This is a genomic window from Aquirufa avitistagni, assembly GCF_042715545.1.
Taxonomy (GTDB): domain Bacteria; phylum Bacteroidota; class Bacteroidia; order Cytophagales; family Spirosomataceae; genus Aquirufa; species Aquirufa avitistagni.
In genome coordinates this window covers 349,383-407,053 of sequence record NZ_JBBKXZ010000001.1, presented here as the reverse complement: position 1 = coordinate 407,053, position 57,671 = coordinate 349,383, and the positions used below count along the sequence as shown (strand labels likewise).

Annotated in this window: 50 protein-coding genes and 1 tRNA gene (2 of these 51 cut by a window edge); 14 read left to right on the top strand and 37 right to left on the bottom strand. The window is 43.5% G+C overall.

All coding sequences use genetic code 11. The features are described 5' to 3' along the window. The 3 genes in view from U0R10_RS01660 to U0R10_RS01650 are tightly spaced (each overlapping or abutting the next) and all read right to left on the bottom strand, a layout consistent with a single transcriptional unit that may run on beyond the window. Nucleotides 1–429: the beginning of an MFS transporter gene (locus U0R10_RS01660; RefSeq protein ID WP_377981943.1), read on the bottom strand. 828 nt of this gene lie to the left of the window's left edge; only the first 429 of its 1,257 coding nucleotides appear in the window; the start codon lies at nucleotides 427–429; its stop codon lies beyond the left edge, outside the window. Continuing rightward, on the bottom strand, nucleotides 416–1,159 hold the full coding sequence (locus tag U0R10_RS01655) for a hypothetical protein (RefSeq protein ID WP_377981942.1): 744 nt from the start codon (nucleotides 1,157–1,159) through the stop codon (nucleotides 416–418). Before U0R10_RS01655 ends, U0R10_RS01660 begins: the two co-directional genes overlap by 14 nt. Next, on the bottom strand, nucleotides 1,146–1,973 hold the full coding sequence (locus U0R10_RS01650) for an MOSC domain-containing protein (protein WP_377981941.1): 828 nt from the start codon (nucleotides 1,971–1,973) through the stop codon (nucleotides 1,146–1,148). Before U0R10_RS01650 ends, U0R10_RS01655 begins: the two co-directional genes overlap by 14 nt. 109 nt (nucleotides 1,974–2,082) lie before the next feature. Here U0R10_RS01650 and U0R10_RS01645 point away from each other — a divergent pair, with 109 nt between their 5' ends. Further along, nucleotides 2,083–3,402 (top strand): TolC family protein, encoded by a 1,320-nt coding sequence (locus U0R10_RS01645; protein ID WP_377981940.1) that lies wholly within the window; start codon nucleotides 2,083–2,085, stop codon nucleotides 3,400–3,402. On the opposite strand, the gene U0R10_RS01640 is transcribed toward U0R10_RS01645, so the two are convergent. Then, nucleotides 3,397–5,181, bottom strand: coding sequence for an ABC transporter ATP-binding protein (locus tag U0R10_RS01640; RefSeq protein WP_377981939.1), 1,785 nt, complete (start codon nucleotides 5,179–5,181; stop codon nucleotides 3,397–3,399). The two genes, U0R10_RS01645 and U0R10_RS01640, sit on opposite strands and share 6 nt — an antisense overlap. 89 nt (nucleotides 5,182–5,270) lie before the next feature. Between U0R10_RS01640 and nusB the strand changes: the two genes are divergently transcribed. From nusB to U0R10_RS01610, 6 genes are read left to right on the top strand one after another with little or no spacing between them, the layout of a single operon-like run. Further along, a complete protein-coding gene (nusB, locus tag U0R10_RS01635; protein WP_377981938.1) occupies nucleotides 5,271–6,434 on the top strand; it encodes a transcription antitermination factor NusB in 1,164 nt (387 codons plus the stop codon). A 1-nt stretch (nucleotide 6,435) separates the two neighbouring features. Then, nucleotides 6,436–6,732, top strand: a complete 297-nt coding sequence (locus tag U0R10_RS01630) for a YtxH domain-containing protein (RefSeq protein ID WP_377981937.1) — start codon at nucleotides 6,436–6,438, stop codon at nucleotides 6,730–6,732. Continuing rightward, nucleotides 6,732–7,175 (top strand): DUF1573 domain-containing protein, encoded by a 444-nt coding sequence (locus U0R10_RS01625; RefSeq protein ID WP_377981936.1) that lies wholly within the window; start codon nucleotides 6,732–6,734, stop codon nucleotides 7,173–7,175. Before U0R10_RS01630 ends, U0R10_RS01625 begins: the two co-directional genes overlap by 1 nt. Before the next feature lie 7 nt (nucleotides 7,176–7,182). After that, complete coding sequence (yajC, locus tag U0R10_RS01620) at nucleotides 7,183–7,485, top strand: preprotein translocase subunit YajC (RefSeq protein ID WP_377981935.1); 303 nt, start codon at nucleotides 7,183–7,185, stop codon at nucleotides 7,483–7,485. 4 nt (nucleotides 7,486–7,489) lie between these two features. Beyond that, nucleotides 7,490–8,908, top strand: a complete 1,419-nt coding sequence (gene coaE / locus U0R10_RS01615; protein WP_377981934.1) for a dephospho-CoA kinase — start codon at nucleotides 7,490–7,492, stop codon at nucleotides 8,906–8,908. Between the two features lie 41 nt (nucleotides 8,909–8,949). Next, nucleotides 8,950–10,725, top strand: a complete 1,776-nt coding sequence (locus U0R10_RS01610; protein WP_377981933.1) for a DNA polymerase III subunit gamma/tau — start codon at nucleotides 8,950–8,952, stop codon at nucleotides 10,723–10,725. A 1-nt stretch (nucleotide 10,726) separates the two neighbouring features. Here U0R10_RS01610 and U0R10_RS01605 read toward each other — a convergent pair whose 3' ends face one another. From U0R10_RS01605 to U0R10_RS01560, 10 genes are all read right to left on the bottom strand, one after another. Then, nucleotides 10,727–11,986 (bottom strand): glutamate-5-semialdehyde dehydrogenase, encoded by a 1,260-nt coding sequence (locus U0R10_RS01605; protein ID WP_377981932.1) that lies wholly within the window; start codon nucleotides 11,984–11,986, stop codon nucleotides 10,727–10,729. 4 nt (nucleotides 11,987–11,990) lie between these two features. Then, the gene (locus tag U0R10_RS01600) at nucleotides 11,991–15,050 is read right to left on the bottom strand and encodes a BamA/TamA family outer membrane protein (RefSeq protein WP_377981931.1); all 3,060 of its coding nucleotides are present in this window, start codon (nucleotides 15,048–15,050) and stop codon (nucleotides 11,991–11,993) included. Nucleotides 15,051–15,066: 16 nt separating this feature from the next. Further along, a complete protein-coding gene (locus U0R10_RS01595) occupies nucleotides 15,067–16,053 on the bottom strand; it encodes an NAD(P)/FAD-dependent oxidoreductase (RefSeq protein ID WP_377981930.1) in 987 nt (328 codons plus the stop codon). Further along, entirely contained in the window at nucleotides 16,040–16,726 is a 687-nt protein-coding gene (gene cmk, locus U0R10_RS01590) for a (d)CMP kinase (RefSeq protein ID WP_377981929.1), read from the bottom strand. Before cmk ends, U0R10_RS01595 begins: the two co-directional genes overlap by 14 nt. Continuing rightward, nucleotides 16,726–17,430, bottom strand: coding sequence for an alpha/beta fold hydrolase (locus tag U0R10_RS01585; RefSeq protein ID WP_377981928.1), 705 nt, complete (start codon nucleotides 17,428–17,430; stop codon nucleotides 16,726–16,728). The genes cmk and U0R10_RS01585 overlap by 1 nt, the downstream gene beginning before the upstream one ends. A 4-nt stretch (nucleotides 17,431–17,434) precedes the next feature. Continuing rightward, nucleotides 17,435–17,800 (bottom strand): hypothetical protein, encoded by a 366-nt coding sequence (locus U0R10_RS01580; RefSeq protein ID WP_377981927.1) that lies wholly within the window; start codon nucleotides 17,798–17,800, stop codon nucleotides 17,435–17,437. A 5-nt stretch (nucleotides 17,801–17,805) separates the two neighbouring features. Beyond that, nucleotides 17,806–19,047 (bottom strand): ATP-dependent Clp protease ATP-binding subunit ClpX, encoded by a 1,242-nt coding sequence (clpX, locus tag U0R10_RS01575; protein WP_377981926.1) that lies wholly within the window; start codon nucleotides 19,045–19,047, stop codon nucleotides 17,806–17,808. Nucleotides 19,048–19,053: 6 nt separating this feature from the next. Further along, nucleotides 19,054–19,761, bottom strand: coding sequence for a ClpP family protease (locus U0R10_RS01570; protein ID WP_377981925.1), 708 nt, complete (start codon nucleotides 19,759–19,761; stop codon nucleotides 19,054–19,056). 129 nt (nucleotides 19,762–19,890) lie between these two features. Then, nucleotides 19,891–21,231 (bottom strand): trigger factor, encoded by a 1,341-nt coding sequence (locus U0R10_RS01565; protein WP_377981924.1) that lies wholly within the window; start codon nucleotides 21,229–21,231, stop codon nucleotides 19,891–19,893. A gap of 66 nt (nucleotides 21,232–21,297) precedes the next feature. Beyond that, nucleotides 21,298–21,382, bottom strand: a tRNA-Leu gene (locus U0R10_RS01560). A 230-nt stretch (nucleotides 21,383–21,612) separates the two neighbouring features. Here U0R10_RS01560 and U0R10_RS01555 point away from each other — a divergent pair. The 3 genes from U0R10_RS01555 to U0R10_RS01545 are packed head-to-tail and all read left to right on the top strand — an operon-like array spanning nucleotide 21,613 to nucleotide 25,548. Beyond that, a complete protein-coding gene (locus U0R10_RS01555; RefSeq protein ID WP_377981923.1) occupies nucleotides 21,613–23,301 on the top strand; it encodes a sodium:solute symporter family protein in 1,689 nt (562 codons plus the stop codon). Beyond that, the gene (locus U0R10_RS01550; protein WP_377981922.1) at nucleotides 23,291–24,727 is read left to right on the top strand and encodes an MBOAT family O-acyltransferase; all 1,437 of its coding nucleotides are present in this window, start codon (nucleotides 23,291–23,293) and stop codon (nucleotides 24,725–24,727) included. Before U0R10_RS01555 ends, U0R10_RS01550 begins: the two co-directional genes overlap by 11 nt. Before the next feature lie 5 nt (nucleotides 24,728–24,732). After that, nucleotides 24,733–25,548 (top strand): hypothetical protein, encoded by an 816-nt coding sequence (locus U0R10_RS01545; RefSeq protein ID WP_377981921.1) that lies wholly within the window; start codon nucleotides 24,733–24,735, stop codon nucleotides 25,546–25,548. Here the strand turns inward: U0R10_RS01545 and U0R10_RS01540 are convergent. Continuing rightward, entirely contained in the window at nucleotides 25,537–26,106 is a 570-nt protein-coding gene (locus U0R10_RS01540) for a peptidylprolyl isomerase (protein ID WP_377981920.1), read from the bottom strand. The genes U0R10_RS01545 and U0R10_RS01540 overlap by 12 nt on opposite strands. Nucleotides 26,107–26,206: 100 nt before the next feature. After that, entirely contained in the window at nucleotides 26,207–27,415 is a 1,209-nt protein-coding gene (locus tag U0R10_RS01535) for an MFS transporter (RefSeq protein ID WP_377981919.1), read from the bottom strand. Between the two features lie 270 nt (nucleotides 27,416–27,685). Here U0R10_RS01535 and U0R10_RS01530 point away from each other — a divergent pair, with 270 nt between their 5' ends. The 3 genes from U0R10_RS01530 to U0R10_RS01520 are packed head-to-tail and all read left to right on the top strand — an operon-like array spanning nucleotide 27,686 to nucleotide 31,042. Continuing rightward, complete coding sequence (locus U0R10_RS01530; protein ID WP_377983003.1) at nucleotides 27,686–28,825, top strand: Gfo/Idh/MocA family protein; 1,140 nt, start codon at nucleotides 27,686–27,688, stop codon at nucleotides 28,823–28,825. A 6-nt stretch (nucleotides 28,826–28,831) separates the two neighbouring features. After that, nucleotides 28,832–29,977 carry a Gfo/Idh/MocA family protein gene (locus U0R10_RS01525; protein ID WP_377981918.1) on the top strand — a complete coding sequence of 382 codons (1,146 nt, stop codon included), beginning with the start codon at nucleotides 28,832–28,834 and terminating at the stop codon, nucleotides 29,975–29,977. A 12-nt stretch (nucleotides 29,978–29,989) separates the two neighbouring features. Beyond that, entirely contained in the window at nucleotides 29,990–31,042 is a 1,053-nt protein-coding gene (locus U0R10_RS01520; protein ID WP_377981917.1) for a sugar phosphate isomerase/epimerase family protein, read from the top strand. Nucleotides 31,043–31,163: 121 nt separating this feature from the next. Here the strand turns inward: U0R10_RS01520 and U0R10_RS01515 are convergent, their stop codons facing one another. The 16 genes from U0R10_RS01515 to U0R10_RS01440 all read right to left on the bottom strand — a co-directional run bounded on the left by U0R10_RS01515 (nucleotide 31,164) and on the right by U0R10_RS01440 (nucleotide 53,827). After that, on the bottom strand, nucleotides 31,164–32,678 hold the full coding sequence (locus tag U0R10_RS01515) for a vanadium-dependent haloperoxidase (protein WP_377981916.1): 1,515 nt from the start codon (nucleotides 32,676–32,678) through the stop codon (nucleotides 31,164–31,166). 4 nt (nucleotides 32,679–32,682) lie between these two features. Further along, nucleotides 32,683–33,567 carry a hypothetical protein gene (locus U0R10_RS01510; protein ID WP_377981915.1) on the bottom strand — a complete coding sequence of 295 codons (885 nt, stop codon included), beginning with the start codon at nucleotides 33,565–33,567 and terminating at the stop codon, nucleotides 32,683–32,685. A 71-nt stretch (nucleotides 33,568–33,638) separates the two neighbouring features. Further along, nucleotides 33,639–34,148, bottom strand: a complete 510-nt coding sequence (locus U0R10_RS01505) for a hypothetical protein (protein ID WP_377981914.1) — start codon at nucleotides 34,146–34,148, stop codon at nucleotides 33,639–33,641. 20 nt (nucleotides 34,149–34,168) lie between these two features. Further along, nucleotides 34,169–36,124: a DNA primase gene (dnaG, locus tag U0R10_RS01500; RefSeq protein ID WP_377981913.1), complete on the bottom strand. Its 1,956-nt coding sequence runs from the start codon at nucleotides 36,122–36,124 to the stop codon at nucleotides 34,169–34,171. Nucleotide 36,125: 1 nt separating this feature from the next. Further along, entirely contained in the window at nucleotides 36,126–37,364 is a 1,239-nt protein-coding gene (locus U0R10_RS01495; protein ID WP_377981912.1) for a NupC/NupG family nucleoside CNT transporter, read from the bottom strand. Beyond that, nucleotides 37,365–39,647 (bottom strand): polyphosphate kinase 1, encoded by a 2,283-nt coding sequence (gene ppk1, locus U0R10_RS01490; protein ID WP_377981911.1) that lies wholly within the window; start codon nucleotides 39,645–39,647, stop codon nucleotides 37,365–37,367. Between the two features lie 2 nt (nucleotides 39,648–39,649). Then, entirely contained in the window at nucleotides 39,650–39,868 is a 219-nt protein-coding gene (locus U0R10_RS01485) for a hypothetical protein (protein WP_377981910.1), read from the bottom strand. 4 nt (nucleotides 39,869–39,872) lie between these two features. After that, nucleotides 39,873–41,840: a DNA topoisomerase (ATP-hydrolyzing) subunit B gene (gyrB, locus tag U0R10_RS01480; protein WP_377981909.1), complete on the bottom strand. Its 1,968-nt coding sequence runs from the start codon at nucleotides 41,838–41,840 to the stop codon at nucleotides 39,873–39,875. Nucleotides 41,841–41,934: 94 nt separating this feature from the next. Continuing rightward, nucleotides 41,935–43,458: a bifunctional phosphoribosylaminoimidazolecarboxamide formyltransferase/IMP cyclohydrolase gene (purH, locus tag U0R10_RS01475; protein WP_377981908.1), complete on the bottom strand. Its 1,524-nt coding sequence runs from the start codon at nucleotides 43,456–43,458 to the stop codon at nucleotides 41,935–41,937. A 153-nt stretch (nucleotides 43,459–43,611) separates the two neighbouring features. Continuing rightward, entirely contained in the window at nucleotides 43,612–44,775 is a 1,164-nt protein-coding gene (locus U0R10_RS01470; protein ID WP_377981907.1) for a glycoside hydrolase family 88 protein, read from the bottom strand. Nucleotides 44,776–44,910: 135 nt separating this feature from the next. After that, a complete protein-coding gene (kduD, locus tag U0R10_RS01465) occupies nucleotides 44,911–45,675 on the bottom strand; it encodes a 2-dehydro-3-deoxy-D-gluconate 5-dehydrogenase KduD (RefSeq protein ID WP_377981906.1) in 765 nt (254 codons plus the stop codon). 49 nt (nucleotides 45,676–45,724) lie between these two features. Beyond that, on the bottom strand, nucleotides 45,725–46,855 hold the full coding sequence (locus U0R10_RS01460) for a hypothetical protein (RefSeq protein ID WP_377981905.1): 1,131 nt from the start codon (nucleotides 46,853–46,855) through the stop codon (nucleotides 45,725–45,727). Then, nucleotides 46,852–49,176 carry a TonB-dependent receptor domain-containing protein gene (locus U0R10_RS01455; RefSeq protein ID WP_377981904.1) on the bottom strand — a complete coding sequence of 775 codons (2,325 nt, stop codon included), beginning with the start codon at nucleotides 49,174–49,176 and terminating at the stop codon, nucleotides 46,852–46,854. Before U0R10_RS01455 ends, U0R10_RS01460 begins: the two co-directional genes overlap by 4 nt. A 62-nt stretch (nucleotides 49,177–49,238) precedes the next feature. Then, on the bottom strand, nucleotides 49,239–49,616 hold the full coding sequence (locus tag U0R10_RS01450) for a hypothetical protein (protein WP_377981903.1): 378 nt from the start codon (nucleotides 49,614–49,616) through the stop codon (nucleotides 49,239–49,241). A 20-nt stretch (nucleotides 49,617–49,636) separates the two neighbouring features. Beyond that, entirely contained in the window at nucleotides 49,637–50,935 is a 1,299-nt protein-coding gene (locus U0R10_RS01445; protein WP_377981902.1) for a glycoside hydrolase family 88/105 protein, read from the bottom strand. 57 nt (nucleotides 50,936–50,992) lie between these two features. Continuing rightward, on the bottom strand, nucleotides 50,993–53,827 hold the full coding sequence (locus U0R10_RS01440) for a PQQ-dependent sugar dehydrogenase (protein WP_377981901.1): 2,835 nt from the start codon (nucleotides 53,825–53,827) through the stop codon (nucleotides 50,993–50,995). Between the two features lie 130 nt (nucleotides 53,828–53,957). On the opposite strand from U0R10_RS01440, the gene U0R10_RS01435 reads away from it, so the two are divergent. Next, nucleotides 53,958–54,377, top strand: a complete 420-nt coding sequence (locus U0R10_RS01435) for a YybH family protein (protein WP_377981900.1) — start codon at nucleotides 53,958–53,960, stop codon at nucleotides 54,375–54,377. Here U0R10_RS01435 and U0R10_RS01430 read toward each other — a convergent pair. The 5 genes from U0R10_RS01430 to U0R10_RS01410 form a co-directional block, all read right to left on the bottom strand. Then, nucleotides 54,374–54,973, bottom strand: a complete 600-nt coding sequence (locus tag U0R10_RS01430; RefSeq protein ID WP_377981899.1) for a low molecular weight phosphatase family protein — start codon at nucleotides 54,971–54,973, stop codon at nucleotides 54,374–54,376. The genes U0R10_RS01435 and U0R10_RS01430 overlap by 4 nt on opposite strands. 90 nt (nucleotides 54,974–55,063) lie before the next feature. Next, nucleotides 55,064–55,570, bottom strand: coding sequence for an ArsI/CadI family heavy metal resistance metalloenzyme (locus tag U0R10_RS01425; RefSeq protein ID WP_377981898.1), 507 nt, complete (start codon nucleotides 55,568–55,570; stop codon nucleotides 55,064–55,066). Between the two features lie 2 nt (nucleotides 55,571–55,572). Continuing rightward, complete coding sequence (locus U0R10_RS01420) at nucleotides 55,573–55,908, bottom strand: ArsR/SmtB family transcription factor (protein WP_316070152.1); 336 nt, start codon at nucleotides 55,906–55,908, stop codon at nucleotides 55,573–55,575. 153 nt (nucleotides 55,909–56,061) lie between these two features. Then, the gene (locus tag U0R10_RS01415; protein ID WP_377981897.1) at nucleotides 56,062–57,495 is read right to left on the bottom strand and encodes an amidohydrolase; all 1,434 of its coding nucleotides are present in this window, start codon (nucleotides 57,493–57,495) and stop codon (nucleotides 56,062–56,064) included. A gap of 1 nt (nucleotide 57,496) precedes the next feature. After that, nucleotides 57,497–57,671, bottom strand: partial view of a diacylglycerol/lipid kinase family protein gene (locus U0R10_RS01410; protein ID WP_377981896.1) — the 3' end only. 644 nt of this gene lie beyond the right edge of the window; 175 of the gene's 819 nt are visible here — the last part of the coding sequence; its start codon lies off the right edge, out of view — the gene reads right to left on this strand; its stop codon occupies nucleotides 57,497–57,499.

Below are 57,671 nucleotides of genomic sequence, written 5' to 3'. Positions count from 1 at the left end.
AACTAAAAATGGATTCAATGACGATGCTGCAGGACTGAAAAACCCCTTCGCTAAACCGATCAAAAAGATGACAAAATAAATGGCATAAATATGAAAATTTGCATCCTGCGAATCCAATTGCAAGGCAGAATACAACAATAAGCATGAACCGAGGATAATCACCAACAATGAATTTTGCATGATTTTCTTCTTATCCCGATTGTCGGCAAAATGCCCTCCAAACAACACCAACGATATATAAGGAACCGCTTCAGCTAGGCCAATTAAACCCAAAGCCAGCGGATTATGTGTTAAATGGTAAATTTCGTACGCTAAAATCACCTCTTGCATTAATAAGGCAATCGTGAAAAATGTATTTCCCGTTACATAAGCCCTAAATTCCGGGAAACGCAAGGCCTGATAGGCATCCTTATTTTTAAAATAGCTCATAAACGAAATATAATACGGGACTTAAAAAGGCAAGTTCACCCACCCACCGATACTGCAAATTGGGACTAAAATAATAAATCCCCACATGAATCCCCTGAATTATCGCAAGACATAAGGCGAGTTCCCATCCAAAAAACGAAAATATACTAGGTAAAATAGCCAACAAAGACCATTGAAGCCCTATGAATAAGGTACGAAATTTCAAATGCCCCTCTAGCCAGGTAAAAAAAGATAAGTTCATGAGGGCCAACAATACCACATGGATGAATAAAAGCCCACTGAACTTGCCTGCCGCATAACTCGGCAAAAATAAACCTGCTGCATATAGAAGCGAAGTAAATAATTCCTTCGGTAACCAGATGTGATGCCAATATTTTAAAACGGAACCATATAGCACCATGCCTATAGTTAGGCAAATACCTAAACGAATTAAATCGGCCGAAAGGAAGGCCAATAAATACACTAAGTAACCAAGCAATGCCCCTATAAGTCCACGAATAAACAACGGATAACACGCGTGAAACAAATGAATTTCATTAGTAGGCCGGTGTACTATATTGTCTAATTGCCGGTCAGCTAAATAAAAAATCCAAACGGAAACCCCTAAAACCACTTGCTCAGACCAGGGCTGGATACTTCCCACCAGCACATTCCAAAGCATCGCCTGCATGGCTACAGCGCCAAAAACAACATCCAAACTACTGATATGTAATATCCTAAAAAAGCGCATCCTTGCTTTTCTCGACGTGAATTTCATCTCCTACGGACAATCTCCCCAGCACTACCGGAACGGCTTGTTGGCCGAAATACACCTTATTTTCCACTTTTCGAAACGTACTCAACGCCGCCAGCATAGTTGTATCTACCTCCCCTGACGACGGTTCCACATTGACTAGTTGGCATCGTGCACACGGTTTCGCACCCATCAATCGAACAGGCCCCAGCGTAAACTCCGACCACGTATCTTCTTCAAATGCTTCGACACCAGAAATGATGATATTGGCTCGAAAACGCATCCAGTCAAATGAAGAACCCAATTGGCGTCCCACAGCTTGATACGATGCTTCGGAAGCAACTAAAATAGGCAGAGAATCAGCGAAAGAACTTTGTTGCGATCCTTGGGTTTGGTATTTAGCTTGAATTTCCCGCGGCGCCTCCGATTGAATCTGAACCAGTCGAACGGACTCATGCAGCAACTCAGAAAACCAGACAGAAATGCCATCAGCCACTTCACGAACACGAATAGCATCATCCCATAAAGTCACATCTACCCAATCACCCAATGCTGGATTTACAGCTAAAACACGATGATTTTTAGTTACTTGGTCCATGATCAAATAATCCGACCCATATAATTTCAACGCAAATCGCGTCAAATCTGGACGTGTCCGCTGGGTGATAAATTGACCCGAATCTGACACCAACATGAACCGCCGGTCTCCAACCAATCCCAAAGCATCCACCTCAGCCTGCTGCAACGCAACAGGACCGAGCGATTTAATAGGAAAAATGATTAATTGAGATATAACCGGAATAGACATCATGCAAATTAGCAATTTCAGAAATAAAATCACTATCACGACTTGTAGGCTAGTTCCTTCGAATTCTGAATCAAAAGTGCTATGTTTGTTCTTTGCCTCTTAATATTAACCTATGAAACTAGTTGGCTTACCCCTTTCCCTCCTATTCATTTTCTCCCTAGGCGTATCTTCCGCTGATGCCCAAGAAACGTTACGATTGGAAGATGCGATACAGCAAGGCTTACAAAATCAATTCTCCATTCAAATCGCGAAAAAGCGTGAAAAAATTGCAGAAAATGATAATACGTTGGGTAATGCAGGATTTTTGCCAACCATCAACGGTACGACCACAAAAAATTATGCGGTATCGGGTTTGAATCAAGAGTTTTTTGGTGGATTACGTGCCCCATTGAACCAAAGTGGCGTTCGCTCGAATTCGGGAAATGCAGGGGTAACCATGGCTTGGACATTATATGATGGCAAAGGCATGTTTATTTTAAAAGATCGATTTGCTGAATTACAGCAGTTGGGGGCCCAACAAACCGAAACTTCTATTGAGAATCTAATTGCTTTGATTAGCAATACCTACTACGATATCATCCGTCAAGAATTACGGGTTAATAACTTCAAAAAGGGACTCGAAATCTCAAATGACCGCCTCAAATTAGCGAAAGATCGCTATGAAGTAGGCCAAGGGTCCAAAGTAGATTATTACTCTGCTCAAGTAGATTACAACGAAGATAAAGCCTTGTTACTTGCCCAAGAACAATCATTTTTGAATACCAAAATTAGTTTCAATGCCCTGTTGGTGCGCGCGATGCAAACAGAATTCAAGGTACTTTCAGTGATTGATTTATTGCCGAAATTATCATTAACTGAATTGAGTGATTTGGCGATGAAACAGAACCCTACACTCCTAGCAGCCATCGTAAGTAAGCGTATTTCAGATTTAGATATCAAGAACACGCAAAGCTTACAAATGCCGCAAATAGATTTACTTGCCGGATATAATATGAACCAAGTAGAAAATGGGGCTGGTTTCGGTGTGCAAAGAGGAACTAGTAATGCCTTGAACTATGGCTTGCGTGCAACCATCAATATCTTCGATGGATATAACCAAAAACGCCGCGTTCAAAATGCCAAAATCAATGCTGAAATCGCGCAATTGCAAGTTGACGATCTTAAAAACTCCCTCAACGCATCCCTAGAGCGCGCCTATGTCACGTATGAAAATGCATTGAATTTAATCAACTTAGAATCTGAGAATTACACCATCGCTAAGCAAAACATTGATATTGCGTTCGATCGATTTAAAGTAGGAATTGCCACATCCTATGAACTTCGTGAGGTGCAACGCAATGCAGTCGCAGCTGAAACACGTTTAATCGAAGCAAAATTTGCGGCTAAATCAGCGGAGATTGAGTTGATTCGCTTAAGCGGTGGAATTTTATAATCCCTGCTCCTCGTTCAACTGTTGCTGGTATAAATCGTAGTACAATTGCTTGTTCTTCATCAATTGCTTGTGCGTTCCTTCCTCCAGTAATTGACCATCCTGTAAGACAAAAATACGGCTCGCTAATTTCGCTGAAGAAACACGATGGGATATAATTAAGCTCGTCTTGTCTGCCATAATGGAACGCAAATGTTCCAAAATTTTATGTTCCGTATGCGTATCCACTGCGGAAAGACAATCATCCAATATCAACATCGTAGGACGTTTTGCTAGTGCGCGCGCCAGCGAAACGCGTTGCTTTTGTCCACCAGAAAGTGTCACACCCCGCTCGCCCAATAAGGTTTCATACTGATCTGGAAATTCCATGATATTGTCATGTACATCCGCAAATCGTGCTGCTTGATGCATTTCATCCGATGTTAAATCATCTTGGCCAAAACGAATATTTTCCGCAATCGACGTCGAAAATAAAAATACGTCCTGCGGAACAAATCCAAGATGTTTACGCACATGCTGAATATCCCAGTCCTTCAACGAAATCCCATCTAACAAAATCTCTCCTGCCGACGGGTCATAAAAACGCGCCATTAATAACGCAATCGTACTTTTTCCAGATCCGGTCGTCCCCAGTAAAGCTACGGCTTCACCCGGCATAATCTCTAAATTTATATCGTGCAGAACTGCTCGATCTGATCCAGGATATGTAAAATGCACGTTTTTGAACGTCCACCTCCCCTGTATCGTTTGTGCAATTTGTTTGCCGGGAACAAGCTCCGACTGGATATTCAAAAACTCATTGATCCGCTTTTGGGATGCGGCAGCACGCTGGATTTGGGAGGAAGTCCAACCGAGCGCGGTTACGGGCCAAGTCAACATAAACACGTACATGATGAATTCGGTAATGTTACCGATACTCATGCGGCCTGCCATGACTTCTTTGGAACCCACGTATACGACGAGTAAGGTAGAAAAACCAACTAACAATGAAATGAGCGGTGTAAACAAGGAATCAATCCGAACTAAATCCAATGACTTGCTTCGGTAGTTTGCTGATGCCGCAGCAAAAGAGTCCACGGATTGCTTTTCGCGGACAAACGATTTCAATACACGAATGCCAGAAAAAGCCTCTTGCGCAAAGGTAGAAATTGATGACAAACCAGCCTGAATCTCCTCCGACTTGCGAATGATGAGCGAGTTGACATAATATATACTAAACGAAAGAATCGGCAGTGGAAGCAACACATACCACATCAGCGTAGGACTTACATGCCACATGTAATAGATAACCAACGTAAAAACGGAAATCAAATTGAGTCCATACATGACGCTAGGGCCCACGTACATCCGTACTTTGCTCACATCCTCTGAAATCCGCGCCATCAAATCCCCGGTGTTTTGTTGGCGATAAAACGACAATGGCAAGGTCTGATAATGGGCATAAATCTCCTGCTTCATATCATATTCAATATGACGGGACATGACAATCAGTGTTTGGCGAACCAAAAACAAGAAAACGCCTTTGATGAAAGCCATCAAGACAATCAAGACGCCATAGTAAAATAAGGTGCTGGCAAAAACCTCGTAGAAGGCCGACTGCATACTAAATCCCTTAAAAAGAAAATAAATATCAATCGTTTCGGTCACGAGATCTAGCGCGAAACGCACGAGTTGGGCAGGAACAACACCAAAGAAATTTGATCCAAATGTAAAGATGATTCCTAAAAAAAGTAACCACTTATATCGCCAAAAAAATGAGTTGAGATGACCTAATGCGCCCATGAAAATATTAATCAAACAAAGATAGCCCCTTTTTCAAATTAAAATAGTTAATTTTGTCTTTTCAAAAACAGAACGCTCTTTAATTTCGGATGGTAAACAGAAGACTACTTCGTGTCAAAGCATTTCAACAAATGTATGCTTACTGGACACAAGAACGTGCCCAATATCAATTGGCATTTGATGGATTAACAGCCATTTTTCAGCCTGACTTATCACTAATGATTGCCAAAGAAGACCAAACTCCACGTTTAGAAGGTCTTCGCAAATTAGCCGAAATCCAATTAACAGAATTTTTTCAAGGAGTACCCACCGAAGAAACAATCCCTGCAGAAGCGCTTGAAGCGGCTAAATCCGTGCATCGCATCTATCAAAATAACGTCGCTAAAATTGCCAAGGAATTAAAGTCAACGATGGTCGTAGAGGTGGAATCCATCTTCAAGCAATACTTGAAAATGCTATATTTCATCCAAGCACTACCGATGATTGGGCAATGGGATGAGCAACGAAGACTATTAGAAAACCCCATCAAAACCTCCGTAATTAGTAAAAACAAGGTTTTAGCGATCATGCCGAAATGGCGTGATTTGCAACAAGCTTTTGCGGATTACAACATAGGCTGGTCGGAAGACGAGGAAAACATGTTGAAGAAAGTCTTCATCGAAGGCATCCTTCCCGATGAGGCCTTCGTCTCGTACCTCCCTACCGCTGGAAAAGATGTCATAGCAGATATCGAAATGATTAAATACATTTTGAAAAATTATCTGTTAAAACATCCGATCATGGCCGAATATTTCGAGGAAAAAGATTTAAATTGGCACCTAAATAAAGACGTCGTAAAAAGTTTAGCGACGAAAACTTTTAAGGTCGAAGCACTCGAAGATTTACAAATTCAACCCCTTGGTTTACAATGGGAAGATGACAAAAAATTCTTCGAAGATTTATTCGATTATTGTGTGAAGGAAGACCTTCAATTAACGCAATGGGTGAATGATCAAACGAAAAACTGGGATACGGAGCGTTTAGCCACCACCGATTTAATCATTTTAAAAATGGCGGTTGCAGAAATGATTCAATTCCCAAGCATACCCGTTAAAGTAAGTATCAACGAATTCATTGAAGTAGCAAAAAACTACTCCACACCGAAATCGGGATCTTTTATCAATGGTATACTTGATGTGATTTCCATTCGTTTGATAAGTGAAAAAATTATACAAAAATCAGGTCGAGGATTAATCGACATAGCTAGTAAATAATATGAGCAGATCATCTAAATCATTTTGGGCATTCGTCGTAGGTGCCGCAGCGGGAGCCGCTTTGGGCATTTTATATGCTCCGGACAAGGGAGAAAATACACGCGGAAGATTATATTTCCAGTTAAATAAATACCGTGACCAATTGAAGCAATTGATTAACGATATCGTAGACGGAAAAGAAATTCCTGAAACATTAGCCAAATCTGAAGGCAAAAAAGTCGTTCAAGACACGAAGCTTAAAGCAGAAAGACTGTTGGAAGATGTGGAAAAAATGATGAGCCAAATCAAAGCTAAGTAATGCGGATATTCGGATTGTTTTTGGTGGCTTTCTCATTTTTCGCTTGTGTCAACAAGCAAAAGGAGGCGGCAAGTTCGTCCGAAAATACCATTCCACTCGCATTACGCCCTAGCCCAGAGAAACAAGCAAAAATGGTCTTTGATCAACCGCTCGTATATCTAGGCCGAATTAAAGAAGGGGAACAAATTTCATATACTTTCCATTTCAAGAACAAAGGCAACATGCCCCTGCAAATCTTGTCGGTGAACGCATCTTGCGGATGCACCACACCCAAATGGAGTAAGGAATTAGTCCAACCAGACAAAAAAGGATTCATTAAAGTGACCTTTGATTCGAAAGGAAAAGAAGGAAAGTTACAGAAAACGGTTACCGTGTATGCAAATACATTGCCAGCCGACAATCAAGTGGCATTTAAAATAGAAGTTTTACCTAATACCAAATAAACCAAAAATGATCACCTTACAAGCAGCTAATCCACAAATCATGCAAATCGTCCTTTTCGGAGGTATTTTTGTGGTATTTTATTTTTTCATGATTCGTCCACAACAAAAAAAGGCGAAAGAAGCGAAACAATTTATTGAAGAATTGAAAACAGGCGATAAAGTCGTGACAATCGGCGGAGCTCATGGAACAGTCATTTCAATTCGTGAAAAAACGATTGTTGTGGAGGTAGATGCCAACAAAGGTGTTCGCATGGTTTTTGAAAAAACTGCGATTTCCAAAGATGCTTCTTCACGTTTAACAGAAGAATAAAAAGATGTCTACAAGCCTGAAACCCTTTATCGGCATTACAGGCGGAATAGGATCCGGCAAATCGATGATTTGTCGGATTTTTTCTATGCTGGGTATTCCCGTATTTGAGGCTGATCTAGCGGCCCGAAATCTCTGCGATACCGATCCTGACGTCAAGTCCGCCATCACGGAGGAATTTGGTCCTCAGGCTTATTTGGCTGATGGTACTTACAATCGTGAAGGAATCAAAAAAATCTTGCAAAAATACCCTCAGGACATCGAAGTACTTAATCAGATCATTCATCCTGCGGTGCGCAAAGCAGCTACGGCTTGGTTGGAAACTGCACCTCTTGCCCCCTTTTATCTATACGAATCCGCGCTGATAACACCCAAAAACAAGCCAGAACATTTGGATCAGCTTATTGCTGTATCTTGTCCGCTGGAAGAACGAATCAGCCACATTCAAAAAAGAAAACACATGAACTACATGCAAACCATGCAGATCATTGATATTCAACCTAAACCTATAAGCTATATGAAAGGCGCCGAATTCATTATTGAAAACAGCCAAAAATCACGTATTTGGCCACAAATTGAACACATTTACAAAAGTCTAGGTGGCGTTATGCTACTACTCTTAATCAGCTTTAGCAGCTTTGGACAAATCAAAACCATGACCTTCAATATCCGACTCGACACAGATTCAGATGGTCAGGATCAATGGAAATACCGCGCTAAACATTGTGCTGAATTAATTAAATACCACGAGGCTGATATCATCGGCATGCAAGAGGCATTTGTACATCAAATCAAGGATTTTGCCAACGAATTACCCGGTTATAAGTGGTTTGGTAAAGGACGGGATGATGGCAAAGAGGAAGGTGAATTCTCCCCCCTATTTTACCATGCAGGTAAATTTAAATTACTCAAAGAAAGTACATTTTGGCTTTCTGATTCATGTGAAAAAGTAGGTTTTGGCTGGGATGCTGCCTGCCGCAGAGTCATGACCTGGGGCCAATTTCAAGAGATCAAAACAGGCAAAAAATTCTATGTATTTAATACCCATTTTGACCATTTAGGTAAAATCGCCCGCCGCGAAAGTGCCAAATTAGTCCTACGAAAAGTAGCGGAAATCGCCGGCAAATCTCCAGCCGTTATTACGGGTGACTTTAACGCTACTCCCGATGATGAGCCGATTCAAATTTTGGTAGACCCGACAAATCCCAACAAACTAACGGATGCAGAAAAAATAAGCAAAAAAGGCCATTATGGGCCATATAGCTCATTTAATGGATTCAAAAAAGAACAAGAAGGTCGTCACATCGACTACATATTTGTTAAAAATGGCGTGCGTGTAAACCAACATGCCACCCATTCAGAAACGTGGGCAAACCGATATCCGACGGATCATTTTCCGGTTAGCGCGGTAGTTGAATTGCCTTAATGCATCTTTGGAAATTGATGGCGTAAAAGTTAACTTGCCGTATGGAAAATTTTATCGTTTCAGCCAGAAAATATAGACCCACCCAGTTCGACTCGGTGGTTGGCCAAAGCCACATTACCACCACCCTAAAAAATGCGATTAAGTCCAATCATTTGGCACAAGCATTTTTATTCTGTGGTCCACGTGGCGTAGGAAAAACAACCTGCGCACGTATCTTGGCGAAAACGATCAATTGCGAAAACATTGGGGCTGATGGCGAGGCATGTGGAACATGTCCATCTTGTACCTCATTTCAAGAAAGTACCTCCCTAACCATACATGAATTAGATGCCGCATCAAATAACTCGGTGGAAGATATTCGTAACCTCATCGATCAAGTACGATATCCTCCACAACGCGGACGCTATAAAATTTACATCATAGATGAAGTACACATGTTGTCTTCCGCGGCATTTAACGCGTTCTTGAAAACATTGGAAGAACCGCCGTCCTATGCCATATTTATCTTAGCAACGACGGAAAAACATAAAATTTTACCTACCATTTTATCCCGTTGTCAGATCTTTGATTTTAACCGGATACAGTGGAAAGACATGGCGAGTCATTTGGCTTCCATTGCAACCAAAGAAAATATTCAAGCGGAACCTGCGGCATTGGAATTGATTTCCATTAAAGCAGATGGTGGTTTGCGTGATGCCTTGTCAATGTTCGACTTAAACGTCACATTTTCAACCGACAATACCCTCCGTCATAAGGATGTGTTGGAGAATTTACATATTCTCGACAGCGATTACTACTTGCAAATTACGGATCACATGACCACACAAAATCATGTGGGTGCCCTAGTTTTGCTAGATGAAATCATGCGGAAGGGATTTGATGGCCAACAATTCATTGCTGGATTTATGGAGCATTTGCGGAATTTACTTTTTGCCAAAGATCCCCAAACCCTAGCGTTGATGGAAATCAGTGACGAATCGAAAGCGAAATTTAAGCAACAAGCAGAAAAGACAAGTACGTCTTTCTTGCTATCTGCCATGAATATTTGCGCTCAATGTGAGACCAATTACAAGTCGGCCAAAAACCCACGACTACATCTCGAACTTTGCCTACTGAAGATTAATTATTTGCCTTCGGTATTCCAACCTGCCACGGAGGGCGGTGATGGAAAAAAGGCTGAGCCCCAGGCGAAAGCCGCTGGGGCCAAAACTACCGAAACACAAGCCCCAATAACGCCTAAAACACCTGTTTTAGAGCCGACACCCCCTGCAGTCAAAGAGGAACCAGTGATGGAAACGACCATTCCTGTGGATGTTCCAACACTACAAGCGAAACCTAATCCGGTATCCGGATTACGCTCAGCTAAAAAGGTGGTTGACGCAAAAGCGACTGAACAAACAGCGGAAGAAGTATTGGCTGGTCTAAGCAATGATCCAGCAAATTCAAAGGCCTTTACAATAGAAGAGCTGACGACGGTTTGGAACCAACTGGCAGCTGAATTTCAATCAGCGAATTTGATCAATAAATATGTGATGATGAATCGGCCAATCGAACTGATCGGGTCAATCATCCACATGAAAGTAGAGAATGAAGTACAAGTCCAGCAGTTCAATGAAAATGTACGCTTGGAGGTATTGGGAAAAATTCGTGAACGCCTACAAAATTATAGCATTGACATTGCGTTGGACGTAATAGTGACGGAGAAAAGCGACAAAAAAATGCTGTATACGCAGTCTGATAAGTATGAATTCTTGGCCAACAAATATCCGCTGCTGAGCGAAATGAAACAAAAACTTGGCCTAGATCACGAATATTAGTTTACCTGATTTGCCCGCTTCCTTTCAACACCCATTTTTCAGTGACTAATTTTTCCAAAGCAAACGGTCCACGGGCATGTAATTTTTGAGTGGAAATACCTATCTCTGCACCCAAATCAAAAATTCCGCCATCTGTAAAGCGCGTCGAAGCGTTCCAATAAACTGCAGCTGCATCTACCGCTTGTAAAAACAACTCAGCCTCTGATTCATCCGAACTCACGATGGCTTCAGAATGACGCGAAGAGTAGCTATCGATGTGATTTAATGCTTCAGCAGTATCCTGAACTACTTTGATCGAACAGGCAAAATCTAAAAACTCCCGACCGAAATCAGCTTCTATAGCAGCTTGAACATGTGGATACTGAATTCCCTGCAAAACAGTTAATGCGGAAGGATCAGCACAAATATGTACCTGATACTCCGCAAGTTTCGGAGCCAATTGACTTAAAAACTGTGGTGCAATAGCCGCATGAACCAATATGGTATCCAAGGAATTACACACGGAAGGACGGGAAACTTTGGCATTAACCACAATGCGCACAGCCATATCCACATCAGCCGATTCCGCCACATACGTATGGCATACACCAGCTCCTGTTTCAATCGTAGGCACGAGCGACTCTTTGCGAACCCGCTGAATTAACGCATCCGAACCACGTGGAATAATCACGTCAACGTACTTAACTGCCGTAAGTAAAGTCGTCACATGCGCACGATCTGTAGGCAACAACCGAACAACATCCGTAGGTAATCCTGCAACTGTTAACGACGCATGAATCAACGAAACTAGCATAGCATTGGTATGCCATGCATCCGTGCCACCACGTAATACAGCCGCGTTACCGGAGCGAATACATAAGGCAGCTACGTCGATTGTCACGTTGGGTCGGGACTCGTAAATAACGCCAACGACCCCTAAAGGCACTGATTTCTTTTCCAAGTGAAGTCCAATGGCTAACGTTTTAGCTACTAAAACTTGGCCTGATGGATTAGGCAATTTGGCCACATCATGTAAACTCGCGGCTAAGGCTAAAATTCGTTCCTCTGTCAACAAAAGTCGATCGCGCATGGGATTTTGCGGATCGTAAACAGCCAGATCTTTTTCATTCGCCGAGATAATCGCAGCAACATTAGCTTCTAAACGAGTAGCTAAATCGGCAAGGACAGCGAGCTTCACGGCATCGGCCGACAAGGCTAATGCGGCAGCAGATTTGCGCGTGGCGGCTAATAATGGGGTGATATCAGTTAGGTGCGTCGACATATAATTAAAAATCATGACCTAACGTCACGTAGGTAGCAGGTGATTTGATTTCATTGGTTTCCATGCCATACGCATAATCCACCTTCACAAAATAACCAAATAAATTAGCCCGAGCTCCTACCCCAAAACCAAACAAAAACGGATTTCGGAAGTCGGTAACTGTCGCTTGAAATGGATTTGTTCCACCACCAATGACATTGGTATTAAAGCCATTCGTCCGGCTGAACGGATTCGCACCCGTCCAAGCAGATCCGACATCAGTAAAGCCCACAATCTGCAACGAATTCATAAAACTTGACTTATTGGATTCTAAACTTATCAAATGTTTTACCGGCAAGCGCACCTCCAGATTAACCAATAAATGGCTATTCCCAGCTAATTTATTCATCTTGAAACCGCGCAATGAAGTCGCAAAATCACTCATAAACACATCCCGATTAGCCGGACCAGAAACGCCTAACGGATTTTCCTTTGTTCGTACTTCGCGGTCTATAAACACCCAATTATCCATACCACCCAACATTGTTTGTGGCGCAGCTGGCCCAAAGGCGTGCGAAGCAGATAGACGACCGGCTACTAAAATGCTATTCGATAGTTTGACATATTTCCGTACATCCAATCGAACACGCGAGAAACTCAATGACGTCCTGAGGGCTTGTTGGTGTTCCAGCGTAGCTAACACACGCGTACCAATAGGCAAATTATCTTCCCAATGCACCGTGTTATCTAAGGTATAGGAGACAGAAGTACCTGCATAGGTCGACAAATTTTCTGGCACCGATAAGTTCACCTGATCGAACGATCTATTGGAGGTAAACATCCCAGCGAAACTCAATTTACTTGTCAAATTAATGGGATAAATTCCCGTCAAAGATGCCCGGTTATAGCGTATTTTATTCAAAAATGCGTCTGATTCCTGGCTATATAACTTCCTATCGACACGAAATACCCAGTCTACTTTGTTTGGTAAATAGGCATACTCGCCCCATAAATCGGAGTTCTTAAAATTAGCATTCAGCAAAACACCTGTCCTGATTAAATGATTTTCCATTAAATCATTCATTTTTAGATCAAATGCATATCCGATTCCCCGGATGGGATCAATTCTAAAATTTCCTTCTGAACCATTCACCACAAATGAATTATGGTAAGCAAATGGTCCGGCAAGTTTGGCTGTCTCCTTACGTGCACGCAATAATTGTTGGCGCTCAAGCCTACTGCGTTTCGCCTTTTCGCGCACATCCAAACTATCGCGCTTAGGCTCTGCTGAAACGTCCATCAGGAAATTAGACGTACTATCTGCAGTCATCGGATACCATTGGTAGGCAGGTATATCTAAAATCGATTGGGCAGATATCCGCTGAATTCGATCTTCCAAGAAATCTCGATCACGGTAATACAATTTATCGCCCGACCAATGAAAATAGGTCCAAGTACCTGATCGAACCCGGTTTTGCATTAATTTCCCTTGGCTTAAATCCAATGAAACCAATTCTTCCCCCGTATTTTGCTTGTGCAAGAAGTAGATGAGCGTATCTGACTGAACTTGGAGTGAATGAATTTTACCCGAATGTGTCAGCAATACGCGCGGATTACTTGGCTCTTCTGCGCGCCAGTGCATGAGCACCGACAACCCTTTGGCTTTAATCACTTTCTGCGTTGAATCCACATAATGGTCCGTCAAATAGATGACATCCCCTTGCTTATTGAACCAATGTGCCTCAAATTCATCTTGGGCATTTTGGGTAATAGGTGTGAATCTATTGCGTCGGAAATCATAAATCCCCACATCCATTTGACCATTTCGCAAGGCTCTCACTAACATCCGTTGGCCACTTTCATGCATCTCAAAATCAGTGAAATTCCAATCTTTCAGGTCGGTTTTGCTCACTAGTTTTGCCGACAAGCCCGTGATGGGCGCGTACTGATTCAACCAAGATTTCCCGTCTTTGGCATAGATAATCGAAAACGAATTATTCGCTGTCCAATGCATGCGGGGCGAATTACTTACAGATTCGCGCAATGGATCTTTCAAACCCGTTTGGAATAAATAAAACCGTTTTTTAGTCTGTAAATTTTGAATCATCACGCGATACTGGCCAGCATCTTCGAGTGTGTAAGCCATCCACTTTCCATTTGGACTAATCCGGAAATCCGCTAATTGCTCTCCCTCCAAGCGATCACGAGCTATTAAATTCTCCGCACCTGAAAATGCAGTCGAATTAACGTCAAATTGCTTCGATTCCGACAAATAAAAATTAAACCATTCTTTCAAAAAGCGAGAGATCGACGTGCGTAAGGTACTGGCAATGCTGGATTGGTCATTACGAATAATGCGCGTCAGATTAAGAATGTTACCAATAGGTTGAATGCCATAATTTTTGGCAATATAGGACCAAATGGATTGCCCAATTAATTCAGCTTCCTTGCCCCTTGCCAAAGCAGGCTTCCGAACCTTGTTAGCCGCCACGATTTGATACATGTATTGATTCATTTCGGGCGAATCACCATGTGCCACATAGGCAACAATACCTGAAGAAAACCACTCGGGAACAGTTAACAATAAAGAACTTTGCAAGGCATCTCTAATCGTGCCCCCATACAGTATATCATGTACATAAACTCGTGTAAGTTCCTCAACCAGACGCGTATGTAAATCACCTAAATCTGACTTAAACGCAATCTCAATCTTAAACTTATCTTGATTTTCCTCTTGGGCCTTCTTTAGATTTTGGAAACTAATGCCACTATTTGACTCTAATAGATCAGCCGGTGATGGATACAGAAATATCTTTGCTTTTTGATACGGCGTGTAGCCTAAAATACGGGTAATTCGCGGCAACTCCCCATCCAAAAATTGAATCGTAGAACGCGCTAAGGCATCTTGTTTGCCATAGTAATAAACTTCAAAATTTTGATCTGTTATATAGGACCAACGAATCCGCTTGTGTTGAATACGCGTTCTCTCCCAGTCCCGTTGGCTTGGATAAAAGTCTTGTCCCTGCATTTCATATACTGAAAGCAGGCAAGCAACGATCAAGAACAGATTTTGAAAAAACCGCATCCTCAAATGTAATTAATTATGATGAAAATAAATGCGAAAATCGTCGAATTGAAACCTCAAAAGGCAGTTCTTTTATTCCTTGTAGCTCGTCCACAAATGCACTTGCAAAATAAGGAATCAACGAAACACCTTTGGATCCAAAACCATTAAAAATACCCACGGGTTCATGCGGGTGCATACCAATAAATGGGCGTCGGTCTTGTGTCGCAGGGCGCACGCCTACGCGGGTACTAAGTCGTGTATAGGAGTCCACCCCCATGGAAAGCAGTTTTTGGTGTAACTCATCCTGCGCATCTACTGTCTCTGCAGATGAAAATTCATCCCAACGGTACGTGGCACCTACTTTAAATTGATTGCCTGTCAAGGGTAGAACGAATCCATTTTTACTCAGTATGTAATCCTTCGCTGGCTGATCCGATTCAAAAATCATCAACTCCCCTTTGGCGGGCAAAAATGGCAATTGGGACCATATTGGGTTTTTTTGCCCATGAAATCCTTCACAAAAAATCACGCCCTCAAAGGCATCAGTAGCGGAATAAGCGCGTTCTTGAAACAGACCTAATGCTTGGAAATGCATACGCGAAACGCGTACTAGTTCAGCTACATCCACCCAGCCCGTTTCGCTGACCCAAACTCCCTCAGGCGTCCAGTTCAGATAATGGTGATCAATTTGCGGTTTGCGCTCCTCTAACCACGTTCGCATGTCTACATTGGCAAAAGGCCGAAACAAGGGTATTGGGTGGAAAAAAGATGCTTGCAATGTTGCCTCTAGACGCGTATAAAAATCCGGTAAATAAGTAAATAGTTCTTCCGCTAGCCAAGTCTTTTCTAATTTCCGGCCGGTGACAGGATTATAAATACCCCCTGCTGCCTGAGAAGAATTGAAATAAACTGCGGGAGCATCCCAAATCTCAAATGGAATCTGTGCGGATAGAAAATGATGTGCTAAGATGGTGCCGGCTAGACCTTGGCCAACAATCAAAAATGGTTTATTTTTTTTCACGTTGAACCCGACGTACATGATCTAACACAAAATTGACCTGTTCATCCATACTTCGGAAAGAAGTATCTAAATCAATCGCATCGTCGGCACGTTTCAAAGGACCTTCCGTACGATTCGAATCTATTTCATCACGCATGCGCAGGTTCTCCACAATTTCTTCCAATGGAAGATCTTCGCCTTTTTGTAAAAGCTCAAGTTTACGTCGCTGGGCACGAATATTCGGCTGAGCCGTCATGAATATTTTTAATTCTGCTTGGGGAAATACGACCGTACCGATATCCCGGCCATCCATCACAATCCCTTTTTTCTCCCCCATTTTTTGCTGCTGCGCAACCATCGCATGTCGGACCGCTGGAATAGCAGCTACTTGGCTCACAATCTCCGAAATAAACATTTTCCGAATCTCCTGCTCTACATTCTCCCCATTCAAAATAGTATCAGAGGCTTGTCGGCCTACATTAAACGCAAACGTAATCTCAATGTGCTTCAGCGCATATTCCACCGCCTCGGCATCTGAAACTTCCACGGCATGGCGATGAAAATATAGCGCAACCGCTCGGTACATTGCACCTGTATCAATAAATGCATAATGCAACGTTGCAGCTACACGTTTCGCGGTTGTACTTTTACCACAGGAAGAAAAGCCATCTAAGGCTACAATAATTTTGGACATTAGTCGGCAATAAAAGAATGAATCGCATCATAGCAAGCCAGAGGTGCTTCGTAAACACCTTGATGCCCTACTCCCGGCAAAATTACACATTTATGATGTGCTTTTATAGCTAAAATGCTATCTGTACTGATTAAGGGATCTGCGTCCCCATGAATAAACAAAAATGGAATGTGGGTATCGCGTAAAAATGCGGTGAAATCGGCCCGATCGCGCATGGCCCTTGATGCCGAAATAAGCCCTTCTGCTCCTAGATCTTGGTAGCGCGCAATTAACTGATCCATCAATTCACGATTGTTGGCCACAAAATCAGGGGCAAACAGATTCGCAACAAAGGATTTAATGAATACGGAAGCACCGTGCTTCGCTAGAAATTCGATGGTGCGATCTCGATTGATTTGCTTCTCTGCGGTGTCTGGAAGCGCGGTAGAATGTAAAAGCACGACCTTTTCAATACGTTCAGGAAATAGCTTCGCCATTTCGAGGGCAATGTATCCACCCATGGAATGTCCCACTAAGGTAAATTTTCGATCTTGAGGTAATGAAACAAGAATCTCTCGAGCGTAATCGGCAATCGATTTCGCAGAGGTCCAATGCGCAAAAGATGGAACAATTGGTTTTTCAGCCCAGGTGAATGAAGGAATAAAATCATCCCAAATACGGGCATCTTCCCCAAAACCATGTAAAAATACGAGCTGGGCCGACATATGCTTAGTAGGTATGCAGCAGGCCGACGATCGTGAAACCGAGGCCAATAAGCGCGGCGATTCCACCTACGAGACCGATACCTACGATACTGAGCACGGCGCCAATGGCCAACAAAAATAGACCAATTTTCAATTTGGAATCCATCCGATGAACCTCATCGCGGACATCTGCTTTGAGTGCTTTTCGTGCTTGTCTAATTTCCTTTTTAACGCTGGAAACTCGCTTCGTGTGCTTTACCTCTTGAGCAGGTGCGACAACAGTAGGAGTTGTGACTTCAGGTGTAGCTACTTGCAATGCGCCAGTAGGCTGATTTTCTGAAACAAACGAACTAGAGATGGCTAACATAGCCACAAGAATAAAGGCTTTCATAAGGTTTAAGCGACAACTTTCATTTGATGAAAAACGGTACGTTCAAATTTCGATTTGGCATAAGCTAAATCGACTTTAAAATCCTTCAAATCAGTTTGAGAAGGGATTTCAAACATGGCATCTGTCATGATGGCTTCCATGATGGATCGCAAACCACGTGCTCCTAATTTAAATTGCATGGCTTGTTCTACGATATAAACTAAGGCATCTTTCGAGAAAGACAATGACACATTTTCCATGTCAAAAAGTTTCTCATATTGCTTGATAAGTGCATTTTTAGGTTCTGTCAAAATGGAAAGTAAGGCTTTCTCATCCAATGGATTTAAGAAAGTTACTACCGGCAGACGTCCTAGCAATTCAGGAATCAACCCAAACGATTTTAAATCCTGTGCAGATACATACTTCATAATCTGATCTTTCTCAAACGATTCGTGGAATGTATCGTCGCCTGAAAAACCAATAGGGCGCGAGTTTAAACGCTTCGCAATATGACGATCAATCCCATCAAAAGCACCACCACAGATAAACAAGATATTCTCCGTGTTTACGGCAATCATCTTTTGATCCGGATGCTTACGTCCTCCTTGCGGCGGCACATTCACAATCGAGCCTTCCAATAATTTCAATAAGGCTTGTTGGACCCCTTCCCCAGACACATCCCGCGTGATCGACGGATTGTCCGACTTGCGCGCGATCTTATCAATCTCGTCAATGAACACAATGCCACATTCGGCCTTTTCAACATCGTAATTTGCGGCTTGCAATAGGCGAGTTAAAATCGTTTCGACATCTTCTCCTACGTAACCCGCTTCCGTAATGACGGTCGCATCTGCAATGCAAAAAGGAACTTGTAATTTCTGCGCAAGTGTACGAGCCAGATAGGTTTTTCCAGTTCCAGTCTCACCTACCATCAGGATGTTCGATTTCTCAATCTTCACATCATCTGCAGCAGGCGTCTGCATCAGACGCTTGTAGTGATTATAAACGGCCACGGATAAGTGGCGTTTGGCTTCCTCTTGGCCAATCACATATTCATCTAAATAAGCTTTCAAATCCTTTGGTTTGACCAATTCGAACTGTTGGTTCCCTGGTTTATGCGCCTTCACAGCCGCACCCATATCGTCTTTGATTACTTCATATCCTTGCTGCAAACAGGTATCACAGATATGGCCATCAATTCCCGAAAGAAGAATACCCACCTCATTTTTTGCCCGTCCACAAAAGGAACAACTTGCTTTCTTAGCCATCTTTAATTACACAGTACGCGTTAAAATCTCGTCAATCAAACCGTATTCTTTGGCCTCAGCTGCTTTCATCCAGTAGTCACGATCCGAATCGCGCTCGATTTCTTCAAATGATTTACCCGAATGTTTAGCTAAAATGTCATATAATTCTTGACGAATTTTGACGATTTCACGTGCCGTGATTTCGATATCACGTGATTGACCTTGTGCTCCACCAGATGGCTGGTGAATCATCACACGCGCATGCTCTAACGCAGAACGCTTTCCAGCTGCACCACCGGCTAATAAAACAGCTCCCATAGAAGCAGCAAGTGACGTACAAACCGTAGCTACCTCCGGACGGATGTAGTTCATGGTATCGTAAATCCCCAATCCTGCGTACACAGATCCACCAGGGCTATTAATGTACATGACAATGTCTTTTTTGGCATCTGTAGATTCCATAAATAACAATTGTGCTACGATGATATTGGCCATATAATCATCTACGGGAACTCCCATAAAAATGATACGGTCCATGATTAAACGAGAAAATACATCGATTTGAGCGAAACGCATCGGGCGCTCCTCAATGATGTATTGTGTCATGTCATCGATTTGATGCATCGGTCGGCTACCAATGCTATTCATATATTGATCCACTGCCAAACCGTTTAAGCCACGGTGATGGACAGCATATTTACGAAACTCTTCGCCAGTCAATTCTTTTGGGTACATATCTGGATAGTTTTAAAATCAAATTTAAAATATTTTCACGTCTAAAGCTAAACACCAAAACGGATTATCTTGTTCACAGAAAACCCCGTAATTTACGGGGCTCTCACTCTAGATTATAAATCGGCTAAATTACAGCGCTGCTGCAATCTCCTTAAATTTCTCTACGTCGATTTTCGAAACCTTGTGCGGAATATTCTCCACAATAGCACTCGATACTTTATCAGCAAATGCCTGATTGTACAAGTTCATGAAGTTATCACCTTTCGATTTATCGCTCAAGTAACCCATGGCAATTTTCTCAATCATTTCCTCGATGCCTGGTTGGTCCGAAGATAAATAACCACCAAACTGCTGGCGAACCATATCTTTCGCTTTCTCAACCACCTCAGGATATTCAACTTTTACGTCAAATTTCGCTGCGATTTCATTCTTGATTAAGTTCCAACGGATATCACGTTTCACATTATCAAAATCTTGATCAATTTGCTCTGGCGTGAATTTGCCTTCATTGATACGCACTAACCACGTACGCAAGAATTCTTCTGGAAGATCAATTTTAACGTTTTCGATCAACGCTTTTTCCGCATCGATTCGTAATAAGTAATTCGCTTCGCGAGCATAATTCTCCGAAACAATTTTCTCAACTTCAGCTAAGAACGTTTTTTCATCTGTTGCTTTTCCTGGCCCTAAAACTTTGTCGAAAAATTCAACATTCATTTCAGCAGGAGCTTGACGCGTAATATCTTCCACTAGGTATGAAACTTCACCTGTCAAATCAGCTACTTCTTCTTCTTTTTTACCGGTTGCTAAGGCTAATGATTTTGCGTCAACAAACACCTTATCGATCGCAAATTTCAAGGTATCCCCTTTTTTCGCGCCGATGAATATTTTCTTTGATTTGTCTTGAATCGCGTGCATTGGGATAGCTGATTTCTCAACCCAATCACCTTGCGTGAAGGTTCCAAATACTAAATCACGATCTTCAACTGCATCTGGATGCGTCTGCTCGCCGAATTGCTTCTTCAAGTTTTCAACCGTCTCGGCAATCTCCTTCTTATCGGCTTTGATTTCGTACGATTTAATTTCTTTCATTTTAGCTAAATCCACCTTGAAATCTGAGTGGAAACCTAAATCATAATGAAATGTAAATTCCGTATCTTTTTCCCAATCGATTGAATCAGCTTCTTCGACAGCTGGAAGTGGCTCACCCACTAAATTCAATTTATTTTCTTTGATGTAATCACTAACCGCGTGGCCTAATTCGTGATTAATTTCATCCACTAATGCCGACTGACCATACAATTTTTTAATCAAAGTTGCCGGAACCATGCCAGGACGAAAGCCCTTGATCGACGCTTTCTTGCGATAGTCTTTCAATTTAGCCTCAACTTTCTCTTTGTAATCAGCCTCAGTTACAACAACGGTCAAACGACCTTGTAAATCACTTGCTTTATTTAGTGAAATGTTCATATAGAATTGTTTGTTTAATCAATTAAAAAAAGCCCTCAAAAACCTATCGGTGTTGAGGGCTTGCCTTGGTACGGGTGGAGGGACTCGAACCCCCATGCCTCGCGGCGCCAGATCCTAAGTCTGGTATGTCTACCAATTCCACCACACCCGCGTAATTTGGAGTGCAAAGGTAATCAGCAAAACTTATTATTCCAAAGGTGTTTGGCAAATAATCTAATCAATAAACATTTTGTGTTATTTTTGACTTCTTAATAAAAACCTATGTCTGCTCAGCAAGAAGAATCACAGCCTAATTGGCGCACCTGGTACCTCGTTTTAGGTGCATTTCTTGTGAGCATTATTCTGTTTTTCATCGGTTTTTCCGCACTTTTTAGCTAAGCCATGCACCTACTCGACTGGATCATATTAGTATTAACAATCGGCGGAATCGTGGCGTATGGGAGTTGGAGGGGCCAACAGTCCAAGCAGTCTTTGCAGGGATTTTTGCTTGCCGACCGGGAATTACCTTGGTATCATGTGTTGCTTTCGGTCATGGCGACGCAGGCTTCAGCGATTACATTTTTATCCGCACCGGGTCAAGCATATACAGATGGCATGCGATTCGTTCAATTCTATTTGGGATTACCGATTGCCATGATTGTGTTATCTGTTACGTTCATTCCGAATTATTATCGGCTCAAAGTGTACACAGCCTATCAGTTTTTAGAAAAACGATTTGACGCTAAAACCCGGGTATTAACCAGTCTACTGTTTTTAATTCCGCGCGCACTATCTACCGGCGTAACCATCGCGGCTCCATCCATTATCTTATCGATTTTAGTAGGCTGGGATTTAACTTGGACGAACACTTTAACGGCCGCACTCGTAACTACCTATTGTATGTTGGGCGGTTCCAAAGCCATTTCCTATACTCAAATGCTCCAAATGTCGGTGGTGTTAGCCGGCATGGTCTTAGCCGCCGTGCTCATTATTTACCAGTTACCTCCGGAAATCGGCGTCAAACAGTCCCTGCAAATTGCAGGCAAAATGGGTAAGATCAATTTGATTGATTGGAAATTTGATTTGAATAATCGCTATAATATTTGGTCAGGAATCATTGGTGGTTTCTTTTTGCAGCTCTCCTATTTCGGTACGGACCAAAGCCAAGTGGGCCGTTACCTCTCTGGACAATCTGCTACACAAAGTAGAAAAGGCTTGTTGCTAAATGGCTTTCTGAAAATCCCGATGCAATTCTTCATTTTACTGGTGGGTATTTTCGTTTTTATCTTCTATCAGTTTCACGAGCCACCGATGTTTTTCAATAAAAATACGGAGGCGGTTTGGGTGAAGCAGGCGGATGCGAAGCAAATCAATCAAGAAAAATCGGCTTTGTTTGAAGCGAAGAAAAAAGCCGAAATAGCATTAGTCGATGCCATCGACCACAATCCGACTGCGGTAGCGCCCTTGAAAAATGAGATTAATTCCTTGCATGAGCGCCAAATGAAATTACGCGAAGCCGCGGTTTCTTCGATGGAGAAGTCGGCCGTTTCCTTTGAACCTAATGACACCAACTATATTTTCTTAACCTACATCATCGATCATTTGCCCATCGGGATCATTGGATTTTTGATTGCGATGATTTTGTTATCGTCTATGGGATCGATGGCATCCGCATTTGGTTCATTGACCTCGACAAGTATGGTTGACGTGTATCAGCGATTTGTTAATCCCGAAGCAAGCAACAAGCATTATTGGTGGGCATCGAAAATAACGACTTTAGGCTGGGGAATTTTGTGTTTAATTGTGGCTCATTTTGCAACCAACATGGGTAGCTTGATTGAAGTGGTTAACATACTTGGTTCGTGGTTTTACGGAACGATACTAGGTATCTTCTTATGTGCCTTTTATTTACCGGCAACCGAAGGCAAACATGTGTTCTGGTCGGCATTGCTAGCCGAAATCATCGTCATCGTCGCTTGGTATTATGAGTTAATGGCATTCTTGTGGTTAAATGTACTCGGCTGCTTATTGGTCATGATTTTTTCTATTATTTTGCAACAAATAGACCGATTGCGGGCGCATGCTGTTTAATTCATTTTCCTTTCTTGTCTTCCTTCCCATCGTGTATGCGCTGTTTTGGGGTGTGCATTATGCCAAAGGAATTGAAAACAAACTTACATGGCAGCATCTGATTTTACTTTCTGCCAGCTATTTTTTCTATGCCTATTGGAACGTTTGGTTTCTCGTGCTACTCATTTTTTCGACCAGTTTAGATTTTTATTCAGGCCAAAAAGTCGCCGACAACCCTGGGCGATTGGGCAAAAAAACATGGTTTTGGCTGAGTATAGGTATCAATTTTGCGCTACTCGGCTTTTTCAAATATTACAATTTCATAGTTTCAAGTATTTCAGAATTACTAAAAACGATGGATTGGAGTTGGGAGCCCACGCTCCTCTTAATCACCTTACCGGTGGGTATTTCCTTTTATACCTTTCACGGGCTATCCTATGTGATCGATATTTACAAGGACCGAATTAAACCCGAAAAAGACATGTTGGTCTACGGTTTATTCGTCTGCTTCTTTCCGTTATTAGTGGCAGGACCGATCGAGCGAGCCAATCACCTGATTCCGCAATTGAAGGAGGAAAAGAAGTTTAATCGGGCGCAGAGTATCTTCGGATTGCAGCAGATGCTGTGGGGATTTTTTAAGAAAATTGTGATTGCGGATAATTGTGCGGTGTATGTGAATCAGATATTTGGCCAACAAGAATCCCTGAATTCAGCTAGTTTAATCGTGGGTGCCGTTCTGTTTTCGTTCCAAATTTATGGGGACTTTTCGGGCTATTCAGATATTGCCTTAGGTACAGCGCGCCTGTTTGGCATTGAGTTACTGAATAATTTCAACTTCCCATATTTCGCTAAAAACGTGGCTGAATTCTGGAAGCGTTGGCATATCTCTTTAACCTCATGGTTTCGCGACTATTTATATATCCCGTTGGGAGGCAACCGCGTCTCGAAATTTCGCCGGGTAGGCAATACCTTAACAGTATTTTTAGTCAGTGGTTTGTGGCATGGCGCTAGCTGGACCTATGTTTTTTGGGGATTCTTGAACGGCTTGTTTTTAGTGCCTCAAGCGGTGAGCAAGCGATTTACCTGGGTGTCTCAAACGAAACTCGTTTCTGGATTACGGATGTTAATCACCTTCAGTGTCGTGACCATATTCTGGGTGTTTTTTAGAGCCAAAAGCATCTCGGAAGCATTCGCGTATTTGGCGGGGATGGTCCAACATGGCGGCTGGATACCCGATATTTCGGGCCGAAAAAATCTGGTAATTTTGAGTGTGCTGATTGTCGGATTTATGGGGATTGAGTGGTTAGGCCGACATACCCTTAGTCCGTTGGTTCGAATCAATACCATCAAAAACCGCTGGGTTAAATGGACATTTTATTACAGCTTGATGGTATTAATCTTGTATTTCTACCGGGGGAATGACCAGTTTATTTACTTTCAATTCTAAAGACAATGAAACACTTCTTACGTGATTTAATGGTGTTTTTAGGTGTTTTTGGCCTACTATTCCACGCTTACCCCGAGTTCCAATATTGGACCAAGAGATACCAAACAGATGTGGCAGGTACGGAAGTGTATGAAGTACTCGCAGCGAGTAAATCCAAGCTCAAAAAGAAAAAGCTGGTGATCGGCGATAGCGTTGCCAAACAAGTTTTGGATTCATTAGCGAATGATTCAGCTTTAGTTTCATTAGCTTCCAATCAGGCTATTTCGATGGCGGGTCAATATGTGATTGCTGTTCAGGCGCTGGCAGCAAATCCATCCGTGGACACCTTAGTATTAATCTATCATCCGTTCAGTTTTCAAAATAATTTAGCGAGCCCATTGAGCTTTCATTACTTCGTCAAACCCTTTTTTACCAAAGAAAATCAGGGATTATTTTCGCCTGTAGTGATCAAGCAAGTTGAGGCGATTCCATTTTATTACCTAGCCCAATACCGCCCGGTGTTAACCAGTAATTGGTCCCCATCTTTTGAGGGGGTGTCGGACGAAAAAGGGCTATTTTCTTCTATTTCGAAGGAATATGTGTTGCGCTTGCAACAATTATGTGCCCAAAAAGGAGTGGTATTGCAGATTATATCTCCACCTATTAATGAAGTATTTAGAAATCAAGTGATCGCTGCTCGTGGGGAATTTAAAGCAATCTCAGGCTATGCAGATTCTTGGAATTTCTATGCATCCTCTAATTTTCTGCCGGATCAAATCCACTTAAATCGATTTGATTTTTTAGCTTCGAGTCCGTGGAAATCGGCCGGGTTAATTCGCTAGTTTCAACGAGAATTTAACAGGGATCACAGGCTTTTCGTCGAAGGAACGCTGTTTTTGCATCGAGTCGATGACCGCTAGACCTTTCGTAATTTTCCCAAAAACCACATATTGTTTGTAGAATCGAGCAGCCTGCTCGGTATTCGTGATGATGAAAAACTCCGTGGGCGACGATGATTTTTTAGGATTTCCCTCATCGTATCGCGCCATCGCGATGGTTCCGCGTACAGGCTTTAAATGGTCTGGATATTCAGCTGGAACTAAGTAGGCTAAACGATCTTTAAATTCTCCCCCACCCTGCATGCCTATTTCGTAGACATTGCGATAGAAATAGCGATCTGTGAAATAACCCATTTTGACTAGGCGGACGAAATTAATTCGATGGAGTGGTGTCTCTTCGTTCAGGGTAATTTCAAAATTTCCGAGACGGGTTTCGCCTTGAATTTTAGTTTCTGGAAATTGGGAGGATTGGGCGCGCAAATCCTTTTCCACTTGAGAGGGATCAACGTTGTAATTAGGCTTACAAGCAACTACTAATAGTAACAAAAAAATGAACCGCATACCTAGCTTTGGCAAACCTTGGAGGATTGCCAAAGCTATAGGGAAAAAGGGACAAAAAAAAGGGAGCCGAGGCTCCCTTTCAAAATTATCTTCAAACTGATTACGCATGCTTTGCTTTCTTTCCGAAGAAATACAATCCTGCAAAAGCAACGATTAAGATCGCAGGGAACAACACCATTTGCGCCATGGTTGCCTGACCTGCAACTAATGCAATCGCATCGCCTGTTTGTGTTTTGGCAGCTTCAGCCGTATTTGAATCTAACCATGATCCAATGATCGGCTGGAAAATAGACGTAGCGAACATCCCCATACCACCCATGATCGAAAGACCAAAAGCACCCGTTAACGGAATATTTTCAGCTACATATCCAATCATTGTTGGCCAGAAATAACATACACCTAACGCAAAAATAATCGCTGAAACATATACCATACTTCCTGTCGCAGAGCTCATCAAATAAACCCCAATCGTAGTCAATATCGCTGACACCAATAAAACTCCACCAGCATCCAATTTATGTACAATCGGACCAGCGAAATAACGACCTACAGCCATCAAACCAGTTACAATAGCCAAAATGATCATTGGACTAGCACCTGCTTGACCCATGATTGGTCCAATCCATTGCTCAGGACCGAATTCTGAAATAGCTGTTAAAGCCATACAAGCCAACATAAATAAATACAAAGGCGAAAGCATCGCTTTGAAGTTTTCACCAGTCGAAGCACCACCCTCAACAACCGTTGCAGGGAAGGCTTGTCCGTAAAACAAGTACGCATAAATTACTGCAGGAACTAAAATAGCAGCAATTTGTAATTGCCAGCCTAAGTTTGCATCTGTCATGAATTGAGACAACAACGTAGCAATTACGATACCTCCTGGGAACCACATGTGGAAACGATTCAACATTTTTGTCTTCTCTTTTCCTTCGAACATATCCGAAATCATTGGATTACAAGCTGCTTCTACGGTACCATTACCGAAGCCAACAAAGAAAGTTGACAATAATAAAGACCAAAAACCACCTGCGTAAATCGTCATTACTAAACCAATCACATGTGTGAAAAATGCAACCCAGATGATTTTCTTTGGCCCTAACACATTATATAGTGGACCGCCGATCATCATGGCAATCGGGAATCCTAAAAAAGCCATTTGGTTAACGTATCCTAATTGCTCATTGTCTAGTTTAAAGTCTACACCTAATTGAGTAAGTACCCCTGCACGAATTCCAAAAGCCATGGATGTAGTAATGAGGGCAAAACAGGACGCCAAAAATAATCGATTGGCATTAACAGTTTGATTCATAATAGTTTAGTTTTAGTTAAAAGTTTAGAGAAATTATAATCTTAAAAAAATTAAATTCTTAATTGGAAAAATCGTACCAAAAAAACGAAAAGATTTTTGAATTCCGTCGTTAAATGCGATTTATTTTGAAAATTTTACAAAAATCTGCCCCCAAGAAAGGGTAATTTAATCAAATTAAGCCCTATTTTTGTGACTATCTAAATCTATCAACATATGATCCAAGGTGGAACATCCACGACTGCAGCGAGTCGGCGCGGAAGAAAATTAAAAATGGGCATGATCGGTGGAAGCACCGAGGCCTTTATTGGTGCCGTGCACCGCAGAGGTGCACAATTAGACGGCGAAATCGAATTAGTTTGTGGCGCATTCAGCTCCAATCCAGACAAATCCAAAGCAACAGGTGAGGCATTATATCTTCCTGAAAACCGTGTATACGGTTCGTATGAAGAGATGATCCTAAAGGAAAAAGAGCTGCCAGAAGGCGAGCGAATGGACTTTGTTTCCATCGTTACTCCTAACCACGTGCATTTCCCTGCGGCAAAATTTGCACTAGAAAATGGATTCCATGTGGTTTGCGATAAGCCGGCAACTTTGAATTTGGCTGAGGCGAAAGAACTGAAAAAAATCATTGAAAAAACTGGGTTGATCTTCGCATTAACACATAATTATACGGCCTATCCGATGGTCAAAGAGGCGAAACACCTTGTAGACTCGGGTCAATTAGGTGAAATTCGTAAGATTATCGTGGAATATCCACAAGGCTGGTTGATCGATTTAGTGGAAGCTACCGGTCAAAAACAAGCCGCTTGGCGTACAGACCCTGAACGTTGTGGTGCTGCTGGAGCGATCGGTGATATCGGAACGCACTGCGAGAACTTAATCGAATACATTACCGGATTACATATTACGGAACTTTGTGCCGACTTGACAATTTTCGTGGAGGGGCGTTTATTAGATGATGATGGCAATATTTTGCTTCATTATAATAACGGTGCCAAAGGCGTTTTACATTGCTCACAAATCTGTAACGGAGAAGAGAATGATTTCAATTTCCGTATTTACGGAAGCAAGGCAGGTATTACTTGGCATCAAATGGAGCCAAATACATTAACCTTCCGTACCCGTGACGATGGTGCACGTACGATTCGTACGGCGGTGGGTAATTTGTCGGCAGCGGCAAATGCACATTCGCGCCAACCGGCCGGACACCCAGAAGGCTACGTAGAAACGTTCGCGAATATCTACCGCAACTTTGCCTTCGCAGTAAGAGCGCGTTGGGCTGGAAAACCACAAGATCCGATGTATGATTTCCCAGGCATTGACGAAGGAATTATGGGTATGGCATTCATTGAGAACGTGGTTCGTTCGGCCAAAGACAACCAAAATAAATGGACAAAATTTGAACTATAATAGATCATGACTAAAATTAAAGTAGGTATCGTAGGTACCGGTTTTATCGGACCCGCACACATCGAAGCGCTTCGCCGCTTACCCAATATCGACGTAGCTGCATTATGTGAAGTAACGATTGAGTTAGCTGAAGCGAAAGCAAAACAATTAGGCATTGGCCGTTGGTATACGTTCGAAGACTTATTAAAGCAAGAAGATATCCAATGTGTCCATATTTGCACACCCAACTTCCTTCACTATTCGCAATCGAAAGCCGCTTTATTAGCTGGTAAGCACGTAGTTTGTGAGAAGCCTTTGGCGAAAGATTTGCACGAAGCTGAGGAATTAGTGGAATTGGCTGCGAAAACAGGTTTGGTGAATGCGGTTCACTTCAACTTACGTTACTATCCGTTGGTACGTCAAATGAAAACCATGCGCGAAAAAGGCGATTTGGGCGAAGTTTATTCGATCATCGGTAGCTACTTACAAGATTGGTTATTCTACAATACAGATTACAACTGGCGTTTAGAACCAGATAAATCGGGTGATTCACGCGCGATTGCCGACATCGGATCTCACTTATTAGATGTAATCGAATACATCACAGGCTTGAAAACAGTCGAGGTTATGGCTGATTTCAACACGGTTCACAAGGTGCGTAAAAAGCCTTTGAAGCCGGTGGAAACGTATTCAGGCAAAATGTTGCAACCGGAAGATTACGCAGATGTGCGTATAAATACGGAGGATCATGCCAACGTACTATTGCGTTTCGACAATGGAAACCGTGGTTGTGTAACAGTATCTCAAGTTTCAGCGGGACGTAAAAACCAATTGAAATTAGAAATCTCCGGATCAAACAAAACATTTGCGTTTAACTCAGAAGCGCCAAATGAAATCTGGATTGGTAACCGCGATCAAGCGAATCAAGTCTTGATGCGCGATCCATCTTTGGCATATCCAGAAGCGACTGCCTTAATGACATTCCCAGGAGGTCATAATGAAGGATTCTCAGATACATCGAAGCAATTATTCAAGGAAGTTTACGCGGCTGTTGAGGCGGGTAAGCAGCCAGAAAATCCGAAATACCCGACGTTTGCCGACGGATACCGCGAGCTATTGATTTGCGAGCGCATCTTGGATTCAACACGTTCACAAAAGTGGGTTAAAATCTAAACCTTTAACAATATGAATACGATCAAAGGGCCAGCGATATTTTTGGCACAATTTATGGGAGATGAAGCTCCCTTCAACTCATTAGATAGCATCACGACGTGGGTGGCGTCTTTGGGATACAAAGGCGTACAAATTCCTTCGTGGGATTCACGTTGCATCGATTTACAAAAAGCGGCAGAGTCAAAAACCTATTGCGATGAAATCGTGGGGATGTTGGCTGCCAAAGGCTTACAAATCACCGAGTTATCCACACACTTACAAGGACAATTAGTAGCCGTTAACCCGGCATACGATTTAGGATTTGATGGTTTTGCACCGGATGCTGTGAAAGGGAATCCAAAGGCACGGACGGAGTGGGCGGTGCAGCAATTAAAATATGCGGCTAAGGCTTCTCAAAATTTGGGATTGAATGCACATGCGACATTCTCGGGAGCTTTGATGTGGCATACAGTTTATCCATGGCCACAACGTCCTGCAGGTTTAGTGGAGCAAGGATTTAAAGAATTAGGGCGCCGTTGGTTACCAATTTTGAATACCTTCGACGAGTGTGGCGTAGACTTATGTTATGAGATTCACCCAGGTGAAGATTTGCATGATGGCGTGACGTTCGAGATGTTTTTGGATGAGGTGAAGGGTCATAAGCGTGCCAACTTACTATATGATCCGTCTCACTTTGTATTGCAAGCATTAGATTACAAACAATACATCGATTTCTACCACGAGCGTATTAAAATGTTCCACGTAAAAGATGCCGAGTTTAACCCAACGGGCAAGCAAGGTGTTTACGGTGGATACCAATCTTGGATCAACCGGGCGGGACGTTTCCGTTCATTAGGTGATGGCCAAGTGGATTTCAAGAGTATCTTCTCGAAATTAACGCAATACGGCTATGACGGTTGGGCTGTTCTCGAGTGGGAATGCTGCATCAAAGATCCGGTTCAAGGAGCGACAGAAGGAGCACCATTTATTTCAAGCCATATCATCAAGGCAACTGAAAAAGTGTTCGATGATTTCGCAGGAACGGGCGCTGATGAAGAGCTGAATAAGAAGATTTTAGGCCTATAGTTTATAGCCTTCCATATAAAAACCCCTCTGCATTGAGCATGAGGGGTTTTTTTATGAACTAAAAAGATAAGCTACGTTTCAGGAAAACCACTTGAAATACAAGCCATGCTTGCATACTTACCTACTGCGCACCATCCATTTGCGCACGCTTAACCGCAAAATCTCCAATAACCTTTCCATGCTTCCCTCCCATAGAACAATCAACTCGAAAGTGAATCAGACCGTATACCCGAGATTCAGACGCTTCCTGCGCATAGCCCGAAAACAAACTAGCTTTGGCGGGAAAAAATGAACCTAAGACCGTTGCCGCAGCAAACGAAAAGGTCGAGTGGCCTGAGGTATATCCCGGGAAATTAGGAAGTCCTACGGATGTTTTCAGTCCGAATTGTTGTGGACGAGGGCTGCAGTAGAAATATTTGGTATCCCAACAAGCGATCCCGGCATCCATTAAGGCGGTACCCACATAGGCAAACATGCGTGCCATGCGCACTTCCGAAAATTTAGCTTCCACACCCGCCTTGGCTGCATACCGATGCCAATGTCCTGGAGGCGTATACGAACCGGGTCCATCCGCCCAGTAGTTGGCAATCGCCGCTTGATTACGCGTTTGATTCTTATTGATGGCTTCCAACTCAGCCATATCCTTCTTGAATTCGGCAGAACCCTCCAAATATGGAATGGCTGGACGAATTGAAATCATCGTAGCTTGATCAAAATTCCATGTTTTTACCGTACCATAATTGGGTAACATCGGTGGACGCGCCGGAATTTCCTGGCTTGCCCATGGGTTTACAAAACCCAATGACTTAGAATTGGCTAGTAAAGCTGGAACGATCGATTGATCATTAGCCATACTCATGCCATCCGTCTTCGCACGCGCCATCACCTGCGCGGCTACCGTTGCGCCTAAAGAAGCTCCTGCTGATACATCCGAGCCCACATTCATCCCAGCCCATAAACGAACATTTTTCGCCTCAGCTAATTTTTGAGCTAAAAATGGCCCCTCACCTGGAAACATGGCCAACAAAATCACATAACTCGCCTGGGCAACGACGGCATCCTCCGAAGGATATGCAGGTAAAGTACTTACAGGCAATAAGGGTTTAATCGAAGCGTCCACTTCATAAGGAGCCTTCCGATTATACTGATATTTAAACTTCCATGCGGCCACTAAGGCATCGTATTGTGCCACACTTAAATAAGCCAAAGCACGTGCGGTATACGGTGGATTTGCAAATGGAAAACGTGGATCTGCCAACGGATCCGCGGGATTAGGTACCGGATAAATACCCACCGAATTAGCTGCAGGAGGTTGATTATACCGTGCGGCTAATTCCCGACCAATCTCATTCCAACGTAACACAGCACCTGCTCCCCAATATTGAATAGCTGTTTTTTGAGCAGTTGTCAAGGAAGGAATAACCACCTTTTTCAATGAATCAATCTCCTTCAAATACGCTTCATCCGTAACCAAACGAGGTGCAGCCACGTTAGCAGAAGAGCTTACAAATGTTTTCCATGCACCCGCACTCACATCTAAATTAGACGGAACATAAGGTCTGTCGACCTCCAAATCAACCTCTTTTGTGCAAGAGGCAAGCAAAAATAAAGCTAAAAATGTATATATAAATTTCATCGAATTATAAGTTGAATTGGTACAAAACACCCACGGACAAACTCAAGGTTTGCCCCACATTGCGACCCGCCACGACATACGCCGCACGCGCATTAACACCGACCTTTTTCGGTTGGTATTTTCCATACAAACCCATCGAAGTCATCGTCATGTCATTCGTCATAAATGGCATGTCGTTCCGACGAATGTGATCACCACCGACACATGAAAAGTGTTCCGCAAAAAGCTCCAACTGATTATCCTTTTTCAAATAACCTACGCGGAACGCGGCATCAAATGCATCTGGAACAGCTACATCCGACGTATTGTAAAAGCGATCCCCGGCTAAATACCCATCACGATCTGCTTGCACGTTACTACGCATTTGGTAAGCAATCGATGCATTCGCATACAAATTCTTAGGTAATGCATACGTAACAATACCACGCGTGATGAACGCCTTTGACCCAATCCCGATGGACATGGGCATGAAGTCAGGCACATAGTTTGACACAGGGACACTCACACCTAATACGCCATGTAAGGTAAGGCCATGAGCAGAATACCCTTTGGCTTTTAGCCAAAGAGAAGCATCCTGAAGTCCAGATTGACCCATCAAATTTCCTTGTGACGCATGTGTGCGTACATAGGGAACCGCGGCAATGACGTTCAGCTTTTTGGTGATTCCGTAGGCCAACATCGCCATGGCGGATTCTGTGGTCAGCCGACCGATATTCGGGTTATCCCGAAACAATTGATTTTCCCAATAATGCGTCCATGAGGCATTACCGTAGCTAACGGCCCCACAGGCTAATCTTTTATTCATATAAATGCCATCATGCGGCATTTGAGCCATGGCAACTTGTCCCACAATCAGTGTAAGACAAAGCAAGAGGAAGAATTTTTTCATGCTTAAATTTTAAAATACACGTACGATTTCAAAGGCCTATAGACCTTCAAAACAAAAGAGTATCGAAAAAATTAAGCTTGCCTCGGAGGCGAGAAGAAATCAGCGGAAATCGCTGTAGTAGGTAAAACGGAATGAGCAGGCTCTGAAGAACTAGCAGGCCATTCCATAATATAAAGAACCCATGCAGACGCATGAGAACAATATTCTTTCACTAAGGTATTGATTAATTTAGACTTAGCAGGCGCCTTCTCCGGTTGGTCCGACATGTGCTCATTCACCTGAGCAGCTAAATCAAAGAATCGATCCCGGGCACTTTGATCTGAAACCAAGGTGGTAACCAATTTACCATCAATGACCTGTTGGTCCTTCATCTGATAAAAATTATCTCCTTGTTGAATCTCACCCGAAACTTCTTGAGGAACATCCCAATCCGTTGCATAAGGCAATGAAATAGGCATTTCGACCGTGATGGTCTCCCCTGCTACAAAATGATCTTGATCACTCGCCAAATAGCTTAATGCAAATCCGCCTGCTTGATATAGCAGCACGAAAAATAGCAATATGGAGAGGATTCTTTTCATTTTAACCTGTCAAAAATAGGCTATTTTTCAATAACTGTACCTAATTCCTGGGAAATATTTTTCTGAATTTCCTTCAATGTGATGAATTCAAGCAACAAATCATTCATATCATTGCGATCACCCGCGTACTTTTCCATACGCTCCATCACATCCTGCAGCTGCTGATCATTGTATACTTTTCGCAAACGCAAGACATTTTTGTAGGCTAAATCCTCTAACATCTCATGGTCTTCCCGTACGCGAATCTCATGCCTATCTTTCCAAACAGAAGAAAGTGTATGTTTATCAGACGACACATCAATCGCAAATCGCTGAATCTCCTCATTGCCATGATGTAAATAAAACTCAGGACCTGGCACACGCTTCGATGCAAACTCCTGTTGGCATATCCCCAAAATCTCGATAAACAAGGGCGTCTGAAATTTCACATCTTCTAACTCGTGCAACAAATATTCCATTAAGGTATGTCCGGGTGCTTTTTCCGGATCTACTTCCAAATGACCGAAATTCACCAGCAAACGAATGCACTCCGATTCTTGGTAAAAAGCTAGACTCTGAACTTCCGCAGGAGCTTCCTCTTCGGCTGCAAAAAGCGCGTTCATATCTACCTCGTTTTGCGGAGATATACTTTGAGGCGCAGATCCTGCCGACCGCTGATTCATCTTCTTCAAATGAATCTTATTCATTTCAGCGAGTAACACGTCTTCCTCCAAACGCATCATTTGAGACGTTTTTTGGATGAATAAACTCCGCTGGATGGCATCCGGTATTTTAGAAATACTTTGGACCATCTCTTTAATAAGCTCCGCTTTTTTAAATGGATCGTCGCCAGCTTCCTTCATAAAAAGATTCGCCTGGAACGAAATCACATCCCGCGCTTCTTTTTGAATGTATTCAATAAATGCCTCACTACCGATTGAACGCACATAGGAATCAGGATCCTGTCCTTCTGGGAAGACCACCAGATTTACCTGCAATCCTTCCTCAAGAATTAAATCCATCCCACGCAAGGCGGCTTTAATACCCGCTGAATCACCATCATAAAGTACTGTTACGTGATTGGTAAACCGCGCAATCAACTTGATTTGCTCAATGGTTAATGAGGTACCAGAAGAAGCAACCACATTTTTGATACCCGCCTGATGTAAAGAAATGACGTCGGTATATCCTTCCACGAGATAACAGACATCCTTTTGACGAATTTCATTCTTCGCCTGCGCGATTCCATAGAGAACGGCCGATTTATGATAAACTTCGGTTTCAGGTGAATTAAGGTATTTCGCTTGGTTCTTTGCGTCTGACTTTAGAATACGTGCACCAAAGGCAATCACCTTTCCTGCCACACTGTGAATGGGAAAAATAACCCGATTTCGGAATCGATCATAGACTTTCCCTTCATCGTTTTTGTTGGTCACTAAACCCGCCCTCTCAATAATTTCCTGGCTAAATCCCTGTTTTAGGGCTGTTTTCAAGAACACATCCCATCCCTCTGGACTATAACCTAAATCAAAAGCCTGTATGGTAGCGTCCGAAAATCCACGTTCCTTGAAATATGGCAATGCGATCGAACGCCCTTCCTCGGAATCCAATAATTGTTTTTTGAAAAATTCTTTGGCGAACTCGAGCATGATCAATAAACTCTCACGCTCATTTTGACGCTGAAGCTGATCATCCGTCATCTCCTCCTCCTGAATATCGATGCCGTATTTTTTAGCTAAATGCCGCAGCGCCTCACCATAGCCAAGCCCCTCAATATCCATGATAAAGCGGACAGAATCACCGGCCTTACCACAACCAAAACATTTATAAATTCCCTTGCTCGGTGAGATTGAAAACGAAGGCGTTTTCTCGCCGTGAAACGGACAACAAGCCCAATAATTGGCTCCCTTTTTCTTGATAGTCACATAATCCCCGATCACGTCTGCCACAGCAGCCGTTTGCTTAATTCGCTCAACGGTTTCGGGATCAATGCGCATATTACAATAATAATCCGGCTAAAGTGGCTGATAAATAAGAAGCTAGTGTCCCCGCAATCAAGGCCTTAAAGCCTAATTTCGCCAGGTCAGAACGACGCGATGGTGCTAATTCACCAATCCCCCCAATCTGAATAGCAACGGATGAAAAGTTAGCAAATCCACATAACGCAAAGCTAGTAATGGCAATAGTTTTTGGATCCAAGGTATCCTTCAATTTCACCATATCTAAGTAAGCCACAAATTCATTCACCACCATTTTCTTTCCCATCAAAGCTCCCGCCACTTCCACATCCTGAGATGGAACGCCCATCGCAAATGCAAACACAGAAAATACTTTTCCTAAGATTAAATTCATGGATAATTCTGGTAAGTTGATCCAGTTGCCTATTTGGCCTAAACCTAGGTCAACTAACGCAATTAAGGCAATAAAACCGATCAACATGGCAATCACATTCAACCCCACTTTTAATCCTTCACTGGCTCCCGCCGCGATTGCGTCAACTAAATTGGCATGTGTCTTTGTAATTTCCATTTTAACCATACCCTCCGTTTCAGACTTCTCAGTCTCAGGAAACATGATTTTTGAAATCACTAAGGCACCCGGAGCAGCCATTAAACTAGCGGCTAACAAATACGCCGCAGGCACGCCTAATGAAATATAAACCGCCATAACTCCTCCGGCAATACAAGCAAATGATCCCGTCATCGAGGCCATCAGCTCCGAATTTGTCATGTTTTTCAAATAAGGCTTAATCATGATTTGAGCCTCCACTTGACCCACAAACGTAGATGCCACGTTCGAAAGCGCCTCCGCGCCACTGACGCCCATCAACCAGTGTACGCCCTTACCCATGGTCGAAACCACACGCTGCAATACGCCCATGTGATAGAACATATTCACTAAAACCGCCACAAAAATGATGGTAGGGACTACCTTGAAAAAGAAGATATAATCATTACCCGCACCGAATGCCTGGGTCATTAATTTACGGTCAACTAAAGAACCAAAAACAAATTGAGCCCCTTTATCGGCTTGGCCTAATAACGTATTAATCGAATCGCCTAACCATTGAAAAGTCGCTTGACCCGTTTCTGTTTTTAATATAAAAACGGCAAGCGCAACTTGTAATAATAAACCAACCCCCACGGTGCGGTAATTAATTGCTTTCCGGTTATTAGACATTAAATAGGACACGCCCAAAATCAGAACGATACCTAATAAACCTGTAAATCTCTCCATTTATTTTGTTGTAAGGTTGTTGGTGTAGTTTGCAAATGTAATCTCTTCAATCAAATCTTCCTCATTGATTTTATAAAACTCCTTGTGAATATTAAACGGCTCATCGCTCGCGACCTTCCAATAGGTCCCATCTTCTTGCATTTCGTAGGAATTCACGGTATCTCGTAAGTTCCAATCTAAAATGGTAATAGCCATATATTTGGCACGCGGATTCACTAGTTCGAAAAGTGATTCGATCCGACGGTCAAAGCTGCGCACCATCACATCCGCTGATCCACCATATACCTTAGGTTCGCCAGCACGGTGGAAATAATAGAGACGCGAATGCTCGAGGTAATTACCCACGATCGATTTGATGAATATATTTTCTGATAAACCTGCGCGCTGAGGTCGAATACAGCAAATTCCGCGAATAATCAACAAGACTGGAACACCGGCTTGCGAAGCTTTATACAATGCCTCAATTGTATCTAAATCTTGTAATGAATTTATCTTCCAGCAAATTCCCGAAGCCAAACCTTGCGCATGATTTGCAATTTCTTGATTGATCATTTCGATCAACCGATTACGCATATCGCGCGGAGCCGTTATTAAATGCTCATAATGTGTAGGCATTGAATGCCCCGTAATGACATTAAAAAACTCCGAAATATCTTGGGTGATACGCGAGTCGGTTGTTAGCAAACCTAAGTCGGTATACAACTTCGCCGTATCCTCATTGTAATTTCCGGATGACAAATGTGCATAGCTCATCACATGTGTCCCCTCATTGCGAATGACTTGCAATAATTTGGTATGCGTTTTCAAACCCGGAATACCATAAATCACAAAACAGCCTGCTTTTTGCAACCTAGTAGCCTCCCGAATGTTGTTTTCCTCATCAAATCGCGCCTTCACTTCAAAGAGTACCGAAACGTGTTTGCCTTGTTCAGCCGCACGCAACAACGCACTTGCAATGCGCGAATTTTTCGAAATCCGGTATAGCGTAATCTTAATCGCTAGAACATGTGGATCTTCAGCAGCCTGCTCCAGTAGTTGAATAACCGGCTCAAAATTATTGTACGGGTGATGTAATAATATATCACCCCGCTTCATCGTCTCGAAGATGTCGTTGATGTTCACCGACTTTAACCCCAGCGGGGGAACGACGGCTGGATTAGGTGCCAGTTTCGATTTAAAATCGGGATACTTTAAGATTTGCCAAAAGGCGGTAAAATCTAAGATGGATCTTTTGACGAAGATGTCCGACTGGTCTAAATTCCAGCGCTTCAACATTTCGCCTAGTAGGAATTCAGAATGCTCTGATTCCACTTCAACTCGCGTAACACGGCCTAGGCGACGGTCTTTGATTTTCTTCTTGATTTCATCCACGAAATCCGTCTCTGCATCTTCATGCTCCACCACATCAAAATCACCATTCCGCGTGATCCGGAATAAGGAAGTTGATTCGATTTCAACGTTACGGTATAAAATCTGCAGATGATGTCTGATGATTTTTTCAATAGACAAGAAAAGCACCTTGTCGTCACGCTCGATTACATAAAAGCGCGTTAAGTTTAATGGAATCTGAACAAAAGAAATCTTACGATCCTTCTCCGCTTTCCCCTTTGTATTTTTCTTATCGGAAAACCCTACCGTCACCACCCCAAAAATCAGGGTTTTTGCCAGTAAACTGGGGAACGTATGCGTATGATCAAAGACCATGGGTGTCAACATCGGGTAAATGGTCCGATTGAAATACATGCCCACATCCGCAATTTCCTCCTCTGTCAAATCCTCGAGTGAGGCAAGGCACAAGCCATTCTCTGGGAACAATGGTAAAATTTCTTCGATAAATAAGCGGTGTTTTTCGACGCTAAATTCTTTGGCCGTTGTGATTAATGCCTGCTTAAATTGCGTTTCACGAAGCCCGCAATAATCGGTACGCTCCTTTCCGAAATCAATGTAATTATACAAAGAACCCATTCGAATGGTAAAGAACTCATCCAAATTAGAGGCTGTAATTGCCAGAAATTTCAGGCGATCGAATAAACTTTTCGAGGTATCACGTGCTTGATCCAAAACCCGCTCATCAAACTTCAACCACGAAATGTCACGGGAAATATAGCGAGACTTGGCAATCGTGTCTTGCGCCTTTTGTGCCGACTTTTCTAATTTCCTTGCCGCATCACGTGGTGCGACCAAATTGACCTTCCAATTTTTAGGCTGCAGGAACGACAAAAGATTCCCGTTTGGGGAATCTTCTGACGCTTTGATAATTTTATCTAATCTTGAATCACTCATGATTACGCTTGGGGAATTTGGTTTTTGATCGCTTCATAATCAGAACTCAGTCGGCCCATTTCTGTCGCCAAGAACTTCTGAAGCTCCAAATTAAATATTCGTTTTTCCTCTACGGTTAAGGAATCGTAAAGATCTTTTAACTCTTGATTAATCGATCGTTTCTCCGCTTCCGTAGTCGCGTGTATGCCACGCAAATGATAGGATTTGAAATCAAACTCCATCGGGCTAAACGTCTACCTTCGCGTATTTGGCATTTTTTTCAATAAAGTCACGACGCGGAGCTACTTCATCACCCATCAACATCGAGAACAATAAATCTGCTTCGATTGCGGACTCCACCGTTACTTGCTTCAAGGTGCGCGACTCTGGATTCATCGTAGTTTCCCACAATTGCTCCGCGTTCATCTCTCCAAGACCCTTATAACGCTGAACTCCTACGCTCTCCTCTTTACCCCCTCCAGCTAATTCTTGAATCGCAAGCGTCCGCTGATCTTCCGTCCACACGTAACGAACTTGTTGGCCTTTTTTCACCTGATACAACGGCGGCTGCGCGATGTAAATACATCCACGATCCACTAACTCCCGCATGTAGCGGAAGAAGAATGTTAAAATAAGCGTACGAATGTGACTACCGTCAACGTCCGCATCGGTCATGATGATCACTTTGTGGTAACGCAATTTATCCATGTTCAACGCACGTTCGTCGCCATCTTTTCCGAAGGAAACGCCCAATGCGGTAATCATATTCTTAATCTCTTCGTTTTCGTAGATACGATACTCTTGCGCTTTCTCTACGTTCAAAATCTTACCACGTAATGGCAAAATCGCTTGGAATGCACGGTTACGGCCTTGTTTTGCCGTACCACCCGCAGAGTCTCCCTCGACAAGGTAGATCTCACACGTTTCTGGATCATTATCGGAGCAATCGGCTAGCTTACCTGGCAATGAGTTAGAGCCCAAAACCGTTTTACGCTGAACCATTTCACGGGCCTTACGGGCTGCGTGACGTGCTTGCGCAGCTAAGATTACTTTGGCAACGATTTGGCGTGCTTCTTTTGGATGCTCTTCTAACCAAGATTCCAACATGTCTGACATGGCTGCCGAAACAGCACCTGAAACCTCACCGTTACCTAATTTTGTTTTTGTTTGACCTTCGAATTGCGGCTCAGCTACTTTCACTGAAATAACAGCCGTTAATCCTTCGCGGAAGTCATCCCCTGCGATATCGATTTTCAATTTCTCTAGGGCACCTGATTTGTCGGCGTAGTTTTTCAACGTACGTGTTAACGCGCCACGGAAACCCGCTACGTGCGTTCCACCTTCGATGGTATTAATGTTGTTTACATACGAAACCACATTCTCGGTATAGGACGTATTGTACATCATGGCCACCTGAACGGGTACACCGTTTTTGTCACCTTCCATGTAGATAGGCTCGGTCAACAATGGCTCACGCGTTGAATCCAAGAACATCACAAACTCACGCAAACCACCTTCAGAGAAAAACTCTTCAGTGCGTGCATTACCTTCCTCGTCTAATTCACGTAAATCTGTCAATTGCACACGAATACCCGCATTCAAGAAAGATAACTCACGTAAACGACCCGCAACGGTATCGTATTTATATTCGGTTACGGTAAAAATCGTATCATCTGGTTTGAACAAAACCGATGTACCCGTACGATCTGTATCCCCCACCTCCTTTACAGGATATTGCGGAACACCAATCTTATATTCTTGTTGGAAAATTTTACCCTCCCGGTGTACAGTCACTTTTAAATCTGTCGACAAGGCATTCACACAGGAAACCCCCACCCCGTGAAGACCTCCAGAAACTTTGTATGTGTCTTTGTCAAACTTACCACCCGCGTGAAGTACCGTCATAACCACCTCTAAAGCGGAACGCTTTTCTTTGGTGTGCATGCCCGTAGGAATACCCCGACCGTTATCTTCGACTAAAATGGAATTATCTGTGTTGATGGTTACTTTGATCTTGTCGCAATGACCGGCAAGCGCCTCGTCAATGGAGTTATCGACAACTTCCCAAATCAAGTGATGTAGACCTTTGAAGCCGGTATCACCGATGTACATGGATGGACGCTTACGAACCGCCTCTAAACCCTCTAATACTTGAATATTATCTGCACCATAATTTGCCCGATCTTGAGCTGATGTATCTTGTGCTTCTGACATAGTGTAATTTAAATGTGTTGAACGAGCTCATTGCTTCACCCGTGATTACTTGTTTATTCCTAGCCTTAAAAATAAAATTTTTAACTGAAAAATCCTAATGCTTGAAGTGACGAATTCCCGTCATAACCATGGCCATATCATGCGCATCGCAATAGGCGATGGAATCTTGATCCTTGATTGATCCTCCTGGCTGCGTTACGGCAACAATACCTGCATTTCCAGCGATCTCTACGCAATCTGGGAAAGGGAAAAATGCATCGGATGCCATAACCGCGCCATTCAAATCAAACCCAAATTCTTTCGCTTTTTCAATCGCCTGCTTCAAGGCATCCACGCGTGATGTTTGACCTACACCGGATGCTAATAATTGACCATCGTTCGCTAACACAATCGTATTTGATTTCGTATGCTTACAAATCTTTAAAGCAAATGCCAATGCCCGCTTCTGCTCGTCTGTAGGAACACGTTTTGTCACTGTTTTGAAGTCAGATATCCCTTCCGTCACTAAATCTTTATCTTGCTCCAAAACCCCATTCAACAAGGTCTTGAACATTTTCTTAGGGAATTCCACCGCATTACGCTTCAATAAAATGCGATTCTTTTTGGTTTGCAAAATCTCCAACGCCTCCGCTGTAAATGAAGGCGCAATTAAGATTTCACAGAACAATGGGTTGATTGATTCCGCCGCTGCTTTATCCACTTCGTTATTCGTAGCCAATACGCCACCAAAAGCCGAAACTGGATCACAAGACAATGCCTTATCGTAGGCTTCTTTCACGGTTTGGCCTGTTGCCACACCGCACGCATTCATGTGCTTGATGATCACAAAAGCTGTCTCATTAAATTCATCTAATAAGGTAATGCACGCATCCACGTCTACTAGGTTGTTATACGATAATTCTTTGCCGTGAAGTTTATCGAACAAGGCCGACAAATCTCCGTAGAAGGTGCCTTGTTGGTGCGGATTCTCTCCATACCTCAACCCACTCGCTGGCAAGCTCGTATAATTAGCCAAATCAGCTGCTTCTCCCGCAAAATACCGTTGGATCGCTCCATCGTAATGGGATGAAACTTGGAATGCTTTTCCTGCGAAACGTCTACGTTCCTCTAACGTAGTTGAAGCAGAACCATGTGCCGCAAAAATCGCTGATACTTCGGCGTATTGATCACGCGAAGAAACGATTAATACATCGTTGAAATTTTTCGCACCTCCACGAATTAGGGAGATACCACCAATGTCAATTTTCTCGATAATATCCTCATCTGAAGCTCCAGATGCCACCGTTTCTTCAAACGGATATAGGTCAACCATCACCAAATCCAATGCGGGGATGTCATATTGCTTCGCAACATCTACATCTTCCTGCAAATCACGACGGTGTAAAATTCCACCAAACACTTTCGGGTGCAAGGTTTTCACACGTCCACCAAAGATGGATGGATAGCCCGTCAAGTCTTCCACGGCAATTACTGGAATGCCTAAATCTTCAATAAATGATTGGGTTCCACCGGTGGAATATAGGGTTACTCCGTTCTTGTGAAGTTCTTGGATAATCGGCGCAAGGCCATCTTTGTAATAAACTGAAATGAGGGCAGATTGGATTTTCTTAACTGACATGGGGCTTAATAAAAATGAAGCCACAAATGTACACATTATGCGCTGCTTTGGCAAGCCATTTTCGTGGCTTTAGTCAGGGATTTATGAGCGCGGGAAAGCCTTTTACTTAGCTTTGGCAAACCTGGATGGTTTGCCAAAGCTCAACGGGGAAAACTATTTTTTAGTATAATTCTCGTAACGCAACAATCCCTCTAAATAGTAGTAATCCGCGTAAATTAGGGGCACATCGATCTCCGAATTCAAGGATTTAGCGCCTACGCAATGTTTTATCAAGAAGTTGTTATTCTCACCCAATGCCGCACGATATGCAGGACTTGATAATGACTCCAACATCTTCACGGCATCTGCATAGTAACGCTTACCTTTTTGACCTGAATAGGTACTCAATTCAAGCAACGCTGACGCGGCAATCGCACCTGCCGAAGCATCGCGCTCTTCGTTCGGGATATTGGGAGCATAAAAGTCCCAATATGGAATTTTATCAGCAGGCAAATTCGGGTGATTTAAGTAGTAATCTGAAATCTTTTGTGCGAAATCCAAGTACTTTTTATCTTTCGTATTCCGGTACATTTCCACATACCCGTACATCGCCCAAGCATGTCCGCGAGTCCAACAAGACTCGTCTTGGTATCCTTGATGTTGTTTTTTCGCCAATACCTTTCCATCCACATCATAACAAATCACATGGTAACTCGAATTATCGGGACGAAAATGATGCTTCATGGTATTGTCGGCATGCGTTAACGCAATCTGACGAAAACGCGGATCTCCGGTCTCCTTAGAAGCCCAAAACAATAGATCCAAATTCATCATGTTATCGATGATCACCGGATATTTATATCCTCCTTTGAAGCCATTCCAAGATTTGATTAAACCAATATTGGGATCAAAACGAGTCGCCAAAGACTTGGCAGATTGAATTAATACAGCTTTATAAGCTGGATCATTTGTTAAGCGTAAGCCATTGCCAAACGAATCAAACATCATAAATCCCAAATCATGGGTACCCGTATTATACTGTTCTTTCTTCACAGCTGCCGTCCATAAACGTGCTGCTTTCTCCCATTGCGGATCTCTTGAACGCTCGTATAATTGCCACAATCCACCCGGGAAAAATCCAGAACACCACCACTTAGACGGCATATTCCGATACGTTCCATCGTGATTTGCTGAGTGCACGGTCACGGATGTATCTGGCTGTGCTACCAACATCCGTTGATATTGTTGCTCGGCTAATTTGAATTGTTTGTTGACATCGATTTTTTGCGCAAAAACAGCTATCGGTGCCAGAAGGGCGATTAGGATAAGGTTTTTCATAGAGGTGAAATTAGTCCGGAGGAAAAGAGTCCGTAGTCCGAAGTGAATTTGTCAAAAATTAATGAATATTTAAATGCATGTAAAGGTTATTTATTGAATAAAAAGTTCGCCTTCGGACTATTTCCCTTCGGACTTTTAGCGTCCCATCCAACCGCCATCTACCGTCAGAATCGTTCCGTGCACATAGTTAGAAGCCTCTGAAGCTAAGAAAACGATAGGACCTTTGAAGTCGTTAGGTTCACCCCAACGGCCCGCTGGAATACGTCCCAAAATGGAGGCACTCCGCTCCTTATCTTCCCGTAAGGCGGTGGTATTATCTGTGGAAATATATCCAGGAGCAATCGCATTGACATTAATGCCTTTGCTCGCCCACTCGTTGGCCAGCGCCATCGTCAAACGTGCAATTCCACCTTTGCTGGCCGCATAACCTGGCACATTGATGCCTCCTTGAAAACTTAATAAAGACGCAGTGAAAATGATTTTTCCAGAACCATGGGCCAACATCGTTCTTCCGATTTCCCGACTCAAAATAAACTGAGACGACAGATTGACCTCCATCACCTCATCCCAATATTCATCGGAATGTTCCGCCGCCGGATCGCGTAAAATAGTCCCTGCATTATTGACTAAAATGTCGATACGTGGATAATCCCGCAAGACGGCTTTGATGAAATCATACAAAGATTCGCGGTCCGAAAAATCCGCTTGATACGCCTCAAATTTGCGCCCTAAGGACGTGACAGCCTTTTCAATGGCAGATCCATTTAATTCTAAAGAAGCCGAAACTCCGATGATATCCGCACCTGCCTCCGCGAGCCCGATCGCCATCGCCATCCCGATCCCTTTTTTACATCCGGTCACGAGCGCGACCTTACCGCTTAAATCAAATGTTTGCTGCATATTATTCATTTGGAGTAATAAGCCAATAACCCTGCTTTTTTACTCATGCTTATTTCTCAATCACGTGAATTACTTGTTGGGAATCCTTCAGCGCCTCATAGGCAATCACCCACGATTTTCCATTCCATTTGATCGCAGGATACGAACAATCATAAGCTGGATCGGATACAAACGATTTCTTCAAATTTCCTTTGGCATCCTTAACAATTAAGCCAATCTGCTTATAGTATCGCTCACCCTCCTGCTTAATTTCGGCATACACCAAGGCCGTCTCCCCTTTCGGATTTGAAGCTAATTGGGGCATCCGAATTTTATCTCCCGTCAAATGTAAAATCATCTTTTTATTGGCCTGATAGGCCCATTTGACACCCGAAGACCCTTCGGCACCCGTATACCAAGCCGCCTCTAAGCCTTTCGCACCACGTACCAATGACGGACCTGCATGCGGACAGGCATTTACTTTCCAATGGTCTTCATATAAAGGCACCGATTCCGTATACGTTTTCCCAAAATCCGACGAGTGTACATAACCCATATCACGCTCCCCCTTGTCATTCAAATCACGGTAGATCACATCCACGTTTCCTTTCGCATCGGCTAAGGCATCGATCCGACAACACTCACAGGTTTGGCGATCCAAAATTTTCATTTCACCAAATCCCTGACCCGGACTTGTCGTGGCTGTTACCAACGTACGACCTTTAGGGCCAACTTTGACATCCAACCAATATGCTCCCACTTCCCCATTGGGCAAAGAAATAATCTTACCAAACGAATGACTCAACCCTGCTGCCGTGTCTTTGTGAATGTATTGAGGCTTTTGCCAAACTCCATTCACCTCCATCGCGTACAACAAATCCCCATTAAAACGAGACGCAGCCGTTGGCCGATTCATTTCATACAACAACACACAGGTTCCATCAGCTTTATAGGCCAATTTCGGCATACCTTCCGCATGTGTCGAGGCCTTTTTATCAATAGGGACCTGCTCGGCAGGCCCCTGATTGACTTTTCGAAAAAACAATACTCCATTGGCTGATTTCTCAACCCAAGACAAAACAATATCACTGTTGGATTTCACAGCAAAAGATGGGTCCAAGGCCTGATTAGCAGGATTTGATACCGTTTGCGCATAAGCAAATTGCGCAAAGAAAACGAGCAAAAGGATTAGTTTTTTCATTTTTTGAATAGTTGAAATACATCAATTTGAACACCTAACACAAACGTGCGTGGTGGAGCAGGCGCATAGGTCGCTCTGTCGGTTGGGTTATTTCCCCGGGTAGCCGCGGAAGCATATAAGGCATCCCCAAGATTCAATACATTGACAAATACCTGGTAAGCTTTGTAATTGTATCCTGTTCGTAAATTAAATACGGACGCACCTTCATATCTCCGCGTATTGACTTGATTCTCGAACCAAGGACCAATTCGTTGCCACTCTAATGCGATGCGCGCGCCTTTATATTTATAGGTGACCTCCGAATTTGCAATGAAATTAGGCGCCTGCGGCATTTCTTTGCCATTCACATTTTTTAAAGCATCGGAAGCACGCGTACTTAACACAAAATCAACAAAGGTATGTTTCGCATTCGTTCCGCTAAATCGAAAATTCCAAGCATCGGTTGGCCGGTACGTAATTTGATATTCGATACCCTCGTGCAGGGTCTTTCCTGCCGACTGAAAATCAGTCGTATTGTCTGGTTGGCGAATGCCCAATAACTCATTATTGCCCTCTAAACGATAAAAAGTATAATCGAAATAGAGTTTATTGTTGAACAAGGAAGCCCAACCGCCTACTTCATAATTGGTGAAAACGGCTGGGTCAATGCTTAAATAAAATTTCTCCCCGGTTGCCGTAGCTTGTGCAGCTGGTCTTGGACGGAAGACGGCAGACAAAGCTGGTGGCGCAAATCCTTTGGAGAAGTTGCCGTAAAAACCAACGTTCCTGCTAGCCTCGTAGGTAAGCCCCAACTTAGGCGAAAACTGTGCATAGTTTTTAGAGCCAGTCGATTTATCTATAAAATTCGTGTAATCAAACGACATTTGATCAAAGCGACCGCCTAAGGAAACACGCAGTTTGTCAACAGGTTGTAAATCAAATTGCGCATAGGCTGCTTTGTTCCAAATAAGTGCCGAATAATTGCTCAAAAAGCTCGTGGGCAACACTTCCTTGATTGTAAATTTTTCAACTGAACGTTTATCTGGCCTCAAAGTGGCATTTAAATTTATTCGATAAGCCCAATAGTCATTGGGTGAGCGATCTAGTAAAAAACCGGCTACCAACTTTGAATTGAGAAATTCAAATGACTGATTGTGCTGGCCCATGATTCCAAAACTTTGAAAGCTATTTTCATTTATTTGACCAGACGCACTGAGCGAAGGTGGAGCCCATGAAATCAAGTAAGATGGATTTTGACCTAATGCATTATCCCGGTAAAATGCCGTTACACTAGAATTCGACTTTTTACTCCACTGATGCTCTAGCGTCAAACGCGAACGAGATGAAAAAGAAGCCCGGTAGGTGAAGTCGGCAGGACTTTTGTAAGTACGCGAATAAAAACCGGTGCTATCGATATTACCGCCTGTTTGCGAAAAATAGTCGTTATAGGCAAATGAACCCCATAATTTGGTATTCGGAGTAAACTGATAATCCAAACGCACATTGACAGAAGTCTTATCGAAATCTGAATTGGAAGCCCAAGATCCTTGTTGGCGAGCAACATACCCACCTGTCATAACGGACCATTTCTTTCCCAATTGCGCGCCCGCAGTGAATTGCATGCGTCCGTATCCCCAATGGTCCATTTGATATCCAATCTGGGCGGTCGGAATTCCTGGAGCAGTTTTAGTAATTAAGTTAATCGCTCCTCCTACAGCCTCAGGACCATATAATGAGGAAGCAGGCCCCTTGATAATTTCAATGGAATTTAGGCCTAAAATATTCGACTCAATCAAGGCATTGTGATTAAAAACACCCAAAGGACGTAGCGGCAAGCCATCTTCTAAGTATAAAAAGTAGGCGCTGGTACCAAAGGGAAAACGAATTCCCATCCCATGTTGCTCATTGTTGTAGTTCAACATAACGACGCCGGGGACCTTATTGATTAACTCTGTTAATTGAATCGCGCGTGTGTCTTGGATTAAGGCTGAACCAATTTTATGAATCGCCACCGGCGTTTCTGCTCGCGTCGCAGCTTGTCGGGATGCAGTCACTACCACGGCATCTAAATTTTGTGAAGCTTCCTCCAGGAAAATCGGGACATTCAATTGGTTGACCTTTTGTGTCGCAAATCCCAAACTAGAAACCTCAAACTCCCCAGTTACGGATGTTAATTTGAATTCGCCGCGTTCATTGGAAATGGCTATAATTTTTGAACCTTGTTTTAACGAGGCTCCTACGATAGGTTCATTCGTAATCGCATTTAATACCTTCACGGTATTTTGTTGGGCATTTGCTACAAACGAAAGCAGCAAGCCCATGAATAATAAGATATTTTTCATGAATTGTTAATTAAAATGAATAATGCCCACAATGAAAATTGCAGGTAAATAAATCAAATTAATTAAGCTCGAGGTGGGTGGAAAAGGCCTTTAGAATCGCCTGAAAGAACAAAGGCAGGGGTAGCGAAATGATCTTCAGCTACGGGTACTTGAACGAATGATGCACTAAAAATAGGTTGGATTGCCTGAAAAGCCAAAACGACTTCAGGCATTTTCTCCAAACGCTCCGAGTTAGATTTTTGCTCTTTCTCTTCCGCGGCTTTTAACTGCTTGGCTAAGTAACATTGACCGTTACAATCCAGCATCGGTTTGTCCCGATTTTCGCAAAGATTTTTTGCGATGTAATCCTGATTGACCCGGTAGTATGCGACAGCGCCCCATTGATTCATCAAGGGAAGCTGCATGGCAACAAACAACAAGAGTGCGATTACGGATTTCACGGTGCAAAGATAGACCAAGATTAATTCAAATGCACCGCCGAATCATTGATTTGGTAATTTTTATTTTTTACCAATTCCATGATCGCCGAACCAGCCAATAAAACAGGACCATAGCCATGCGCGGCAAACGGGGAAATCGGTCGGTGATAGTAGAACGCCGGATCCCAAGCTAAACCCGTTCCCACGCAAGTTCCTTCTACCTGGCCCTTTTCATTCACGCTAGAGGCGACAGCGTTCCAACCTAACAGCGCTGCGGGGCCATAGGTTTTGGGATCAAGCCAACCCATATTCATTCCCTTAGCCATGACATAGGTATAAATGGCGGTAGCGGATGTTTCTAAATACGAGTCATTTTTATCTATCAATTGATGCCAAAAACCCGTCCCATCTTGGTAGGACATCAAGCCTTTTAGATGCAGCTTTAACTGCTTCAAGATTTCTGGTCGGGCCGGATGATTGGCCGGTAAAAACTCGAGTATTTCGGCATTGGTTAACAACGCCCAACCATTTGCACGCGCCCAGTGAAATTCCGGATGTTCCTCCGCATCTACTAAATACCCATGCATGTAGATATTCAAAGTAGGATTAAACATGCGCTTGCGATAGGAATTAAACTGAAATACCGCTTCGTCATATTCACCTAATTGCAATAGCGCGGGAATGGCCATATAGACATCGTCTAGCCACATCGTGTGGTGAAGCGGACGTATACGAACGAGCGTTCGGTCCGGTAAACGGTGTTCTTCTTTCAAGATAAAATCGGATGCGCGTTTAGTGACGAAGGACATGTCGGTTGAAAAACCTGCCTTTTTGGCCTTAATGACGGCCATTCCCATCGCCCCGATATCATCTAACGCACGCGGATGGATTAAGCCATGCAATACATGTTTGGCATCATTTTTCTGCGCGGCCGGAATCGCTGAGGCAATCAAGTTCAAGCGATTGAATACGTAATTTTTGTATTGCGGGGAACCGGTGATGCGGCTAAGCTCCAACATCCCCGAATAGGTGACACCCCATTCGTAGGAGATCGGTCGGAAATCTCCTTTGGAGAAAACGGTTTGATCTTCGAATGCTTGGCCTGGAGACCAAACAGCCCCCGTCGTTTTATTGACAAATTGATTTGGCGTAGCCACCTCTAAGTAGGAAAACACACGGTTTACGACCGAGAGTACCTCCTCCGGTTTCGCGGCGCCGTATCGGGTTGGATAATCCGCCTGTAACGCATGCAAAGGCGCGGTCGCGTCTGATGCGGCAGTAATATTTTTCTGAGCGAATAGGCTCGAGGAAATGAGCAGGAAAACAAAAGTAATACGCATAAAAAAAGGGCTTACGCATCGTAAAGACACGTAAGCCCTTGAACTACTTTAAGCAAACTATTTTTTCATTTCAATTCCTTGGATCTGCACGACGATTTGTTGGTCTGCCGCCTTCGGATTTACCGCCACAAAATACACGTCATGTTCCCCAGCAGTAGATGTAATCGCTACTTTTTGAGCTGATGGCGCATTCATTCGACGTGGTGCCCCAGCAGGTGCCCCAGCTGGCGCTCCCGCCGGTGCTGCTGCAGGTGCCGCATTTGCTACCGGTGTTCCTAGTGGAGCTCCTTTTCCTGGCGTTGCCGCAGCTGGTGGCGGTCCACCAAATCCACCTTGAGCAACCTCAAACGGATTTGTTTTACCAATCACCGGTCCCGTAGGTGAATCCAAACGGATTTCAATCACCCCACCTGTCGCATTCGCACGCGCTTGCGCAGTCGCAGCAATTTCGATCGTCGAGATTCCTGTTAAATCCAAACCTTTATACCCTAAGTGTGGATTTTGACCGACCATGTTGGTTGACCGACCCGGTGTAATCAATTGCATGATACCTTTGGTTACATCCGCTTTTTCAACGTCCAATTGTGGTGCACGTAAGAATACCCATTTCTCCGCTTGAACTGGAGCAATTTTCTTGTTACCCTTATCCACATACGTCGCACGAACGACGAAAACACCTTTCGATGATTTTTGACCTTCTGGCTTGACTAAAGCTAGCTCACCTTTTACCGCAATTTTATTGGAAGCTTTTGGCTCGCTTAAACTCATGATGTAGGACACCATTTGCTTCGCGTCAGCTTTGGAGATGGCAGGGTGTGCCGACATCGCATGCTCGCCCCAAACACCCATACCACCGGCAATCACTTTATCAGCTAATTGGTCGATGACGTTTTGTCCTTTGTATTTTACCGCAACCTCGTTGTAGCTCGGTCCTACGGAACGCAAGTTCAACTGGTGACATGACTTACAATCGCTCTTATTGATCAATCGCAAACCAGCAGAAGCAAATAAATCTGAATCCGCCTTGCGGTGACTTTGCGACATTTCGATCGGGTCATATCCGAATGGAATGTAGTCTAACGTCGCCGCTACTGATTCCGGAGCGATACCTTTTTCTAATTCGCCATCTTCCTTATCCGTCACCTTCACCTTGTATTTCGGTGCTGAATCTGCGAAGTAAAACGATTTGTTGGCTCCTTCGAAATCGATGTCAACAACCGGAGCTTCGTTACCCACTAAGATTTCCAAAGCAGCTGAATTGCTAGCGCCTTTTGCATCTGTCGCTTTCAAAGTAACCTCATACTTTCCAGCATCCTTTAAACTCAACGTTGCTTTTTCACCAGATAAGTTTTTAACAAACCTCCCCGCTTTTTTCACGGTCCATGTGTAGGTCAACTTATCGCCATCGGCATCTTTTGTTCCTTCCGAAGAAAGTGTCGTCGCAAATGGAGCGGAACCTGCTTTTTTAGCTGCAGTCGCCATAACCTCCGGCTTACGATTTCCTCCTTGGTATTCTATCTTCACCAAACGCGCATTCTCATTTCCTCTAAACCACGCAGATCCATATTCCAATACATATAAATCACCTTCTGGGCTGAAATCCATATCGATCGCAGAACCGAAGGTTGTGTTTGGCATAACGCGTTCCATTGATTTATAATTACCATTTTCATCCATCGTTACGGCCATAATCCAGCCACGCATGAATTCAACGATCAACCATTTGCCTTCATAGTACGATGGAAAAGGACGCTTAGCATTGGGAAAATCAGAACGGTGATATACCGGACCACCTGTTGCCGAACGTCCCGATGAACCCACTAATGGGAATTCTTCCGAAGTACCATACGGATACCAAATCATCGCCTTCGTTGCTGGAGGCAATTCGCGTAAACCCGTGTTGTTCGGTGATTCATTCACAGGAGCTGCTGGATTGAATTTCGGTCCGATCGCTAATGTCTCAAAATTCACATCGGCATAGGCTTGGTTATTTCCGATGAAATAAGGCCAACCGAAATATCCGGGACCTTTTGCTTGGTTAAATTCATCATAGCCGCGTGGACCTTTTTCCGAGTCTACCGAAGCATCTGGACCCACTTCACCCCAATACAAAAATCCAGTTTTTGAATCTAAACTTGGTCTCCATGGATTACGGTGACCCATCGTGTAGATTTCAGGACGTGTCTTTGGCGTTCCTGCTGCAAATAAGTTTCCTTTTGGAATCGTATATGAACCATCTTTCTCTGGATGGATACGTAAGATTTTTCCACGCAAATCATTCGTGTTCGAAGCACCCCGTTGGTCATCCCAATAGGCTTGACCCGGACGTTCGTCGATCGGCGCATAGCCGTCTGAGTTGCTGTTACTCGTGTTATTACCAACCGTCAAGAATAAATTTCCTGCCTTGTCGAACACCATACCTCCACCGGTGTGGCAGCATTCCTCACGCTGCGTAGGAACTTCAAGAACGATTTTTTGTTGGTCTATCAACAATTGCTCTTCCTTCAACTCCATACGGGCCAACACGTGTTTGGCCTCTTTCGGGTGTGCATAATAGATATACAACCAGTGATTTTCTTTGAAATTAGGATCTACGATTACACCCATCACACCTTCTTCGGCTTCGCGCACTTGGCCCGCGCGGTTGGTGTATTTCGTATTCGTCACGATCTTCCCGATTGACTTCGTGATTCCAGTCGCAGGATCGTATTGTTTGACTTCACCTTTACGCTCCACGAACACGATGCGTCCGTCGGGTAAAAATGTAAATTCCATCGGCTCGTCGAGTTTGTCTACGAGTACCGACTTAACAAAACGATTTTCATCGGGAGCTTGCGCAAGAGCTGCGAGCGAGGTACATGCTAGCGAAATGGCTAGTAAAAATTGCTTCATGGTAAGTCTAGATTTATTATTTTACAAAAATGATACAATAATCGGTAACAAAAAATCGGCTTGTGGGATTTGATACGAAAAACAAACATGTGTCGACAAAATTATTTTACTTTGGAAAAAATATCGACCTATGAAAATGATTGCTTTCGTGCTTTTGGCATTTCCCATTTTTGCACAAACAAATAAAGATGTTTCGGATATCAAGTCTGTCCTGAGTACGCAGGAGAAACTGTGGAATGAGGGTAAAATCGAAGAGTTTATGGAATATTATGCCAAAAGCGAGGACTTAAAGTTCATCGGCAAAGCTGGAGTTACCCAAGGCTGGGCGGCTACATTGAAGCGTTACCAGACTAGTTATCCGAATCGGGAAACGATGGGCACGCTGTCTTTTGACATACAGGAAATTGATGTCACGGCTGGCCATACCGCCTGGGTGCTGGGTCGGTGGAATCTGGCTAGGCCGAGTTTAGGAAATATAGGCGGCTATTTTACGCTGTTAATCAAGAAAATCGACGGCCGCTGGTTGGTGGTTCGAGACCACACCAGCTAGACCCGCGAAAAGACGTAAAACATTTCACTCGCGATCTGCCGCGAACGTTCATCGTATTGCGCAGCCTCCTCCGGGGTATCATCAAAGGCTTTGGGATCTTCGTAACGCACGGGGATTCGCACTTCCGCACCGGGAATAAACGGGCAATTTTCGTCGGCATGAGAACAAGTCATCACCGTTGCGAAACTCGTATGTGGATTAATGACATCATCATACAATTTCGAAAATACGTTGATGGGACGAGAATCTTCTGTGTGCATAACAAAGTAGATCGGATTCGAATGTCCGTGTTTCGAGACAATGAATCCCATGCGTTCCAGTGAGGCAACGGTTCGTTCGTTGCAGGCGGTCACTTCGACCCCACCTGAATAACATTGAGCGGCTAATTGAAAATAATCCGCCGCTGTTTGTGCCCAAATCTGAGAAAATTGCGACCGACGCGAATTGTGCGTGCAGATAAAATTCAGACGGATGGGCTGCTCTTTTTCACGCTTGGATTTGATGTATTCGATCAAAGGCTGGAGGACGGCTTTGCGTTCATCCGTGATTTCCAAGGCTAAAATGGATTCGAGGTTTTCGTTTAGGGTATTGTTCATACGAAAAAAGGGACTGCTGGCTTGAGCTTTGGCACACCTGGTAGGTGTGCCAAAGCTAAGGTATTTATGAATAAAAAAACTGATAATTTATTAACAACATCCGGATCCGGGAGCGCAGGTATTTGCTGCTTGCACTTCGGCAATCTTAAGTTTAGGTTTTTCAGCGACCGGCGGCATGCAACACGCAGACGCGTCTTGGTTTTCATAATGCGGATCGTTGAATTCCGCATCTTCGTGGAAATAGTAAACCTCCCACTGAACTCCGTCTGGGTCTGTTGCCCAAAATTTGTCCTGCACGGCATAGCAACAAGATGTGCCTATTTCCTCTTTTGAAACGAGTCCTTGCGCGCGTGCTTGAACTAAGCGATTGGACATTTCCTCAAAGGTTTCCACTTGAAAACCTAGGTGACCAAAATTGGACTGAACACGCTCCGGATTTTCAATAAAGGAGATGATCAGCGATGGACTTTCGAGGACATATTTAGCATAACCCGGTTTTACCTTGGTGGCAGGTTGGCCAAAAAACGTCGAATAAAAATTCACTGATGCCGCCAAATTGCTGACATAAAGTGATACGTGCATACGCGGAAAGCTCATGATTAACAGCAGTTAGATTGTTGAGAAACGAAATAATTTTCAAAAAACGATCCGAACAGTTGGCTAAACTCCGCCCACTTCTCCGGATTAATACAATAACAAACAGACACCCCTTCAATGGTGCCTTGGATAAAACCAATCTCTTTTAGCTCACGTAGATGCTGGGAAATGGTCGCTTGGGCGAGGCCAAGCTCTGAAATTAAATCGCCATTGATGCAGGTTTTCGACTTTACTAAATACTGCAGAATGGCCACACGCGCTGGGTGACCTAATACTTTCGCCATTTGGGCGATCGCATTTTGCTCATCGGTAAACAAATCGGTCTTGGTTATTCCCATGGGGTTTGATTATTACATTGCAATGTTACGATGAATATCTTGAAAAAAAAAGTCTTGCCGCACCTTTGGCACACCTATCAGGTGTGCCAAAGGTAACAGGCGGCAAAAAGCTACGGTTTTAAAACCCAAAGCCCCGCAAAAAAACTGATAAAATTAATCGCGGTAATTTAAGGCAGGCTTGCGGTCGCCCAACAATGATTTGTATTGAAACTCGGCGCCTCCGCGTTTGGTCAACCACTCCGCGCGTGCCTCTTCGATCAATACAGGTTTCTTAAATAAGTCCATCGCGGTAGCCGCTAAGGTTTTCGCGGCAACCATCATGCCTTTTCGGCCAATCGACATACCGCCGGCAGCGACAGCTTGCCAACTGTGCGCGGAGGTCCCTGGAACCCAAGTCGCAGTGCCCAAACCGACCGTTGGCACCACCCAGCTCACATCTCCCACGTCCGTTGACCCACCACCACTCGGATCCGGACGATCCATAAATACTTGATTTGTCGTGGCTAAATCGACGGCTTGCATGCCAACCGTCTGTTGCAATTGTTTCGCAAAAGCAAGTTCAGAAGCATTCAAGGTATATCCGCCCACAGCTTTTAGATTGGCACCCATCACATTGGCTAAACGCTGATTTGGCAAAACTTCATACACGCCACCGATCAACTCCGCCTCATACCGCGTACCGGTTCCCAGCGCGGCACCCTCGGCAATTTTCTCCAATCGACTCCACACATCAGCCACCACATCCCGCTGCGGCGAACGCACATAATAATATACCTCCGCAAAATCAGGCACAATATTTGGCGCTTTGCCCCCATTCGTAATCACGTAGTGAATCCGCGTCGAAGATGGCACGTGCTCCCGCATCATATTCGCCATGTGGTCCATCGCCTCCACGCCATCCAAGGCCGAACGACCTCGTTCCGGTGACGCCGCCGCATGCGATGACAATCCATAAAAACGGAATTTACCGGCTTTATTGGCCAATGATGACGAAGCCGAAACCGTGTTCTCATCGTTCGGATGCCAGTGCAACATCACATCCGCCTGACTAAATAAACCCGCCCGCACCATATATACTTTTCCAGAACCACCCTCTTCAGCCGGGCAGCCATATAATTTAATCGTTCCTTTTTGACCCGTCTCCTTCATCCAGTCCCGCACCGCAATCGCCGCAGCAACAGACGCCGTACCAAACAAATGGTGCCCGCACGCATGTCCCGAATTACCTCCCAAACTACGTTTGGTGGGAATAGAATCCTGCGACAAACCTGGCAAGGCATCGTATTCCGCCATAATACCAATCACCGGTTTTCCCTGACCAAAAGTCGCCACGAAAGCCGTAGGAATATCCGCAACACCCGCCTCCACGGTAAATCCAGCCTGACGTAAGGTCTCTTGCAGCAACAACGAACTTTGCTTTTCCTTATAGCCTACCTCCGCATAATTCCATATTTTTTGAGCGATTTGCCCATACTGAGTTTCCCGCTCTGCCAAACGTGAAATAACTTTTTTCTTGTCTGCTTCTTGTGCAAGTACAGCAATCGACATACCTATATAAGTGCACGTCAGGAGAAATTTTTGGATCATATTAAAGGGGTTTGATAAACTCAAATTTAGCCGGAAGAACCCGAAATTCAAATGTACTGGATTCCAAAACTTCTCCATCCACCTGCGCACGCAAAACTCGATCACACGCAATGGTTTTTTGGCGCACACGCGAAAAACGTAAAAAAGGTAAGCCCACGTGTTTCCCCGATTGGATA

Coding starts and splice junctions, on each gene's coding strand:
- U0R10_RS01655 (WP_377981942.1), bottom strand. CDS start 1,159: ATGCGCTTTTTTAGGATATTACATATCAGTAGTTTGGATGTTGTTTTT.
- U0R10_RS01650 (WP_377981941.1), bottom strand. CDS start 1,973: ATGATGTCTATTCCGGTTATATCTCAATTAATCATTTTTCCTATTAAA.
- U0R10_RS01645 (WP_377981940.1), top strand. CDS start 2,083: ATGAAACTAGTTGGCTTACCCCTTTCCCTCCTATTCATTTTCTCCCTA.
- U0R10_RS01640 (WP_377981939.1), bottom strand. CDS start 5,181: ATGGGCGCATTAGGTCATCTCAACTCATTTTTTTGGCGATATAAGTGG.
- nusB (WP_377981938.1), top strand. CDS start 5,271: ATGGTAAACAGAAGACTACTTCGTGTCAAAGCATTTCAACAAATGTAT.
- U0R10_RS01630 (WP_377981937.1), top strand. CDS start 6,436: ATGAGCAGATCATCTAAATCATTTTGGGCATTCGTCGTAGGTGCCGCA.
- U0R10_RS01625 (WP_377981936.1), top strand. CDS start 6,732: ATGCGGATATTCGGATTGTTTTTGGTGGCTTTCTCATTTTTCGCTTGT.
- yajC (WP_377981935.1), top strand. CDS start 7,183: ATGATCACCTTACAAGCAGCTAATCCACAAATCATGCAAATCGTCCTT.
- coaE (WP_377981934.1), top strand. CDS start 7,490: ATGTCTACAAGCCTGAAACCCTTTATCGGCATTACAGGCGGAATAGGA.
- U0R10_RS01610 (WP_377981933.1), top strand. CDS start 8,950: ATGGAAAATTTTATCGTTTCAGCCAGAAAATATAGACCCACCCAGTTC.
- U0R10_RS01605 (WP_377981932.1), bottom strand. CDS start 11,986: ATGTCGACGCACCTAACTGATATCACCCCATTATTAGCCGCCACGCGC.
- U0R10_RS01600 (WP_377981931.1), bottom strand. CDS start 15,050: ATGCGGTTTTTTCAAAATCTGTTCTTGATCGTTGCTTGCCTGCTTTCA.
- cmk (WP_377981929.1), bottom strand. CDS start 16,726: ATGTCCAAAATTATTGTAGCCTTAGATGGCTTTTCTTCCTGTGGTAAA.
- U0R10_RS01585 (WP_377981928.1), bottom strand. CDS start 17,430: ATGTCGGCCCAGCTCGTATTTTTACATGGTTTTGGGGAAGATGCCCGT.
- U0R10_RS01580 (WP_377981927.1), bottom strand. CDS start 17,800: ATGAAAGCCTTTATTCTTGTGGCTATGTTAGCCATCTCTAGTTCGTTT.
- clpX (WP_377981926.1), bottom strand. CDS start 19,047: ATGGCTAAGAAAGCAAGTTGTTCCTTTTGTGGACGGGCAAAAAATGAG.
- U0R10_RS01570 (WP_377981925.1), bottom strand. CDS start 19,761: ATGTACCCAAAAGAATTGACTGGCGAAGAGTTTCGTAAATATGCTGTC.
- U0R10_RS01565 (WP_377981924.1), bottom strand. CDS start 21,231: ATGAACATTTCACTAAATAAAGCAAGTGATTTACAAGGTCGTTTGACC.
- U0R10_RS01555 (WP_377981923.1), top strand. CDS start 21,613: ATGCACCTACTCGACTGGATCATATTAGTATTAACAATCGGCGGAATC.
- U0R10_RS01550 (WP_377981922.1), top strand. CDS start 23,291: ATGCTGTTTAATTCATTTTCCTTTCTTGTCTTCCTTCCCATCGTGTAT.
- U0R10_RS01545 (WP_377981921.1), top strand. CDS start 24,733: ATGAAACACTTCTTACGTGATTTAATGGTGTTTTTAGGTGTTTTTGGC.
- U0R10_RS01540 (WP_377981920.1), bottom strand. CDS start 26,106: ATGCGGTTCATTTTTTTGTTACTATTAGTAGTTGCTTGTAAGCCTAAT.
- U0R10_RS01535 (WP_377981919.1), bottom strand. CDS start 27,415: ATGAATCAAACTGTTAATGCCAATCGATTATTTTTGGCGTCCTGTTTT.
- U0R10_RS01530 (WP_377983003.1), top strand. CDS start 27,686: ATGGGCATGATCGGTGGAAGCACCGAGGCCTTTATTGGTGCCGTGCAC.
- U0R10_RS01525 (WP_377981918.1), top strand. CDS start 28,832: ATGACTAAAATTAAAGTAGGTATCGTAGGTACCGGTTTTATCGGACCC.
- U0R10_RS01520 (WP_377981917.1), top strand. CDS start 29,990: ATGAATACGATCAAAGGGCCAGCGATATTTTTGGCACAATTTATGGGA.
- U0R10_RS01515 (WP_377981916.1), bottom strand. CDS start 32,678: ATGAAATTTATATATACATTTTTAGCTTTATTTTTGCTTGCCTCTTGC.
- U0R10_RS01510 (WP_377981915.1), bottom strand. CDS start 33,567: ATGAAAAAATTCTTCCTCTTGCTTTGTCTTACACTGATTGTGGGACAA.
- U0R10_RS01505 (WP_377981914.1), bottom strand. CDS start 34,148: ATGAAAAGAATCCTCTCCATATTGCTATTTTTCGTGCTGCTATATCAA.
- dnaG (WP_377981913.1), bottom strand. CDS start 36,124: ATGCGCATTGATCCCGAAACCGTTGAGCGAATTAAGCAAACGGCTGCT.
- U0R10_RS01495 (WP_377981912.1), bottom strand. CDS start 37,364: ATGGAGAGATTTACAGGTTTATTAGGTATCGTTCTGATTTTGGGCGTG.
- ppk1 (WP_377981911.1), bottom strand. CDS start 39,647: ATGAGTGATTCAAGATTAGATAAAATTATCAAAGCGTCAGAAGATTCC.
- U0R10_RS01485 (WP_377981910.1), bottom strand. CDS start 39,868: ATGGAGTTTGATTTCAAATCCTATCATTTGCGTGGCATACACGCGACT.
- gyrB (WP_377981909.1), bottom strand. CDS start 41,840: ATGTCAGAAGCACAAGATACATCAGCTCAAGATCGGGCAAATTATGGT.
- purH (WP_377981908.1), bottom strand. CDS start 43,458: ATGTCAGTTAAGAAAATCCAATCTGCCCTCATTTCAGTTTATTACAAA.
- U0R10_RS01470 (WP_377981907.1), bottom strand. CDS start 44,775: ATGAAAAACCTTATCCTAATCGCCCTTCTGGCACCGATAGCTGTTTTT.
- kduD (WP_377981906.1), bottom strand. CDS start 45,675: ATGCAGCAAACATTTGATTTAAGCGGTAAGGTCGCGCTCGTGACCGGA.
- U0R10_RS01460 (WP_377981905.1), bottom strand. CDS start 46,855: ATGAAAAAACTAATCCTTTTGCTCGTTTTCTTTGCGCAATTTGCTTAT.
- U0R10_RS01455 (WP_377981904.1), bottom strand. CDS start 49,176: ATGAAAAATATCTTATTATTCATGGGCTTGCTGCTTTCGTTTGTAGCA.
- U0R10_RS01445 (WP_377981902.1), bottom strand. CDS start 50,935: ATGCGTATTACTTTTGTTTTCCTGCTCATTTCCTCGAGCCTATTCGCT.
- U0R10_RS01440 (WP_377981901.1), bottom strand. CDS start 53,827: ATGAAGCAATTTTTACTAGCCATTTCGCTAGCATGTACCTCGCTCGCA.
- U0R10_RS01435 (WP_377981900.1), top strand. CDS start 53,958: ATGAAAATGATTGCTTTCGTGCTTTTGGCATTTCCCATTTTTGCACAA.
- U0R10_RS01430 (WP_377981899.1), bottom strand. CDS start 54,973: ATGAACAATACCCTAAACGAAAACCTCGAATCCATTTTAGCCTTGGAA.
- U0R10_RS01425 (WP_377981898.1), bottom strand. CDS start 55,570: ATGAGCTTTCCGCGTATGCACGTATCACTTTATGTCAGCAATTTGGCG.
- U0R10_RS01420 (WP_316070152.1), bottom strand. CDS start 55,908: ATGGGAATAACCAAGACCGATTTGTTTACCGATGAGCAAAATGCGATC.
- U0R10_RS01415 (WP_377981897.1), bottom strand. CDS start 57,495: ATGATCCAAAAATTTCTCCTGACGTGCACTTATATAGGTATGTCGATT.